Source organism: Acinetobacter wanghuae (assembly GCF_009557235.1).
Lineage (GTDB): Bacteria > Pseudomonadota > Gammaproteobacteria > Pseudomonadales > Moraxellaceae > Acinetobacter > Acinetobacter wanghuae.
The window spans coordinates 576,715-634,385 of record NZ_CP045650.1 but is presented as its reverse complement, the minus strand read 5'-3'; the positions used below and the strand labels follow the sequence as shown (position 1 = coordinate 634,385).

Genomic DNA, 57,671 nt, shown 5'->3' with positions numbered 1-57,671 from the left:
GCTTCAAGAAGCGCCATACGCACTTCACGTAACGTATCTTTAATATTGTCTTCGGTTAGCTGCCCTGAGCCAGTAACATTTCTTAAACTCTGCGTGAGTCGTTCTGTTAAGGTATCAAACATTGCAAAATCCGCTTAAAATAGCCATGAGCAAAAAATTGTTTCTTAAAATAGAAAATTTATGCATAGAATGCTATAGGATACTGTAGTTCGCATCGAATTTATATAAATGAATATTCATCATCCTGAAAAAGGTTTGACATGATTAGCCTGCCGTTGGTTTATACGATCTTAGCATTAATCGCTTATACCTCATCTTTTTGGTATTTGTTTATTCACTTAATGTCTAAACGCATCCCGAATCAATGGTTTGTCAGTCTTACCGCTGCATTGGGCTTGATTCTGCATGCTTTAGTTCTATCGGGCGATCTACTCACACCGCTTGGCATGAATTATGATGTTTTTGTGCTGCTCTCGTTTACCTCCGGTTTAATGCTTTTGCTTAGTGTTATTTATAGCACTTATCGACCGACGCTTGCCCTAAATTTACTGGGCATTCCTGTGGCTGCGACAGGTCTCATTTTAGGTTTTGCTTTTAGCCAACCGCCAAAATTTACCACACAAAACTCTTTGGGATTGGATATTCACATTATTTTGTCCCTCTCTGCCTATGCTGTACTTCTCATGGCGACTATTCAGGCTTTAATTCTTCGTTTTCAAGATCGTGAACTCAAGAATAAACAAAAACGTCGTGTTTGGGTCAGTTTATTACCATCTTATCAACATATGGAACGTTTGCTCTTTGATATGTTGATGACTGGCTTTGTACTGCTTACTGTTGCACTTGGTTTTGGTTTCTTTACTATTGATGATTTCTTTGCTCAACACTTAGCGCATAAAACCGCTTTCAGTATTATTTCTTGGCTCGTCTATGGTTCATTGTTGATTGGTCATTACCAATTTGGTTGGCGTGGACAAAAAGCAGTGCACTTTACCTTACTTGGATTTGGACTTTTAGCTTTGGGTTTTATTGGCTCAAAATTTGTACTTGAAATGATTTTAAATAAGTAAGTGAAAGTTACAATAATTTGAGAAATGATGTTTTTCAGTCTATTTTTATCTTAAATTTAATATCGAAATTGCCCTTATAATAGATCTCTTTCATAAATCAAAAAACGATCTATCTTTTGCTGATTATCTGTACCGAAGAATTTTAAATATTCATGCATAATCTGCGGATGAAATACATCGATTTGAAGAAGCTTTCTGAAACACAGTTTAAGCGATATACAGGCATCAGTTTTTCAACCTTTGATTTAATGGTTGAACAACTGAAAATACATGTCCCGACTAAAGGTAGACCACCTAAGTTAAGTGTAGAAGATCAGGTTTTACTCTGTCTGAGCTATTGGCGTGAATACCGAACTTTATTCCATGTCGCAACAAGTTATGGCGTGTCAGAGCCTACTGCTTCAAGAATCGTCCGCCATGTAGAGGATTGCCTAATCAAATCCAATCTGTTTAATTTACCGAAGAATTTGCCTGAAGGCGAAGGTATTGACTGGAATGTGGTGATCGTAGATGCCACAGAAATTCCAATACAAAGACCTAAAAAAACAGAAGAAAAGCTATAGTGGCAAGAAGAAGGCACATACTTTTAAAGTTCAAGCCATTATCCATTATAGAACTCGGCAAGTTCTGAGTTTATGCACGAGTCGTGGTGCTGTACATGATTTCGAGCTATTCAAACGTAATTTAAATCAGGTTCCTAAAGGGTCTTTTATCCTTGCAGATAAAGGCTATCAAGGGATTTACGCAGTGTATCCAAATAGCTTATTGCCTCTTAAAGCAAAGAAGCGCTGCAAATTACATCCCGAACTAAAAGTCTACAATCAAGAAATCAATAAAAGAAGAATCGGGATTGAGCATGTATTTGGCAGTTTGAAAACCTTCAAAATCCTTACCGAGCGATATCGCAACCGCGGCAAAAGATTAGGCTTAAGATTCAATTTAATTGCTGGAGTCTACAACATGGAGCTGAGTAAAAAATGACTTATGAAAGAACTCTAATATTAATAAATCTATCAGCATAATAAATAAAAAAATCACCCATTTATTCAGTTAATAAACAATATTATAAATTATATAAACATAGAGCATAAAATAATATTCAAGCTCTAGTAACGCTTTGTACACACCTTTACTAAATAAAATTACACAACAATTAGGCTTGATAACAAATAATCCTTTTATCTCCAAAAGATCACACTTCATCACATTTTGATTGAGAATCTTAGCGTTAATACCTAATTTATAGTGATAACTTCAATTACATAACACTTTTTTGATTATACCTATACGAAATAACTGAATTTAAGAATAATGGCAATGTGAGGTACTTATGAATACATATAAAGGTTTCACACTGATTGAACTCATGATCGCAGTGGTGATCATTGCCATACTTGCAGCAATCGCATTGCCGAGTTATCAAAACTATGTCACTCGGGCGAAGATTAAAGAAGCTCAATCAAATCTAGTTGCATTATCACTTGCTGCAGAAAATATATACCAAAGAACACTCAGTTATCCCTCTACACCTACAACGACCACATTTGAAACAAAAACGCAATTTAAATCATGGAATCCTAGCTCAAATGATTTTAAGTATACCTATGCAACTGATACTACTGGTTATGTGCTAAGTGCTGAAGGTGAAACAGAAACTAAATTTGTAGGTTGCACTTTGACACTCAAATCAGATGGATCAAAAGCAGCGTCATCATGTAGTCACGGCTCAGGATGGATTTAACATGATAAAAAAAAGACAGCACATAATGCCACAGAAAGGACTTACGTTAATTGAACTAATGATTACAATTAGCTTAATAACAATTGTACTATTTATGGGTAGCTCTCTGACAAGTGCTTGGATTGATCAAAGTCAGGTCAATAATGCGACCTCAAGTATTCAAAATGCAATTTCGCAAGCAAAAGCTATTGCTCTTAGGAATAAGAATAATACCACATTGAATGAAACAGCAGCCTCTGTATGTCTTTATCCATGGCAAACCTCCCCTCCACCTAGTTCACCCAATCCACCTGCCCCTAAAAAAGTAATTAAAGTTATTTACGGTTCATGCCCCATAAGTGAGCCGAGTGAGGCTATTTACAGCGTAATTCTTCCAGATATTAATGTTATACAAGGGGCAACTTACCTTAATTGTTTGGATTTTAACTATATTGGTGTACTTACGCCTAGTTCTACCTGTTCAGCAACAGCTAATCCAACATTGACTATAGGAAAGAATAATGAAACAGCCACTATCGTTATTCGCTAAGCAACGTGGGGTTACCCTCGTGGAATCATTAATCTCTTTGCTACTATTTTCTATTATTGTTTTGGGTAGTGGTGCTGCGATTAAGAGTATGATCACTACGCAAAAAGATATGAATATTGGGTTTATTATAGTCAATGAAATGCAAAATAGGCTCCAAGCTGCACAGACTCAAACAAGCGTTGCTAATCTTTGCAGCCGTATTTCTACAGCAACTAAATCCATTGGTAACACCACTTACTACTTTAAATGCTTTACTCAAAGAATGAGTACAGATTGGACAGTAGAAATGCCTATTTTAGTTGCAAGCCAAAAAGCTGATGTTCTAGATAGCTGTATCACCAATGGTCCCGATCCATCATGTTATGTCGTAGGGAGATAAACATGAAAAACAATGGATTTACTATGTTAGAAGTTCTCGTTGGGTTAGTCATTGCTATGCTCTGCATGATCATGATGCTCATGACTTTTAAGCAGATTTCCAAAATCAGCTTAGAGTCATCTTTAGATGCAGACTATGACACACAAGTTCAATTAGGCATGCTTGTTTTACAAAAAATTATCCAAAATGCAGGTTATGGTTCAGGCAATGTAGGAGACATTGCAGTAGACAATAACACTTTATATTTACGCTTTACTCCCGACCTAGCAGAACCTACCACCCTAAAATGCCAAGCATTGACCTATCAAAATGATGTCTCAAAGAAGGAATACAAACTTTTTCTACTTGAAAACACCAATTGTGGCACAGATACTGTACTTAAGGATCTTCCATGGACAAATAGCAGCACCAACAAAAGTCCATTAATTACTATTAAAAATCAAGAAATCACAGAGGGTACAGCACCGATCTTTACTTTCAGTTTACAAAGTTTAGTAAGTCCACAAAAGTGCACGCCTTACGCTATTAGTGAACACAATCCTTCAGGGAGCAAAACTGTCACGATTACTGCACAGGGACAACATATTAACTCCAAGCAAATTCAGTCTTCAATTTGCTTAAACAATATTTAATGTCGATTAACCTGAATGTGAGGATGAGCAATGCAAACATTTAAAAAACAAAACGGCATGGCAACAATTCTTTTAGTATTGCTCATAGGAATCACAGTCATGTTAATTACGGCTTCGGTTGCACGAGCACTGATGACTAAAAAAGAAGCGGCAACCGCTGCACATGCACAAACCAATGCACAAATTTTGGGTTGGGCGGGTGTCAGTGCATTTAGGGAATATCTCACAAAAAAGGGATCCGAAAACTTTAAAAATATTCAACAATTAAGTGGTCAAAATATTACTTTAAAATATTCAGACAACCATAAAGTAAATGCAACTGTCACTAAAATCATTGGTTGCCATACTGCAGGGGGCACATGTACCGTTATAGCAGATATTGCAGCAAATAATAGTAGCGCTCAAGCAGCCACCACAATCACTGTTACATATGACATCACTATTGTAAATGGTAGTGTTAATGTCGTGGACCAAGCCATCCAAGCAAGCTTAGGTGGTAATGTTCATTTTAGTGGTAACACAATAAAAACAGAGCTACCTAATTCAAAAGTAACTATTAATGTAGATGGTAATGTAGCAATATTAGCAGATTTTAAACTGGAAAATATCAGTGAACTAACTATCAATTCCAAAGGTAATATAGATATAAATTGTATTGCTTCCGAATGTGAAAAATTTCGTAATGTTCATTTGAATGCCAAAGGTTCGGTTACTATTCATGAGGGCATAATTACTAAACCTGCTCAATTTGGTAATATTAGCGCTGAAGGAGATGTAACACTTCAAACCCATGTCCATGCACAAAATGTAAAAACTTTAGGAAAAGTTTATATTGCGACTAGCTCTTCAGCACAAAATATTGATGCTGTAGGTCAAGTAAAATTATACCAAAGTCAAACTTCTGCAAATATTAATTCGAATAATGATGTTATTTTAATCCTAAGCTCTTCGGCAAATAATATTAATGCGCGTAATGTTCAAATAGGCACAGAATTAGGAGGAGGAAATACTGTTAAAGGCAATATTATTGCTCGAGGGTGGGTAGAAGTCGGTAATTCGTTATTACTTGATGGTAATAATACGGTTCAAGGAAATATTTACGCTTCAAATTATGTAAAAGTTGGACGTGGAATACAGTTGAGAAGCAAGGTTTTAGGTAGTATTCAGTCTAACCAATATATACATTTAGATAATGCCGAAGCTACAAGTGAATCTAGCCAGTACTTAAGTGCAGGTACGTATATTCGTTTATATAATGCTGAAGTTAAAGGCTCAGTATATACAAAGAATGGAAAAATTGATGCAGATTTAAGCAGTGATGTGCGTCAAAGTGCGTACATTAATGGAAATATTGAGATAAGCATAACTTCAAAAATTCATGGAAATGCTATATATAGCGGTAGCATAAACAATATAACAAGAATTGGTGGTAATCGATCTAAAAAAACTACAGCTGAGATACTTACATACATGAAAGATCATTATGTAATTAATATGGAACCACCAGTTAATTCAATAAGTATCTACAATTCAATTAATGACCTAATGAACTTTGGAATGCTCATAGACGTCAAACAATATAAGCTTGATGCAAATTATATATTTCAAAGAAGCATCGGCGGATTTACCCGAGTATATTTAAACCATTTAAAAAATAAAGTAACAGGCGATATTTACATATATGGGAAAAATGCAACTACAGGTGCTTACGAACAACAAGTCATTAAAAATGGTTCTTTCTCACCTATTCAAGAGAACAATGGCAATCCTTTCTATCTAGCAGATTATGGGATAGATAGAGTTAAACCTTGGTGGGAGATTATTACACTGAATAGAAGTGGAGCAATATGTGCACAAGTCAATGGAAAAAAATGTAGTAGTAAAATAGTTGGCTATTTACCTCGTTTGGATATTACTAGATCTAGTGAGGGTTTTACTGAAGACTATCATTACGATGGCAGCTACTACAACTTAAGATCATCCAGTGGTATATCTTCACTAGATAATGCGGCTTTTGCTCCTGGAATTTTGTATTTCGATGGACCAGTGACCATTGCTGGAGCTCTTGCAGGTGGCAACTCAAAATCAACTTACACAAATACCATCTTGGCTGAGGGTCGTATCTCTGCTTCAGCAACATCACCAAGAATCTACTCACCATATAACATATTACGGGAAAAAAATGATGCAGCAATCATCTGTAACAGAGCTTTAAAAACAGCAGATGGATCACAAGATTTCTCAAGTCTATTGCCAAATACTAACCCTGAAACTATTTCAAATGTATATTTAATTCCAACAAATCTATGTAAAAATGAATCAGAATTTTCTTACTCTATGGATCGCGATCCTTCCACGGGTAAAATTCTAGATGTGAATATTGATGACAATAACAATATATCCAGATTAGTACCTAAACTAGATTTAGGCTACGTAGCATTGATGTCCAATGATTATATTGATATCGGTACTTGTACCTTAATCTATGGCGATACCCTTGCACGTAATAAAATGAAATCACATAGTATCGATGCAGGATGTATTACCAAAGGTGGTTTAGTGGGCAATATGAGTAGTCAGGGATACGATAAAGAAACTAATACTTTTGGTACTGGTTTTGTTTATACAATTCCTAAAGAAAATCATACTGGGATTAAGACAGAAACAGTTACTTCTACCGACACTGGTATAAAAGTCGAATCAACTACTTCTGGGTGGGCACGGTATAAATAACATCATCAAATATACAAGATTGAAATAGCGTATCTGAGGATGCGCTATTTTTATTAGAGATCATTCATCATGTCATAAATTACCATCGTTTCTGACTCTTGGAATTTTCAATCTCAAATCAATTTTCACCCTTGCCTAGACATTCCGTGCAAAAAATCGTATAACCCTGTTTTTCTCTTTACAGGTCTGACCCTTTGAAACTTGTTCTTGCACCGATGGAAGGCTTAACCGATCCCATTATGCGTGATGTACTTACGTCTGTTGGAAGCTTTGACTGGTGTGTGACTGAGTTTATCCGTGTCACCGATTCAATTCTGCCCGATCATGTCTATCATAGTTATTGTCCTGAACTGTTAAACGATGGAAAAACAGCATCGGGTACGCCTGTGCATGTACAGTTTTTAGGCAATAATCCTGACATAATGGCCGCCAATGCGGTAAAAGTAGCTGAAATGGGTGCACCTGCAATTGATATGAATTTTGGTTGTCCTGCCAAAACTGTCAATCGACATCGCGGTGGTTCGGTTTTATTAGATGAACCTGAAGTGGTTTACCAGTTAATTAAAGCCGTGCGTGATGCCGTTCCAAGTCATATTCCTGTCTCGGCAAAAATGCGTCTAGGCTATATGGATCGCAATTTCATGATGGAAAATGCGCATGCGATTCAAGGTGCAGGTGCTGCATGGGTCACCGTACATGCACGCACGAAGGCGGACGGTTATACTCCCCCTGCTTTTTGGGATCAATTGGCACCTATTCGTGAAGCTTTAAACATTAATGTGATTGCGAATGGTGAAATTTGGAACAATACTGATGCAAAGCAATGTCAGCTTGAATCAGGTTGTGAAGACCTTATGATTGGTCGTGGCGCTGTGACCACACCGGACATTACTCAATGCATTCGCCAAAATAGTGATGATGCATTACTGGGTTGGAATGATCTATTAGCATTACAAATTCGCTTCTTAAATGGTGCGTATAAAAAAGAAATGAATATGGTGGGACGTTATAAACAATGGCTTGGCATGATGTCTAAGCACTATCCTGAAGCCAAAGCTTTATGGGACATTGTAAAGCGCATCAAACCGCTTGATGAAATTGTCGATCATTTAAAGTTTTCAAAAATTTAATACGATGAGCCTTTGCATTAAGCAAGGGCTTTTTTATGGCTGCTTGCGCTGTCTTAAATTTTTTACGTGCTCTCGATTGGTTTTCCAAGATTTTTCTAATGATGCAATTTCTAATCGTTGATGAATCATCATAAGTTGATCTGGCGAAATAACTTCAGATTGGAATGTTTTTATATATTCAATCCAATCTCGGTCTAAAAAAACACCCTTAGGTAACTTGGACTTAAACTCAGCACTTCCCACAAAAACAACAATACTGATAAACACATTAGGTGGAACTAAATCTGCGAATAAAGATTCCAAAGTTTTAATATGCTTATAATTTTGATGAATTGGGTTCTGAAATTTATGCTTCTGCCGATAGATCGTTTGCGTCCACTGCTTTTGCCTTTCACTGCCAAAGATCCAACCTTTATAATTTTTAGTTTCGATCACAAACAAGCCATAAGGGCTCATCACAATATGATCGATTTGTGTCGTACCACCTTAGTTATCTGGCAAGGTCACATCATTTACAAGCACATAAGGTTCAACTAAATATTTTTTAAAATCATCCCGAATATACTTTTCTCCCAATTTACCTTTAATCATCGGTAGAAAAATACGGAAAAGTATTCCCACTAGACCTGCACCTAACACCCAATAAGTTAGGAAACTAAACATTGCTGAAAATGGATTATCCATAAAATATTTCTTCTACTTTTAAATTTTATTTGTCTTTTCAAGATTCAATAGTATTTCTTTATTCGCTAAACCGCCGGCAAAGCCCACTAACTTACCATCAGCACCAATCACACGATGACAAGGTGCAATAATCGAAATTGGATTACGTCCAATAGCACTACCTACAGCACGTACAGCTTTTAGATTTCCAATGGCTAAAGCAATTTCTTTATAAGTGCGTGTTTCGCCATATGGAATATTAAGTAAAGCTCGCCAAACCTGCTGCTGAAAATCTGTACCATTCAATTTCAAAGGTAGATCAAAGCGTTGTCTGTAACCTTGGAAATATTCACTAAGCTGCTTTTGGGTTTCAATCAAAATAATATTGTTCTGATTTTCAACCAAGTGATGCAAGCGAACGCGATTGGCTTTTTCGCACTCCCAAAGCACAGCAACCAATGCTTGTTCATCAGCAACTAACTGCAATCTGCCCACGGGCGAATGCATATAAAGATAATTTAACGTCATGAGCATGAAAATCTGTGATACAGGCGATTGATCTTAGCGCAAATATCACAGATTCCGTGATTCGTTTTACGTTGAAGATAATTTCATCAACACTAAACCCGATATGATCAAAACAGCAGCCAACATACGCATCGCGGTTGCAGGTTCACCTAATACCATAATGCCGACTAAAAATGATCCCACTGCCCCAATACCTGTCCAAATGGTATATGCCGTCCCTAAGGGCAAAGTACGCATGGCATAAGCCAATAAGCCGAAACTCAGGATCATAAAAACAATGGTAATAATACTAGGCGTTAATTTGGAAAAACCTTCGGACATTTTCATTGAATATGCCCAAATAATTTCAAATAATCCTGCCAGTATGAGGGTAATCCAGGCCATCACGCCTTACTCCTTTTCAAGAATCAGGTCGTCCTGAATATTACACTTGTCAGATTCACATGAATAACAACAAGGGAGGTCGTTCCTCCTATTATTCCAAGTATTTTATAAAATCGTGGTTACAAATTGAAGATCAATTACAAAATTGCCTCAATTTTTGAAGGACTCGTGCGACATCATTTAATAGCGTGAATGGCAGAGCTTGGATCCACATTAGGTAAATTTCACTTGATTTATCTATTTAATTGACTACTTATCAAGCTAATTGGTGTGGATAACAACACAGCACTGAGCAAGTTATACACATTAATCAAATGATTAAATCTGTATTTATCCCTTAATTTAAAGTCGATTTATTTTTAGTAATGCTCAATTAATGAGTAGCAATAACCTCACATAACGAATATAAAATAAACAGATATTTTCAGTACTTAGAATGTATAAAAAGAACTCATTTGAGTTCTTTTTATACATATAACGTCTAATATTTAAACGTAATGACTGCAAGCGTCTAGATTTTAATCAAGATATCCATATGGTTATCAACATAGATATCTACATAGTTATCCATAAACTTATCCACAAAAGCAATCAGCTTAAATTTAAAAACGATTACAGCTGAATTTGACCCACTTTTGATAATTCTAAACGCATTTCATCAATCACTGTTTTGTAATCAGGTTTACCAAAAATTGCTGAACCAGATACAAACATATCCGCACCCGCTTCAGCAATTTCACGAATATTTGCAGGACCAACGCCGCCATCCACTTCTAAGCGAATATCACGACCTGATGCATCAATGATTTTGCGTGCTTCACGTAACTTCTCTAAGGTCATTGGAATAAATTTCTGACCACCAAAGCCTGGGTTCACGCTCATTAAGAGTACTTGATCGACTTTATCAAGTACATAATCAAGGTAATGTAATGGTGTTGCAGGGTTAAATACCAAACCTGCTTTCGCACCACCTGCTTTAATCAATTGCAATGAACGATCAATATGATCTGACGCTTCAGGGTGGAACGTAATAATATCTGCACCTGCTTCAAGGAAATCGCCAATCATACGATCCACAGGTTTGACCATCAAATGCACATCAATCGGTGCTTGGATACCGTATTTTTTTAAGGCTTTACATACGCCCGCACCAAAAGTCAGGTTCGGTACATAATGGTTATCCATCACGTCGAAATGCACGACATCTGCGCCTGCTTCCAACACTTTTTCAACGTCTTCACCAAGACGTGCAAAGTCGGCAGATAAAATTGAAGGTGCGATTAAAAATGGCTTAGACATGGGACAACCTGAAGTATATGGAGATCAATGTCCCATTATAGCAAATAGTCATGAATCCTGTCGGATTGAGCAAATGCATCTATATACTGCGCTCAAGACCTTACAATATTTTAAATAAAAGCTGTTTGTGTTGACTAAAACACACTTTATGATAGATCGATCAAGACATAGGCGACCTTATGAAAAGCTCAGCTCACATTGCAACACTACAAGCCGCACGTATTGCAAAACGCTTATCTAAACATTGGGAACATAAGTTCCCTGTGAACACTGCGACAAATACAATTGAAATTGAGATGCCAAAAGCACAACTACGCCTATCACCGACATTGAGTGATCTATATGTGGAGATCAAAGCGCATGACGAAAGTGTTGATCTCGTTCATTTACAACAAGTCGTAATTAATCATTTAGAACGTATGGGAAATGAACGCTTAACAACCGAATGGCATTAAAGCATGCATCAAGGATTAATGTCCTTGATGCTGCATTTCAAAATCTTTCACCGCTTGAATACGATCCTTGGTTGCAGGATGGCTACTTAAAAATTCTAGAATTGATTTTTCGTTCTCGTCTTGTTCGCCATTATGCTTTGCCAAACGCTCTAAGAACTGCGCAAAATATTGAGTCGAAATCTGATGCTGATACATGGTTTTTAAAGCGTACTGATCTGCTTCAGCTTCAAAATCACGCGAATAACTCGAACCGATCATAGCAACAGGAACTGTCGTAATTAAGTCCGATGCGTCACCCGTAATCAAAATTACAATCGCACTAAAACCTAAACTGCTGATGGCTTGTTGCAAACTATGTCGCTCTGCTAAATGCCCCTGCTCATGAGCAAGAACACCAATGATTTCGCGATCATCTGCTGCTAGCTTCACCAGTTCATCAGTCAGCACAATCGTATTATTGGGAATTGCGAGCGCATTCGCACCAATACTATCCCCCTGTCTAAATAAAATTTTCGCAGGTTTTTGCTGACCAAACAACTTTTGATAATCCGCGGTAATTTTATCCTGACGCGCTTGAGGTAATTGACTTGGCGCAGTGGCGTTTATTAAATATTCTTCAGCTTGGTCACCGATACTTTTTAACGTGTCGGCAGGTAAATATTTTGCCACTTGATAGGCCGCTGTTGGAATTCCCCATTTAACAGTCGCAAAAGCAAAAGCTGCCACGAAAATCACACTAAATAAAATAAGTGAAGGTGAACGCTCTAATTTCCAAATCGAATTGTTTTTATTTTTATGATCCAAATCAAACCAAGCAGGTAATGGTTCTGAAAACTCAATGCGTGCATCATCTTTGAGTTCAATCACTGGATGAATTTGACCTAGGGCACCAATCAAAGTCATGTCTTTGTAGGTATAGATCTTTTCGACCGTACCATGGTCTTGATATTCGATTTGCACAGAATGCTTATTCCACGCATAGAGTTTTGCTTGGCGTGGTTGTGACACAATCCCATCATAGAAAATCACATGAATTGGCTGCAAAGACATGACTGGGCTTCCTATTAAAGTGAAATATCAAGATCAAAAATATCGCTAATTTCTTCAGCAATCGCACTATGATCTTTTTGCAATTGATTCATCATCGTGTTCGGATCATTATTTAAATATAAACTGAGTGATTCAACCTTGTAACGATAAATACGAATTGCAGCCCATGGTGTAAGCAAGCCTAAACTGATGATTCTTAAAACCCAATTACTGATTACAATCCAAACAAAAGTCACTTGACTACAATCGGTTTGAAACTTACTACGACTTAAAACCACGTTATTCCATGTCGCCATAAAAATACGCGCTTGAATCCATGGCCAAAATACAAATAACAACACGACATAAGCCAACGCGATCAAGCCAACTAAGCCGCTTAAGGCAACAGGGTCATACATCACATTGCCCAATTTTGGCATGCCAACGCTCATCAATAACATCACTGAAAATGCCATCAATGCCAACACAGGAACATAGACGGCTTTCATGAAATCGAGCCATGTTGCGGTAAAGCGAAATTTAAGCTGACCTGCATACAAATGATCAAAACAATAGCGCTTATAAAATAACAGTAACACGGGAAAAATAAGACCCGCTGTCAACAGAAACAACACCATGGATTTAAAAAAGATCCAATAGGCTTGTTTATTGCTACCCGAAAAATAAAATCGTGCATTACTAAATTTACTATTGCGTGCATTAAAGCGGATGGTGGCACGTAACAACCAAGGCACGGCAAGATAAACCACGAGTAATCCAATCAACATCCATTTGACAGACAAGTTTGAAATGACTGAAATGGCAAAATAAATAGCGAGTGCAATCAAACGCCCTTTTAAAATTTTGCTCGGTATACCGGTAAAGTCAAAACGCCGTTGTATAAGTTCAGTATTACCGTAAAAATAGCGCAGACGACGCACTTTTGCCCACGGCGAATATAGCCCTAAGGTCACAATCATCAATACAATATTAACGATCCAAATACCAAAATATTCTAGTCCTGTGCCATGAAAGCCAAAGCGTTGGATTTTATTCAGTCTAACCGCATAGCGGTCATCTGTAGGAATCTCGGGTGGAAAAGGTGAATCAAATGACGAGGGTCGTACTGGATTAAACTCTTCGTTATTTTGCATAGATGACCTAATTTTTATTATTTAATGTATTTTACAGTAAGGATTGAGTGCGATGATGTTTATTCACACTCAGCCCTTCACACATAAAATTTAAAATGAATGCAATAGCGTTTTAAGCTTGTAATTGAACCGCATGGAATTGCAAATGATCATCAATAAAGCTTTGAATGAAATAATAACCATGATCATAGCCTTGATGTTCACGTAAACTCAGCTTTTGTCCGACTGCATCGCAGGCTTGTTGCAATAAAGCAGGATTCAGTTGACTATAAAATTGATCTGAAAAACCTTGATCAATCAAAATATCACTAAAGAGCGCACCTTTGGCTTGGATCAATGCAGTCGCATCATGTTGCAGCCATTCTTCACGATCATCGCCCAAATAATTTGAAAAAGCTTTTTCACCCCAAGGGCATTGGCTCGGTGCACAAATGGGTGCAAAGGCTGAGACAGATTTGAATTTTTCTGGATATTTAAAGGCTAAGGTTAATGCCCCATGTCCACCCATTGAATGCCCAAAAATACCAATACTGTCTTGTTGAATGTCGAATTCTTGATTCACTAATTGATAAAGCTCATCCACTATAAAGCTTTCCATTTGGAAATGCTCAGCCCATGGCGCTTGTGTGGCATTGATATAAAAACCTGCTCCCTGACCAATATCCCAATGGTCACCTTCTGCCACACCCTCGCCACGCGGTGAAGTATCTGGCGTAATCAAAATGAGACCCAACTGCGCAGCCAAACGTTGTGCATGCGCTTTAATGGCAAAGGTTTCTTCATTACAGGTTAAGCCCGCCAAATAAAATAAGGCAGGACAGCTTTGTCCTTGTAAGGCTTGAGATGGTAAATAAATCCCAAACTTCGTGCTATTTTTTAGGACGTGCGATTCAAAGGCATAAATACGCTGCTCGCCATCAAAGCTTTTGTTGTTCTGTAATAATTCCACGTGCATTCCCCTCTTTGCCTACAGGCATTGATCATGACATTTTAAGGTGTTTTTAATGCGGTGGTCGCAGGTGGAAATAAGCGCTGCTCTAATTGTGGCAGCATCAATTCCATATTTTTACCAATCGACCACTGTGGCTCAGAAGGTTCAAAACCTTGAGCCGCTTCCCATTTCGCAACGGTTGTACGCGCTTGCTCAAATGCGCCCTTAAATGAACTTTGCTCACGCATCGCTTCATCAAAGAAAGCCCGCCCAAAGTAAGTATAGTCTGCTTCGTTCGAACAACCAAAAGACTGACGATCTGCTGCAGATGCAGTAATAATCAAAGTATTGTCATCTTGTAATGCGGGTACAAAACTTCCCGAATAACATGAACCCACCACAATCACACGCCAACGAATACCTGAAGCATCTAAAGTTTGCTTTAACCATTTTGGATCGACTTGCGCCAAATCTAAGGGCGCATTTTCCATTTCAAAGGTATTCGGCAAACCATGTGAGGTCATATATAAAAATAACACATCGCCTTCACGGTTCATTTGCTGCCCAATACGGCGCAGTGCCAATTCCATACTGGTTTTGGTAGCAATGGGAACTTCTGTCCGCGTAGCAGGATGATTAATCAGTGAAATTGAACGACCAAAAGTTCCAAAGCGAGTATCAAACTGTTCACGTATCCGTGAAATTTCAAATTGGAAAACATCTTGATAACTCGCACCCGCAACGCCCATAAAGTACCAATGCGACTGGGCAAACTCACCAAACTGAATATTATCTAGTGCTTTATTGAGTAAGGTCGGCTGAGCATAAAAGGCATCTTCAGCAAAACTCGGCGATTGTTGCTCAACCTTCCAAATCGGTTGATCTTTGACGGAAATTTGCCAGACAACTAAGGTTGCCAAGGTTGCCAGCATAATTAAGGCACGTTCCCACCATGGCCACTTTAATTCACGTGAGAACACCCAAACCACAGCCAAACTTTGCCAAACAAACAGTCCGACAAAAAGCGTAGGAACATAGTCATATAAAAAATAAGGCAGATAATCAATGTCACCCAAGAACTGAATAAGACATTGAAACAGCATGATATGCGTGTCGAGTACCAACCACAGTAAGGCAGGCACCAACATCAAACGTGGGTTGTTAATGCGTTGGGATAAGAAAATCCCCACAATAAGCGCAATAAACGGCCAAAGTGCGTAACTAATCAGACCTTGAGAGTTAAAATCTCCCATACGACCTGAACTGAGCCAGCTAAATAAACTATTGGCACAGCCACCTAAGATTCCCCAGAACACCAATTGCATGATGGATGGTCGAACCAGTTGTAAAGAACGCCTTGAACCGAGAAATAACCATATTCCGGCAGTTTGGTTGCTCTTAAAATCATGCCAAAAATTAATGGAAGGTTTAAAATCGATCATAGGATGTCGTGGAGATAAAGTGGCTCGCTGATTCGCTCAATAAGTTTATGCCTGATAAAGTATTAATCAATGCTATTTTTCAACTATATAGCAAATCCTTGGTTAATTTAGAAGCAAATATCCCGCTAAGATACAAGATCATGCTGAAAATACGCATCAAAACGACACGCATCCCCTTGCCATTGATGATTTGTTTCTTTTCCTGCCAAAAATACGGCTAATCGAGGACGTTTGACCACCACACGTTTGGCAATTTTTTGTGCCAATTCGAGTAAATTATCGCCCAAATCCATCTCACCATGTTCAGGCAATAACATATGCAAGAGCTGCATTTGTTTTTTCACCTGTGCTTGTTTTTTGACGGCTTGTTGGTTTTGGTCGCGCTGTGGGAACATCGGATCTAAATACACTACATCAAAGACTGCTTTTTGTTGTGCTTGCGCTGTTAAATAGTCTGCTGAATCTGAAAAAACCAAATGAATCCGCGACACGACATTTGCCAAAAAGGCATCTTGTTGTGCACGCGTATGACTGTCTTCAAGCAAAGTAAACAAAATAGGATGACGTTCAACCAAAGTAACATTTGCACCCAAATGCGCCATCAACAAACTGTCATGTCCTAATCCTGCCGTAGCATCCACTAAGTTTGGTTTTTCCCCAAGATTACAAGCGCGTGCAATCATTTCAGACTTCAAGGAAGCACGTTTCAAGCGTCCAACTTCCGCATGCCAATCAGGTTGCATTTTCATGCCATTGGCACACAACCATAAGCCCGCAGCATCGACACAAAGCGCCAAATCAGGATGCAAACGTAAAAAGCGTGCATTCAATTTGTCGATCTGCTGTAGCTCGACGTCTACCCCACGAGCAAAAAGCACAGCCTTAAATTGCTGTGCTTGTTCGAGATCGTCAGATTCAGTATATAAGCGAATCACGCCTACCATAAATTCCAACCTGTATATGCAAATAAGAGGATCAAGATACCCGACACAATGCGATACCATGCAAAGACCATGAAATCACGCTTTGCCACGTAAGCAACTAAGGCACGAATGAGGATTAACGCCGAAACAAAAGAGACCAATGTTCCAACACCCAGCACCCACCAGTCTTGAGTCGCATCAAATACATCATAGCTTTGATACAAATCGAGCAGCCCTGCACCAATAATCACAGGAATACCCAAGAAGAAAGAAAACTCAGTCGCAGCCTTACGTGAAACGCCTAAGAACATTGCACCAATAATGGTTGCCCCTGAACGTGATGTCCCCGGAATTAAAGACAAGACTTGAATCAAACCAATCCAAATAGCATCTTTAATACTTAAATCTTCTACTTCTTGCGCACGGACTTTAGGTGGATGTTTCTCAATCCAAATAATAATTAAACCACCAACGATCAACCCAATCGCAATGGCAATATTATTAAACAAGAGCTCTTTTACTGTTTGCCCTAAGGTGAGTCCAACCAAAATAATAGGAATCGATGCCAGAATTAAACCAATGCCCAATCGGCGACCTTGCGGCTCACCACTCACAATCCCTGTTGCAGCACCCCAAAGACGTGCCCAATATTCATAAATGACCGCAGCAATCGCACCCATTTGAATCGCAATCACAAAAACATCACTTTTTTCTTTTGTCCAGAAATTCATGAGTTCTGAGGCAAGAATCAAATGCCCTGTACTGGAAATGGGTAAAAATTCAGTAATCCCTTCCACAATACCCATAATGGCTGCTTTAAGGAGCAGTAAAAGATCCATGCTTTATCCTAATTAATTATGCTTTACCTTGTTCTGGAATTTTTTTCCACGCGTTGTCCCGTAAATATACAGGCAATGCCAATTCAGCGCTGACCCAATTTTGCGAATTGGCTGCAATACGTGCAATTTTTGCAATGTCTTGTGCATTCGCAGTGACATTTTTATATAAAGATGCGTCAGCTTGAACTAAATCGGCACCCGAACCAATCGGTGTATACACAACCGCTTCAGCGCCTAAGTTGTAATTTAACAACTGTTCTTCATTGACGGCTTGCATAATGCCATTGGCATCTAGCTGATAACTTGCGATATAGACTTCACTCATACGCGCATCGAGCACCGCAGTCACTTCAGTCAAACCATGTAAGCGATGGGCTGCTTGAGCTAAAGCTTGTAATGTCGATACCGGAATAACAGATAAATCATTCGCCCATGCCAAAGCCTGCGTCACTGCCGCATTAATACGCACCCCACTAAATGAACCGGGTCCACGGCTAAAGGCAATCGCGCTTAATTCTGAAACGTCGATATTCAGGCTGTTTAGCCCTTGCTCGATCATAGGGAGAATCGTTTGTGTTTGTGCCTTCGCGCGCGTATCGAGTTGGAAGAACAATTCTTGAGTGTCATCAATAACAGAGACGGAACACTGCTCATTGGCAGTTTCCAATGCCAGCACTTTCATGCACAACCTTAATTCGGAGAGTAAAAAACGTGAATTATAATACTCCACTCCCTGCAACTACGCGACATTTTCCATCGTGCGCTACAATTTCATTCAAATCGGGGCAACGACATCGACTATTCAAGTACGAAAAACGATTTAAAGTTGGATTTCGACCAGTTCTTTAAAATTTTGGAAATGATTGGCATAGTGCATTGCACTCATTTTCAACTTTTCAATGGTCGCCTCATCAACCGTTTTGACAATTTTACCTGGTGAACCCATCACGACAGAATTGTCAGGAATAATCTTGCCTTCTGGAATTAACGCATTCGCGCCAATAATACAGTTTTTACCAATCACAGCATGATTCAAAATCACAGCTTGTATGCCAATCAAGGTGTTATCGCCAATGGTGCAGCCGTGTAGCATCGCTTGATGACCGATCGTGACATAGTCACCAATATTCATTTCAATCCCTACATCGGTATGTAGCACTGCATTTTCTTGCACATTACTAAAATGCCCGATCCGAATTTTACTGTTATCGCCACGCACGACAGCGCCAAACCAAATACTGACTTGTTTACCCATCTCAACTTGACCGAGTACGGTTGCATTAGGTGCAATCCAACCATCCCATGGCTGATGTAATGCTGTGGGACTGTATCCTTGATAGCGATAAATCATCGAATACTTCCTATTGATCTTTAAAGAGTTTTATCGGGCGGAATGCAGGCGAATTAAGCAAGAATGGCCATTCTTTTTTATAATCTAAACCATATTTAAAGAGTGCGATGAGCATCCGTGCGGTCAAACCCCAAACCACTTCATTTTCAACCCGTATACTCGGAAAATACACCGATTGCTGCGCAAAGCGTACTTCATACGGAGTTGGTTTAGTTTCAATGATTTGGCGCAATGAGGCAAAAAAGATGCGATCAATTTCAGAAGGCTGAGGTGTGAGTTGTACCTGTGGCGGAATCAGCCCCACAATCGGCTTTACTAACATGCCATTTTTGGCTTTTTGCATCGGCAAATCACCAATCAAATTGACATCAAATGGATTAAGTGCCGTTTCTTCAAAGGCTTCTCGCAATGCCACGACAATATTACTGGTGTCTTCAGGATCGCGCTTTCCTCCAGGAAAAGACACTTCACCCGGATGATTATTTAAATAAGCAGAACGGCGAGTCAGCAATACTTTCGGATCGGCTTCATCTGTAATCGCAATTAACACCGCGGCATGCGCAGGCTGAATACGTTTCGAAAACCGTAAACGCTGTTGCAACTTTAATGTTAATTCACGCTCATTCATATACACCGCATTCCATTATTGTTTGATTTTTATCATAGCTGATTTTTGAATCATGCGGATAGAAATGATGCCAAAATTTGATTTTTCAGTTATCCTGATTCTACTTTTTATCCTTGATGATGAATATGAACTTTTGTGTAGCATGCGGGCATAAAACAACAGAAAAGATCCCTTTAGGCGATCAGAAAATACGGCGTGTATGCGAAAGCTGTGGTTATATTCATTATGTCAATCCGAAAGTCATCTGCGGTGCATTGGTACTCTTTGAAGATAAAGTCCTGTTGTGCAGACGTGCCATAGAACCTCGTTATGGCTTATGGACCCTCCCTGCAGGTTACATGGAAATGCTAGAGACTATGGAACAAGGTGCAGCCCGTGAAACGCGCGAAGAAGCCGAAGCGGAAGTAGAGATTGAACAACTTTACTGTATGTACAATATTCCACGTATTGGACAAATTTATGTCCTATTTAAAGCCAACCTAGTCGATGGAAAATTTGGCGCAGGTGAAGAAACCATTGAAAGTCGACTCTTTGATGAAGCTGATATTCCTTGGGGTGAATTGGCTTTTCCAAGTGTAGAACGCACGTTGAGACATTATTTTGAAGATCGTAAAAATGCAGTTTATCCGATGCATTTAGAAACCTTAGGTTCACGTTTAGACCAAACTGGTTAACTCATCATTTCAATGAAGCTATAAAAAAGCCCATCAATTGATGGGCTTTTTTGATTGGTTTTATTTTTTCTTCACGCGATAGCACGATGCCAATTGTAAATCGAGTTCACCACCCGAGAGTTTCGCCAATTCTTTAGACTGCGTATCATCTGGATTCTGCCCGCTAAAAACTTTATTGAAGCTCGCGAAGCTATTTGCCCATTTGACAGTCGCACCCGAGGAATCAGTAATTGGCGTACTTGTACTGCTTAATGCCGTATTTTCATCAGCTTTGAGTAAGTTTTGAAGTTTAACTAGCGCACCACCGATCACAATCGCATCTGTATTCGCTGTTGATGTTTTGATGGTTGAGTTCATGCCAACTAATGCACCATTCAAATTCCCAAATTTTTGATTGCCCAAAATTAAACGAATTGAAATGGTATTATCCGTCGGCTGAGAGGTCGCATTTGCTACAAATGCACGCGACACTGTACCAATTGGGTACTGCTGCTCCACAGTACCGCCATAGTTACTTTGCATCGTTGCGGTATCGTAAGTTGCAGAACATTCATCAACTGATGCTGAAGATGGTTTGAAATTGGTACGAATATCACCATTTTCATCAATCACGACAGGTACCGTTTGTGATGCAATACTCGTATCCGTGAATTTAAAGTTTAAATTGGCATATAGCGGAAAAATATAAGTATTTCCAGACTGCACATTATCTTTGGTTTTAAAGACACGATTGTCTAAATAGCTGATTGGATAAATTTTATAAAGATCCATCGTTCCGGCATAGTCTTTTGAACCGCCCGATTGCTTCCATAAGCCAAGCTCATTTTTCTGCGCAGGTGTCAGTACATCCTCAGTTTTCTTGCCCGTCAAAAGTTTATAAAAACGTTCTGTACCCGCAATCATGTAATCGTTATATAGACGCCCTTGATAAATGGTCATTGTCTCAGCAGTCGAATCATGCGTTTTAAAGACAAACCCTGGATTTGCAGGAATTGCTTTATCTTCTTTACCAATCCAAGACTTTTGTGGAGCTGCGGTCATTTGAACAGGTGCTACTTGACGAATCAACTGTGCATTTAATCCACCGAGTGTTTCAAAACCAGTGGTACTACCTGCTGCACTTTGTGGAATACCACGCCATTGTAAACCACTACCAAAAGTACGCCCCTGACGGTCTGTCATGAGCATAAAGTGACCGAATAGATGTGAAACAGTGGTATTGCTTGCTTTACATTCTTTGCCTGCCTCGCAACCCACCAATCCCTCGGAACCACTCAGATAACTATTGATCAAATCTGAAGTTGAGAACAGTGAGAATTCAGGTTGATAGACGGCGGCATTTGAAATAATCAGGAGTTTATCAAGGACGATTGCAGCGTCTGCATTGGAGACTTTGGAAATATCTAACCACTTAGACAATAGACTTTCAAACTCTCTATCTGTGGTGTTTTTAAATTGATCGACTGTGATATTACTCAGCATCAGATCAAGTTTAGTTCTTACCGAATCATTAATTAAAATCGGTTGTATATCTGTATTTGAATTTAATGCTGCACTCGATTGTGGCGGGTTTACATTTAAACCAATACTTTGAATGATACGGATTAAGCGAATGGCAATTTCACGTGATGTTTTTAGGTTTGCATTGCCACCGGTGGTGCGAATGCCTTCTGCGATATCTAAAATACTCAAACGTGGCATCTGTGAAACAGACATGTTACCGATTTTATCGAGTGAGAATTTACCCAATTCTACTTTATGCTTGTCTGATCCTTGTAAGAAGAACGTGATTTGATCACCGGCTTTACACGCACCACTTGAAGTTCCATCATTCAAGTCATACAAAGTGACGTATGAATTTTCGGTATCACTACCGCAGTAGAAATTTAAACCATCGATAGGATAATCAAGTGCAAACTCAAAGCAGCCATTGCTACCACTCAGACATGATCCATTAAGAGAGGTCGTTTCATTTTTCTCAGGAATGACATTTGCACTTTCACCACCACATCCTGTGAGTGCCGAAGCTAAAACAGTCAGTGTAAAAGCTAAAATTTTTTTATTACGTTTCATCTTTATTCTCTTTTTCATTATCCCTAACGGATGACGCTCAGTTTGAGTTGACCTTGATTACTCAGTCCATGTTGGTCAACATCAATGGCCGATGCTAATGGCGTCATTAATATGTAATGGCTGTTTTTGGGTACTTGCACAATGCCTTCGATATGCATGTGCTGAATGGCATTTGATTCTAATTCTTGGTTTTTGTAGCCGCCTGCACCTTCTAGAACACAAGCTTGATCATCTAAAAACACCACGAAAGGCCAATAGAACGTTGGATTGTTTTCACGTGCTGCATAAGAATGAATTTTGACATTTTGAACAGGTGCTTCTAGTTTGACCACTTCATAATCAAAATCATTGGCTAAAGGTGCACGTGGCCACAAATTGACATCTTTATCTTTCACCAAGACTTTAGATTTTTTGATTTTTTTGTCCGAGAAACATGCTTTACCCAAGCCTTCAATACTGTCATTTTGAGATACACGATAATAAGTCGATGCTAAAACAATCGGACCAGTGTCCGCTACACGATTGTTCCTAAACAGTGCTTGTATCACTGATTTTCCAACGCCTTTTTCACGTTCAATGGTTTGTAAACGAATACTTCCACCTTTACTGTCCATCACTCCTTCAGGCATGGTGTAAAAACGTTTTTTGCCTTCAAGATTAAATTCTTTATCTTCTAAATATTCATTACTGACATATTGTTCACCATCTAAATCATTAAAACCTGATGGGGTTGTTAACTTTTGAACCGGTTTTGATACAGGCTCAGCGACCTCTGCTTCAACCGATTTCTGTGTTACGACGACCTCAGTTTTAGGTGGAATCTCAGGCGTTTTATCAACCTGAATAAGTTTTACAACGACTTCTTGTTGAGACTGTGGGAATACAGCAACAGAAGGCACGATTGGTTTGTCTTCAAGTGGTTTCGGTTGCTGTCGTGCAGGCTGCTGTGTAGGTGATGTTGAAACGCCAGGCGGTTGGGTCATTGGTTGATTTGATGAAGGTGTGACCACTGTTGGCGTGGTCACTTGAGGCGTCACATTTTTTACTCTTTCATGTTTTGGCTTGGGTGATTCATTCCGTTGAACCACCAGTGGTCGACCATCTGGGCCAATAATGGTATGAAATGTACCCGCGTATACAACCGTGCCTTGTAAGACAGCAAGCGATAATATTGATTTCATCCCTAAATTTATCATCGTTTTTTAATCTACCATCGAGTTCTATAATTCAGACCTAGAATGGTCACTTTCGTATCGGTTTTTACATTTAAACCCGCGTAAGGGTTAAGCAGTAAATTGTTGACGCCGGTTTGGTTTGCCAAACTACTCGTGTTAGCTGGAATATTATCTTTACTGCGCAAATGCCCAATGGATAAATCTAGTTCCGTATCTGCATCAAATTGATAACCAACACCTAGACCAAACAGTTGAGCGTTGTTAATCGGCACCATAGTATTTCGTTTGTTATCTGGGATCGCACTACCACGTGGTTCATAGCCTGCGCGTAGTTTTAAACGATCCGTCACAGAGTATTCCATACCGATACCAAAGTTCCATGCAGATTGGAAACCTAAAGGTAAAGCGAGTGAGGAATCTGTGACATCAGCTGAAAGTAATTTTGCAATTTTAAGTGCCGAAATTTGACGATCAAACTCAAATTTAAATTTATCCCATGCTTTAAAATCAGACCAACCGACATCAAAGTTAATCTGTAAATCTGGCATGATTTTATATTTAATACCGGCTTGAATATGGGCTGGATATTCAAAATCCATGGATACCAAACCAGATTCACTCGAAGGAATATAATTAGGAAAACCTAAGATGGCTGCCAAGATTTGACCTGTCGGTGATGACATCAAACCATTAATCAGTTCTTGTGGTGCACGCGCGTTATCAATGTGATATTTGCCTTTTAAGCGCATTTTTGCTGCACTTTGATAGACCAAACCAAAACCAAAATCTTCAGTCGGCTCCCACAAAATACCTAAGTTGAAACTTGGACTTAAGGATTGTTCCAAAGCCAATTGCATTTGACCAAACTTGCCAAATGGGTTCATCCCCTCTTGGGCATTACACATCCCCAAGAGCAAAATGTCAGTAATAATATCGGAGTTGTCTTTAAAGGGTGTACACACCACTTCATCAATCATCCGCAACATACCAATCAATTCATTGGGAAAACGTAAATCTGTTTTCATGGCAACGGCTTGATAGGACATGCCGATCCCACCACCAATGGAGAGTTGATCATTCACTTGATAACCCACACTTGGTGATAAATAGGTAATCCGTTCTAGCGCAACTTGCTGTCCCATAAAGTTACCCGGATTACCATCTTCAGCACCGAAACCTGCCATCAATGGTGCATATACGGCTGTCGCATAGGTTGCTTTAGAGCCTGGCGGATTGTAGGCAATACCCATCGTCGGTGCGACCATCGGTACACCTTTACCTAAATCCACCATTTTTTTCAAAATTGGAACATATAGACTGACATATTCTACATCGCCAGATACGGGTCCTTTAAAATCTGTACATAAGTCAGAATTGACTTCTGGGCCATCATTACAGACCAAAGGGTCATCTGAATAACCAAAAACGTTATATCCAGCAGGCACAGTAAATTCGCGCTGAATATCAAAATCCGCGACAATAATTTGCTGTTCAGTCTGCAAGCCTTGAATTTTAGTCAAGCCAGCCGGGTTAAAATGTACCGCATTAACACCGGGTGGATCTGCGGTTACCGCATTACCCAGAGCCAATGATCTTAAATCAACTGATAAATTTGTCCCCAATTGCGCAAATGCAGCACTGGAAAAGCCCGTTAATAAAATCGCAGAGACTAAGGGGCGAAGTCGACTTCTTTTCATACGACTGCCCTCTTAACGGATTTTCTTACCGAAGCCTAAAATATCCAATGGGAATGACAGACCTAATGACACATCTGGTGCATCTTCAGTTAAGCCAATTCCCAGTGTGCCATTGACAATGGTCTCTGGTGACACACGTACGCCAAGTGCAATTGCAAAAGTAGCACTGGTTTGATCTGCCGGTGAATAGCTTTCACCTGTGTTATATCTAAACTCTGAACCCGTATTGAAACTCTGTTGATATGACATCGTCATCGAGACATCATAGTTAAACGAGTAAGCAAAACCGAAGGCAAAACCACCACTAATTCCTGGTTCAAATTCTTCAATGATGCGAGGACCGCGTATTTGATTTAAACCCGATTCTTTAAAGCCATAGTTGGCTGAAACAGAGGCGAATAAAACCACAGGGTCGATATATTTACGTGTACTTGCGCCTGCTCCGACTGAGTAATAGCCCTTACCTGTTGATAAATCCCGATTAGGATTGATTTCATAAGGACTATCGCCTGTTTTGGTCGAGACATTACCAAACAGAATTAATGGTAGACGTCCAGCCTTCAGTGGGAATGGCTCCCAACGTGCACCTAGGCTAATATCTCCTAAGCCTGCCGCTGTGGCATCTTTGAGAAGATCCGATTTCGCAACCAATGGCACAGATGCTGTCAGGGTTAAGTTGTCTCTTAGCCCATATTGAGCCGTAAATGTATTGGTTAGGGTATGCGTAGCATTTTCTTGGACACGTAATTGATAAAGCTGACCTTGCGCCATTTCCATATCAAGTTGTGTGTCACGATAGTAGGTATAATCTAAGTCATAATAAGATGAAATATCACCTTTTTTAATCAACGAGTATTGACGCTCACTTGAGGTAAACACTTCCTGTAAGTTAGCTTCTTGGGTGGTATCGCCTTCTTGTTGTTGTAATGCAGTTGATGCCTGAGAAGTCGTATCAGCAGCCGTAGAAGCTTGGGTTTCTGCAACAGTTTCAGCTTCTTGTACTGTTTCGTACTCGCCTAAACTTGTATCACTTGTAGGTTCGGTTGATGATACAACGGTCTGTTCTTCCATTGCCTCATATTCACCTAAACTCGGTTCATTCGCAGCATATGCCGCGCCCATGACCAGCTGAATACTCATCGCAAGTAGTGTTTTGTTCATCCATTTACTCTTCATGTTTCATCCCACCAAATTTTTATTTTTCTTTCTTTAAACCCAATAAAACTTACTTATTCTTATAATAAAGACGTAAGAAGTTATAATTTGATTGCCCATAAGACTCTGAATCTTTATTGGTATTTTTATCTAAACGAATGGTCGATGCTTTATCTGCAATTTTTTCAACATAGAACTGCGGATATTGCATATCAACAAAGGCATAACGGTTTACGGTTGCATCATCAACATGACGCATATCACGTTCGTTTAATGCCAATAAATTCTTACGCTTCTCTGGCGCAACATTAATTAAGAAGAGGGTGTTGTTTTCCCAAATTTCTTGAAAGCGAATTTCATCAAAACTGATATTGCCTAGAGCCGGATCTGCCACGTACACACGTCCATCTTTATAGCCTTTATAGACCACAAAATGTTTGAAGCCTGCATATGAGATCGGCACGATTGCGGGTTGACCTTGCGAAACCAAGTCACTAAATTCGCCTTTATAGCCACCACTTTCTAAGCCAATGGCAGTCACAAAGCGTTTCATGTCAAGTAATGAAAAGCTACGGCGTTCAATAATTTTTTCAGTTTCACCGAATTTGAGCAAACCATTCATCACGTTTTCTTCGGTGAGTTTAACGTCTAAATTGGTATAGCCATTCAGTAAAGTGGTGAGTGCAGCAGAACCGCAACTGTAGTCATAGGCTTGACGGACAATGCCACGAAATTGATCTGCAAGTGCAGGTTGAATCAGCACAGGCTCGCGATGCATACGCACAAAAGAGTCCTGACGGGAATCTAGAGTTTCCGTATAGCGAACCGCCTCTGCAGGTTGTTCTTTTATATCGAAGGCTTCTTTGGCAGCGTAATAGATCAATGCCGAGCCGAGTGCAATCTCTAACATAATTTTTACTTTTCAAGTCTGACGCTGTGCGTCTTTTCGTTATTATTCTAGAGTGAAAACTCTACATCCTTGTCACATGAAGATACTTCTTTTTATACAAAAAAAATAGTGTTTTTTACAATATAAGATGAATAGAAATTTTGACATAAAAAAAGCGCGTCGAAACGCGCTTTTTTTAGATGAGATTAGTGACCAGAAATAGTAATAACCGCGCCTTTAGTGTAAACGCTAGCGGATGGAGAGTAGTAAGTTTGTAGACCTTGAATTTCTACATCACCAATTGAAGCAGCTGTACGGCTTCCTAAACGAATACCTTTAATATATTGGTCAGTTGCACCTGTATCATTACTTACGATACGGATATGTGCTTCTTTTTCTTTTCCAACGGTAGTATCAGTGTTAAATACAGAAATATTAGAACTAATAGTTAGATCTTTCTTGCCTTCATCTGCAATTTTAATACTTTCAATAAAGATTTCACCTGCTGTACGTTTACCAGTAGCAACCCCAGCGTCATCACGAGCAATTGTTGAACTATCAAGAATACCTAAATTTTTGATTTCTAGACCACCAAGCATTTTAGTATCAAGCTTGATCATAGCACCCTGTGGCGCAGCACCTAATTGAATATTTGCTTCAATCTGACCTGTTAAAATACTTAAACCACTTAAGATTGCATTATAGTTACCAGTCGTTTCCCCTTTACCAGCAACTTGTGTAAACGTAGCACCACGGCGAATAGAGTCAGCAGCTTGAGTTGCAGATGCTGCAACACCAATCTCACCAATATGAATTTCAAGACCTGATACTTGAGCCGCAACATTAATGAATGCTCCGCCGTTCTCTTTAGTACCAGCATCGCTATCAATCTGTAAATCTGCCAAATTTCTAGAAGCGAGTAAATATGCACCACCATCAGAATAGTTAGCACCAATATACAAACCATGATCCGCAGTATTGAATGTCTGATCTGGAAGTGAAGAACTTGCTTTCGTTAATGTATGGGTTACGGCACGGCTAGCATCTGTAACACCTTGAATAACAATTGCACCAGCTACACCTGTACCCTTTAAACTACCTGTTATTGCAGGATTTCCTACATTAGCGGTTCCGTCAGCATTTTCATCAACAAGGTTACCGCCCTTTAGTGTTGGATTTAAACCATCATTGTCGTGTATAAATAACTTATCAATCGTGATCTTAGATATACCAATACCAATATTGATACCGTCTTGACCAGTCGTCGCACTTAGCGTTGAATCGTCCATTGCTTGCATTGCCATTGCGTTTGCGCTAAGTGCAACTGAAGCAGCCAAAGCTAATTTAGTGAATTTTTTCATGTGTACTCTCCCAAGAGTATTATTTTTTTGGTTGTGAATCACTCTATGCCTGTGATGTTTTTTTTGTTTTTGAACGTCACAAACAACCAATCCTTGAGTGATTTGCTCGCCCATTTAAATTATATGGAACTCAAAAATTGATCAACAGTTGTTGGTCGTAAATTGCAGTTACCCGACAAACGGTATTTGATTATTTTTATCTTTTTTTCATTAGGCTTGGGCTAGAATAGCGCATGATGCTTCACGATTTTAGCCAACATGACTTCTCCTATTTTTCGCCAATCTTTACAAAGCACTGCCGCACCTGCCGTAGTTTTAGCTGCATTACAATCATTGCATCATGTGATTTATTTAAATAACAATGGGCAGCCGTTTATCGCCTTGAATGCCACGCGATTTCAAATCATTCAAAACAATACCACGCAAGTTTTTGCTGCCCGTGCTTGGAATGAATATGTCGCATCGACACAACCCTTTGATGTCGCACTTAACCCATATCAGCAGAACGAACAGACACAACACAATGCTTATGTCGGCTTTGTAGGCTATGACCATGCCGCAGCGCAAGAAGTGAATGCATCACAGCGCGCGCAACCTGCATTTTTTATGGGCTATTTCCAAAGCTTTTTACGCTTATGTGATGAAACTTGGATCTTTGAAAGTTCTGATCCAAATGCAGTGAACATCTTCCAACATATACACCGTTTAATTACAGAAAGCGCTGCTCAACGTCCTTTTAAACTCACTGAGCAATGCAAAGCACGCTGGAACAAACAGCAATATGTAGAAGCGTTTCGAAAGGTTCAGGACTATATTGTCGCAGGCGATTGTTACCAAATTAATCTGACTCAAGAATTTAAAGCAAAAGCACAAGGTCCATTACTCACAAGCGCAAATGCTTTTTGGCAACTGACCGATGCACCCTATGCTGGCTATTTACGTATTGACGATTTTGAGCTTTTAAGCTGCTCGCCTGAGCTGTTTATCGACTTTGCACCCCATCGGAAAATGATCACTAAACCGATTAAAGGCACGATGCCACGCTATGCAGATCCACAACAAGATGAAGCATCCAAACAAACGTTAATCAACTCCGAAAAAGATATGGCTGAAAATGTCATGATTGTCGATTTACTGCGTAATGATTTAAGCGTATATGCCGAAACAGGCTCGGTGAAAACGCCAAAGCTCTTCAATATTGAAAGTTTTAATCAAGTGCATCACATGGTCAGTGAAGTAGAAGCGACTTTAAAAGCTGACATTCATCCATTTGATGTGCTGATGGCTGCCCTGCCCGGTGGATCGATTACAGGCGCACCAAAAATCCGCGCCATGCAAATTATTGAAGAACTTGAAGGTGCACCACGCGGTGCATATTGCGGGTCAATGGGCTATTTTAATGAAGATGGGACGGGTTCTTGGAATATCCTGATTCGGTCTATTCAAAAGTACCAAGAAGAGGTTTCACTCTGGGCAGGTGGCGGCATTACCATTGCGTCCGAGTGTGATGCCGAATATCAAGAATGCTTTGATAAAGTCGAAGCGATGTTAGATTTGTTAAATACTTATTATAAAACTCAATAAAAAAGCGACTCAATTGAGTCGCTTTTTTATGAATCCCTCCTAACCTCCCTTTTCAAAGGGAGGAGAAAGCCCCTCTTTCATAAAGAGGGGTTTGGGGAGATTATGCTAAAATCTCATTTTTCAACGTATCCACTAAACGCTGATTTTGCTCATCTGTACCAATCGTGATGCGCAAGAATTGATTGATACGTGGCTTGTTAAAGTAACGCACAATAATGCCACGTTCACGAAGTTCCGCAGCTAATTCGCCCGCATCTTTATGAGGCAAGCTCGCAAAGATAAAGTTCGCTTTCGATGGTAAAACGTTAAAACCAATCTCAGTCAGTTGAGCGACAAGCTTTTCACGGCTCGCAATCACTTTAGCATTTTGCGCTTCAAAGTAGGCTTGATCTTCAAATGAAGCCACAGCTGCGGCAATCGCAAAACGATCCATCGGATATGAGTTAAAGCTATTTTTGACTGCTTCAAGTGCCGCAATTAAGTGTGGCTGTGCAATGGCGAAACCAACACGTAAACCCGCAAGTGAACGTGATTTAGAAGTCGTTTGACATACCACCAAGTTTTCGTATTTTTCAACAAGGCTCACCGCAGATTCCGCACCAAAATCCACATACGCTTCATCAATCACCACGACTGAATTTGGATTGGCTTGTAGCACTTCCTCAATCGCAGACAATCCTAATGCAATACTGGTTGGCGCATTTGGATTGGTAATAATGATCCCGCCATTGGGTTGCTTATAATCATCAACTACAATTTCAAAATCATCATTGAGTGGCAAAATTTTGGTATTTGCCGCAATCCCGAAGAATTGGCTATAAACAGGATAAAAACTATAGGTAATATCCGGATAAAGCACAGGCAATTCTTGCACAAAGAATGCTTTAAAGATGTGTGCAAGCACTTCATCTGAACCATTACCCACAAAAACATGTTCAACAGGTACATGTTGCTGTTTTGCAATGGCTTGTTTGAGTTCAGATGCATCTGGGTCTGGATATAAGCGCAAAACATCTGCTGAGTTTGCTAATACCTTTTGTACCGCTTCCGCCACTTTCGGTGACGGTGGATACGGGTTCTCGTTGGTATTTAATTTTAAAATATTTTGGATTTTCGGTTGTTCACCCGGTGTGTACGGTTCTAATTCACGTACATCGGGACTCCAAAAGCGCATTTTTTCATTTGTAATAGACATTTTTTATCTCAATATTCCCTCTCTTTTTAGGAGAGGGTTAGGGTGAGGTCAAAATCCCTCTCCTAACCTCTCCCACAGGGAGAGGAACACTTCATTTCTAAATTGAATTCATCTAGCTTTAGATTTTGCTCTACTCAAACATTTATCTAAAAGATGAACTAAATAAATGAATCTTGATAACGATAACGTGCAGAACGCGCATGCGCATCAAGATTTTCTTCTTGAGCCAATACATCTGCTGTTTTCGCCAAAGATTTCACACCTTGTTCAGAGCACATAATCAAGCTTGAACGCTTTTGGAAATCATACACGCCAAGCGGTGAAGAAAAACGTGCTGTACCCGAGGTTGGCAGTACGTGATTAGGACCTGCACAGTAATCACCAATTGCTTCTGGGGTATAACGCCCCATGAAGATCGCACCGGCATGACGAATATCTTCTGCCATTTGTTTGGCTTCATCTAAACACAGCATTAAATGCTCAGGTGCAACTTGGTTAATCAGTTCAGCACCTTCAGCACGGTCTTTGACTAAGACCAATGCGCCGCGGTTTTCAATTGAAGTACGTGCAATCTCGGCTTTTGGCAAAGCTTCTAAGTGTTTTTCAATCCATTCACCCACTGCATTTAACAAGTCTTCATCAGGCGTAATAAATACTGCTTGTGCAACGGTGTCGTGTTCAGCTTGTGACAATAAATCCATTGCCAACCATTCAGCATTATTTTGACCTTCGGCATAAACTAAAATTTCTGAAGGTCCAGCAATCATATCAATGCCGACTTGACCGAATACTGCACGTTTCGCCGCAGCAACAAAGCGGTTGCCCGGACCAGTAATTTTATCCACACGAGGAATGGTTTCTGTACCGTAAGCGAGTGCGGCAACCGCTTGTGCGCCACCAATGGTGAATACGCGATGCACGCCTGCCAAATACGCAGCCGCCAAGACCAATGGATTTAAATCACCATTCGGTGCAGGAACAACCATAATAATTTCAGAAACACCTGCCACATGCGCAGGAACAGCATTCATTAAAACGGATGATGGATAAGACGCTAAACCACCCGGCACATAAATACCAACACGATCGAGCGGTGTGACTTTTTGACCTAAGGTATTGCCCAAAGCATCCACATAAGTCCAACCATCTTGCTTTTGCGCTTGATGGAACTCACGCACACGGTTTGCTGCAAGCTCTAACGCTTCACGCACTTCGGGCGTTAAACCTTCAAATGCTATTTTTAATTGTTCTTGAGTCAGTTCTAGCTCAGAAAATTGATGCGCTGGATGTCGATCGAACTGTTGTGTGAGTTTAAGAACATGAGCATCACCATGCTGACGAACATCAGCAATGATTTGATCTACGGTTTTTAAAAGTTCTGGGTCACTCACAGTTTCAAAAGCCAACAAATCGGCAAAGACTTGTTTAAAATTTTGATCTTGAGTCGATAAACGTCGCATCAATTTATCCACAATGGAAATAAAGGGAAGCTTTAGTTTACCTGTTTTATCGACATTTGTCGGCAGCTTGATGCGACTATCCGTATGAGTTTTATTGGAAATGACATTCGCTAAAATTGATTGAACCGCTATTCATGGAATTTTAGGCTGACATAAAAAACCGCCCTTATGGACGGTCTTTTTAAAATCGCAAAAATTTAAGCTTTTTTCGCTTGTTCACGCGCTTCCACTGCTTTTTCAAGCTGCGCAAGAATCGGATTCAACAAGGTTTGCTTACGCTTGAAGCTGGCTTTATTCACGATTAAACGTGAAGACACTTGGCAAATTTCTTCCAATGGCTCAAGACCGTTGGCACGAAGTGTATTACCTGTATCGACCACATCCACGATGTAATGACCTAGACCTACAAGCGGTGCTAACTCCATTGAACCATAGAGTTTGATCACATCCACTTGCTCACCAAGGCTTGCATAATATTGACGAGTTAAATTGACGTATTTAGTGGCAATTTTTAAACGACCTTTAGGACGTTCCATGCCGACTTTACCTGCTGTCATTAATTTACATACAGCAATTTTCAAGTCCAATGGTTCATACACGTTTTGCGCGCCATGTTCCATCAAAACGTCTTTACCCGCAACACCAATGTCTGCTGCACCATTTTCAACATAAGTCGGTACATCAGATGCACGTAAAATCAGGATACGTACCTGTTTATGCGTGGTTGGAAAAATCAATTTACGTGATTTATCCGGATCTTCTAGCAAATTAATGCCTGCAGTCTCAAGCAAAGGCAATGTTTCTTTTAAGATACGACCTTTGCTTAGTGCTAACGTTAAACCATGATCAAAATTGCCCATTACGTCAAAGTTTGGATCATCGTTTCTCATATCGCTCATTAACTTACTCGCTTAATTTTGGCACCTAAACCTTGTAACTTTGCTTCAATATCTTCATAACCGCGGTCAATATGATAAATACGGTCAATCACGGTTTCCCCTTCAGCGGCAAGTGCTGCCAAGACCAAAGAGAATGAAGCACGTAAATCTGTTGCCATAACCGGTGCAGCTGAAAGCTTTTCAACACCTGTTACAACAGCATCATTACCTTCAACCTGAATATTCGCACCCATACGCGCAAGCTCTGGCACATGCATAAAACGATTTTCAAAGATCGTTTCAGAAATGGTCGAAAAACCACGAGCAATGGCATTGACCGCCATCAGCTGTGCTTGCATATCGGTTGGGAATTCTGGATGTGGCAGTGTACGGAAGCTGACTGCTTTCGGACGTTTACCCATCATATCCAGTTCAATCCAATCATCACCACGGGTCACTTCTGCACCCATTTCCTCGAACTTTTCGAGTACAGATTCCATCAATGCTGGATCTGTATGTGTGGTTTTGATTTTACCGCCAGTGATTGCCGCAGCTGCCAAATACGAACCCGTTTCAATACGGTCTGCAACAACAGCATATTCACAGCCATGTAAGCTTTCAACACCGGTCACGACCAATGTATCGGTATCTAAACCTTCGATTTTCGCACCCATTGCGATCAGCATTAATGCAAGATCGGTAATTTCGGGTTCACGTGCTGCATTGCGAATTGTGGTTACACCATCCGCCAATACTGCTGCCATCAAAATATTTTCAGTACCGCCTACAGTCACCATATCAAAGATAACTTCGCCACCTTTTAAGCGACCGTCAACTTTGGCATGTACATAGCCTGCTTCAACTTCAATTTCCGCACCCAAAGCCTCTAATGCTTTTAAGTGTTGATCGACTGGACGTGAACCAATCGCACAACCACCCGGCAAAGACACTTGTGCACTACCGTAACGTGCCAATAATGGACCGAGTACTAAAATAGAGGCACGCATGGTTTTAACCAATTCATAAGGTGCGAATTGATTATCCAAGGTTGAAGTATCAGCAACAACGGTATCCCCTTCATAAGACATGGTAATACCAAGACCAGCGATCAGCTTGACCAAAGTATTCACATCTTTCAAATTCGGTACATTTGTCAGTGTGGTGGGAGTCTCTGCAAGAATCATTGCAGCGAGTAGTGGCAGTGCAGCATTTTTCGCACCTGAAATGCGTACTTCACCTTCGAGCTTGTTGCCGCCCTGAATTAAAAATTTATCCATTAAACTATTAAGCTCCGAATAAGCTTGCTTTGCGCCATTCTTCTTTGGTCATTGCTCGAATTGTAACTGCGTGGACTTCACCGCTGGCGATCAAGGCATTGAGAGGAGCATAAACAGCTTGTTGACGTGCAACTGGGCGTTTACCTTCAAATTCATCATCAACAATACGCAAATCGAATTTTCCGCCCTGACCACTCACAGCAACATCAGCCACTGGGAAAGCAGCTTTTAAAATTTCAGCGAGCTGTTCATTATTCATCACAAGACCTCTTATAGGACTAAGGGTGTAAAACAAAGCATTTTACTATAAATGAAAAAAATAAATCATTAATCGCATACATTATATATGTAAAAAAAGAGGCTTTTAAAAACCTCTTTTTTTCAGCGTGGCGTTAAATGGCCAATTCTTGATGGTTTAATTGCATTTTTCGATACCGATCAAGTTGCTTGCGTAATTTTTCCGTCAATAATTTAATTGAAGTATACATGTCATCTGCTGTTGCATGTGCAAAAAACTCGATACCGGGCAAACGAATAATCGCTTCAGCAATATGATTGCTACTTCCCGGTCTAGAGCGCTTGTCAATCTGATGATCTTTTGAAAGCTTAACCTGCATACTGTTCACCTGATCAAGGTGTTTGGTAATGTGCTTAAATTTTTCTTTAATATTGGTTTCTATAGCAGGCGTAATCGATAAATGATGTCCACGAATTGTTAGTTGCATAGTACGATCCCTCACCTTCGTTAGGATTGGAGGAGCCATAGTCGATGAAATTTAATGAAAATCACCAATGCAATTGCAATTTTTAGCGATTAAATTAAATCATTAGACTATTTCTCAAAACAAAAAAGGATTCATCATGATGTCATAATGAACCCTTAGAATAATCAGATTTCAAAATCTAGATCAAGACTTTTCGCTCTGAAGATGAAGCAATATGTAACGATTCTCGATATTTCGCCACAGTGCGTCTTGCGACATCAATGCCATCCGCTTTCAGTAGAACTGCAATCGCATTATCGGACAATGGTTTACGTGTATTTTCTTCAGCAATTAACTTTTTAATTTTGGCACGAATGGCAGTCGAAGATGCTTCTCCACCAGACGTTGTCCCCACATGACTCGAAAAGAAATATTTCAATTCAAATAATCCACGTGGTGTGAGCATATATTTATTGGTGGTCACGCGCGAAACAGTCGATTCATGCAATTCCACTTCTTCTGCAATATCACGCAACACCAAAGGCTTCATACCTTCTGCACCAATTTCTAAAAACATACGTTGATGTTCGACGATACAGGTTGCCACCTTCAGTAAGGTTTTATGCCGCTCATCAATACTTTTAATAAAGTTTTTAGCTTCCAACATATTATTTCTAAGATACTGATTATCTTCACTTTGATCAGCACGTTTAATCATATTGGCATAGAAAGAATTAATACGAAGTTTCGGCATAACATCAGGGTTTAACATGACTTGCCAACAGTCATTTTTCTTCATCACGACAACATCAGGAATTTGATAATTCGATTCTTTATCTTCAAAATCAAGTCCCGGATGCGGTTTCAATGTCTTCAACAAATCAACAGCTTTACGTAGTTGATCTTGATTTAGGCCTGTTTGCTTAATGAGTTTTGGAAGTTCATTACTAATCAGTAATTCATAATGCTGCATGAGTTTAATTGCATCATTTCGGCAAGGCACATCTTCAGATAAAATTTCTAATTGGACCAACAAACATTCAGCTAAATTACGTGAACCAACACCAATTGGATCGAGGCGTTGAATATGCTTTAAGACCACTAAAACTTCATCATGTTCGACTTCATCTTCATACGAAATAGATTGTAAAAGATGCTGCACTGATGCAGTAATTTCAGTCAAATCAACTTCTAAAAAGCCTTTGTCATCAATAGAATCAATAATACAGTGTGCAATCAATTGATCAATCTTAGAAAAATTCAATAGATTGACTTGTTCTAACAAATGGGCTTGTAAACTTTGATGCCCTTGGCGATTATCTTCACGCTCTTCAAATTCAGCTGAGCCTAAACTGGTCGGTTGATGGGTATAGACATCATCCCAATCCGTATCAACGGGTAAATCATCCGGCAAATGATCGGCATTTAATTCAGTGGTCAAATCTTTATCTGGAGATTCAATCTCTAAAATGGACAATTCTTCAGAAGTATCTTGATCTTCAATTTTCTCAAGTAAAGGGTTGCTATCAAGTTGGACTTGAATTTCTTGCTCAAGCTCCAAACTCGAAAGTTGTAACAAGCGAATCGCCTGCTGTAACTGAGGAGTTAAGGACAGCGAGTTTGCAATTTTTAAGCCCACTGATAACTTCATTTTCACCCCTATAGATTTAAAAGTTTGCTTTATAAGCAATTATTGTGCCGTTTTAATTTTTATAGCATACATTTGTCAAAAAACATACATATTCATGCTGAGTTTTTTAGACGCAACCGACCAATTTTATGTGATAAGTTTATATTTTTAATCAATAAATATAAAAACTTTCTTCCGGGCATAGAAAAACCCCCTCAATCATTTGATTGAGGGGGTTTTTGAATTAATGAGCTGGCGATGACTTACTCTCACATGGGTAATCCCACACTACCATCAGCGCTAAGAGGTTTCACTTCTGAGTTCGGGAAGGGATCAGGTGGTTCACTCTTGCTATTGTCGCCAGCACAACTGTTTATGATTACTCGCTATGGTCTTAGTTGCTTTCGCATGCCTAGCTTTGGTCAAAAGAGTTATTAACAGAGATATTTGAGTATCGATGTGTTGCTTAATTTTACTTAGCTTTCAAACTAAATCAAGTTGTTTTGTAGTGATTTCGACTACAACACCAACTGTTTGGGTGTTGTATAGTCAAGCCTCACGAGCAATTAGTATTGGTCAGCTTCATACATCACTGCACTTCCACCCAACCTATCAACGTCGTAGTCTTCAACGGCTCTTTAGAGGACATAAAGTCCTTGGGAAATCTTATCTTGAGGTAGGCTTCCCGCTTAGATGCTTTCAGCGGTTATCCCTTCCGAACATAGCTACCCGGCGATGCGACTGGCGTCACAACCGGTACACCAGAGGTTCGTCCACTCTGGTCCTCTCGTACTAGGAGCAGATCCTCTCAAATTTCCAACGCCCACGGTAGATAGGGACCGAACTGTCTCACGACGTTCTAAACCCAGCTCGCGTACCTCTTTAAATGGCGAACAGCCATACCCTTGAGACCTGCTTCAGCCCCAGGATGAGATGAGCCGACATCGAGGTGCCAAACACCGCCGTCGATATGAACTCTTGGGCGGTATCAGCCTGTTATCCCCAGAGTACCTTTTATCCGTTGAGCGATGGCCCTTCCATACAGAACCACCGGATCACTAAGACCTACTTTCGTACCTGCTCGACTTGTGGGTCTCGCAGTTAAGCGCGCTTTTGCCTTTATACTCTACGCGTGATTTCCGACCACGCTGAGCGCACCTTCGTACTCCTCCGTTACTCTTTAGGAGGAGACCGCCCCAGTCAAACTACCCACCAGACATGGTCCTCGCTCCAGATTATGGAGCAGAGTTAGAACCTCAATATTACCAGGGTGGTATTTCAAGATTGGCTCCATCGCAACTAGCGTCACGACTTCAAAGCCTCCCACCTATCCTACACAAGTAAGATCAAAGTTCAATGTCAAGCTGCAGTAAAGGTTCACGGGGTCTTTCCGTCTAGCCGCGGGTACACCGCATCTTCACGGCGAATTCGATTTCACTGAGTCTCTGCTGGAGACAGCGCCCCCATCATTATGCCATTCGTGCAGGTCGGAACTTACCCGACAAGGAATTTCGCTACCTTAGGACCGTTATAGTTACGGCCGCCGTTTACTGGGGCTTCGATCAATAGCTTCGCTTGCGCTAACCACATCAATTAACCTTCCAGCACCGGGCAGGCATCACACCCTATACGTCCACTTTCGTGTTTGCAGAGTGCTATGTTTTTAATAAACAGTTGCAGGGGCCTGGTTTCTGTGGCTGTCAACCGCTCAGGAAGTAAATTCCGTCACCGTCGACAGCGTACCTTCTCCCGAAGTTACGGTACCATTTTGCCTAGTTCCTTCAGCAGAGTTCTCTCAAGCGCTTTGGTCTACTCGACCTGACCACCTGTGTCGGTTTCGGGTACGATTCCTGTGTAACTGAAGCTTAGAGACTTTTCCTGGAAGTATGGTATCAGCCACTTCGCTGTACAAGTACAGCTTGCTATCAACTCTCAGCATAGAGCACCCCGGATTTGCCTAAGATGCATGCCTACTGTCTTTCACCTGGACAACCAACGCCAGGCTGACTTAACCTTCTCCGTCCTCTCATCGCATTACACAGAAGTATTGGAATATTAACCAATTTCCCATCGACTACGCCTCTCGGCCTCGCCTTAGGGGTCGACTCACCCAGCCCCGATTAACGTTGGACTGGAACCCTTGGTCTTTCAGCGAACGAGTTTTTCACTCGTTTTGTCGTTACTCACGTCAGCATTCGCACTTCTGATACCTCCAGCAGACTTCTCAATCCACCTTCATCGGCTTACAGAACGCTCCCCTACCACTTGCAATAAATTGCAAATCCGCAGCTTCGGCATATAGTTTTAGCCCCGTTACATCTTCCGCGCAGGCCGACTCGACTAGTGAGCTATTACGCTTTCTTTAAAGGGTGGCTGCTTCTAAGCCAACCTCCTAGCTGTCTATGCCTTCCCACATCGTTTCCCACTTAACTATAATTTTGGGGCCTTAGCTGGCGGTCTGGATTGTTTTCCTCTTGACTACGGACGTTAGCACCCGCAGTCTGTCTCCCGGATAGTACTCATTGGTATTCGGAGTTTGCATCGGTTTGGTAAGTCGGGATGACCCCCTAGCCGAAACAGTGCTCTACCCCCAATGGTATTCGTCCGAGGCGCTACCTAAATAGCTTTCGGGGAGAACCAGCTATCACCGAGTTTGATTAGCCTTTCACCCCTATCCACAAGTCATCCCCTGGCTTTTCAACGACAGTGGGTTCGGTCCTCCAGTTAGTGTTACCCAACCTTCAACCTGCTCATGGATAGATCACCCGGTTTCGGGTCTACACCCAGCAACTAAACGCCCTATTAAGACTCGATTTCTCTACGGCTCCCCTATTCGGTTAACCTTGCTACTGAATGTAAGTCGCTGACCCATTATACAAAAGGTACGCAGTCACCGGACACAATGCCGGCTCCCACTGCTTGTATGCATGCGGTTTCAGGATCTATTTCACTCCCCTCACAGGGGTTCTTTTCGCCTTTCCCTCACGGTACTGGTTCACTATCGGTCAGTCAGGAGTATTTAGCCTTGGAGGATGGTCCCCCCATATTCAGACAAGGTTTCACGTGCCTCGCCCTACTCGTCATCATTACATAAGCCCTTTCGTGTACGGGAATATCACCCTCTACGTTCGCACTTCCCAGAGCGTTCCACTAAAGCTTATGTAACTTAATGGGCTGATCCCCGTTCGCTCGCCGCTACTAAGGGAATCTCAATTGATTTCTTTTCCTAAGGGTACTGAGATGTTTCACTTCCCCTCGTTCGCCTTGCATGACTATGTATTCATCATGCAATACCTACCTTATGGTAAGTGGGTTTCCCCATTCAGACATCTCCGGATCACAGGATATTTGCCGCCTCCCCGGAGCTTTTCGCAGGCTATTACGTCTTTCATCGCCTCTGACTGCCAAGGCATCCACCACATGCACTTAATTACTTGACTATACAACCCCAAACAGTCGACGGTACCTACAAGGAGCACCTTCAACATACAGTTCGAAGTACTGTGAATTTAATCACTGTACAGCTTCAATCAAAATCATATACCAAAACGCTTGATTCAGTTAATCGCTAGTTTCTCATTCCTCGTAATTGCTTACTTGAAATGAGCCTTAAACAATTTATTTCAACTCAAATATATTCTGTTAATGATTGTCTACGTCCTCATCGGATCGTAGCAACTGTGATAAATCACAGAGATTACCAAGTGCGCGTATCATAACGCTTATACTTGTTAATCTCTAGGATCTAAACACTTGATAGCTTAAGGACTAAACACTTATTTAACCAAGTGGTTATTCTTAACTCATTCACTTCGTTAGAAGTGATGGTGGAGACTAACGGAGTCGAACCGTTGACCTCCTGCGTGCAAAGCAGGCGCTCTACCAACTAAGCTAAGTCCCCAGCTTATCATTTAGATCAATGTATTCTGATTCTCTGTCTTACTCTGCAATTGCTTGCTTCGTCAGTAGTGGTGGGTCTGACAAGACTTGAACTTGTGACCCCACGCTTATCAAGCGTGTGCTCTAACCAACTGAGCTACAGACCCTCAGGTACATCGTATGAAGAACAACTTGTTGTGGATTCTTACCAATCGTCAATCTTTCGTTAAGGAGGTGATCCAGCCGCAGGTTCCCCTACGGCTACCTTGTTACGACTTCACCCCAGTCGTCGGCCACACCGTGGTAACCGCCCTCAATTAAGTTAGGCTAGCTACTTCTGGTGCAACAAACTCCCATGGTGTGACGGGCGGTGTGTACAAGGCCCGGGAACGTATTCACCGCGGCATTCTGATCCGCGATTACTAGCGATTCCGACTTCATGGAGTCGAGTTGCAGACTCCAATCCGGACTACGATCGGCTTTTTGAGATTAGCATCCTATCGCTAGGTAGCAACCCTTTGTACCGACCATTGTAGCACGTGTGTAGCCCTGGTCGTAAGGGCCATGATGACTTGACGTCGTCCCCGCCTTCCTCCAGTTTGTCACTGGCAGTATCCTTAAAGTTCCCGGCTTAACCCGCTGGCAAATAAGGAAAAGGGTTGCGCTCGTTGCGGGACTTAACCCAACATCTCACGACACGAGCTGACGACAGCCATGCAGCACCTGTATGTAAGCTCCCGAAGGCACCAATCCATCTCTGGAAAGTTCTTACTATGTCAAGACCAGGTAAGGTTCTTCGCGTTGCATCGAATTAAACCACATGCTCCACCGCTTGTGCGGGCCCCCGTCAATTCATTTGAGTTTTAGTCTTGCGACCGTACTCCCCAGGCGGTCTACTTATCGCGTTAGCTGCGCCACTAAAGTCTCAAAGACCCCAACGGCTAGTAGACATCGTTTACGGCATGGACTACCAGGGTATCTAATCCTGTTTGCTCCCCATGCTTTCGTGCCTCAGTGTCAGTATTAGGCCAGATGGCTGCCTTCGCCATCGGTATTCCTCCAGATCTCTACGCATTTCACCGCTACACCTGGAATTCTACCATCCTCTCCCATACTCTAGCCAACCAGTATCGAATGCAATTCCTAAGTTAAGCTCAGGGATTTCACATTTGACTTAATTGGCCACCTACGCACGCTTTACGCCCAGTAAATCCGATTAACGCTCGCACCCTCTGTATTACCGCGGCTGCTGGCACAGAGTTAGCCGGTGCTTATTCTGCGAGTAACGTCCACGCACCTAGAGTATTAGTCTAGGGCGCCTCCTCCTCGCTTAAAGTGCTTTACAACCAAAAGGCCTTCTTCACACACGCGGCATGGCTGGATCAGGGTTCCCCCCATTGTCCAATATTCCCCACTGCTGCCTCCCGTAGGAGTCTGGGCCGTGTCTCAGTCCCAGTGTGGCGGATCATCCTCTCAGACCCGCTACAGATCGTCGCCTTGGTAGGCCTTTACCCCACCAACTAGCTAATCTGACTTAGGCTCATCCATTAACGCAAGGTCCGAAGATCCCCTGCTTTCCCCCGTAGGGCGTATGCGGTATTAGCAGTCGTTTCCAACTGTTGTCCCCCATTAATGGGCAGATTCCTAAGTATTACTCACCCGTCCGCCGCTGAATCCAGTAGCAAGCTACTTTCATCCGCTCGACTTGCATGTGTTAAGCCTGCCGCCAGCGTTCAATCTGAGCCATGATCAAACTCTTCAGTTTAAAATCAGTAGTAGCTTAAAGGCTACCAATCTTGGCTCATCAATTTTCTGACAAATATTTCTCAAATAAACTTCGAGTAATTTCTACCATCAATCAATGAAAATAATTTCGATCAATCAATCAGTAAAAATCCACACAAGTTGTTCTTCATAATCTCTTAATGATCTTCTTGTTGGTTCGTCACCAGCAAGCTAGGTCGGCTATATTACACTAGATTTATCTAGTGTCAATCAGTAATTCAAATTATTTTTAAACTTTCTTTCTAAAATCAATTCTTAACATCTTGTACTAAGTCATTGTTTTATCAGAAGTTTTAATCTTCATCACTGCCGATGGATGTGCATTCTACAGGATTTCAGATCCCTTGCAATACCTTTTTAAAGTAAATCGTTTTGCATGCTCTTTTTTTGTACATTTTGCGTGTATTTACTTAAAAAACACACAATTTTTACTTTAAACCGTTAATTTAATCGGATTATGTTTATAATTTTTATACAATGCATCGCTATCTTGTCTCATAACAGGCATCAGGGTTTATTATGCGTCCTACGTCATACCTATATATAAGTTTATTTTCGATTCTGTCTGCATCTACCACATTTGCCAATGACAACGTCGATCGTGATGTCCATTCATCTACAAAAATAAAGCAAAAAATTTCTGAAAACTACCAACACTTGAAAACTCAAATCAATGTGGATGCAAATGCGGCTCAGGAAGAGGAAGTCAAAGATCCGTTTCAACCTTTGAATCGTCAGGTTTATGCCTTTAATGATGTCCTTGACCGAAATATTGCTCGACCTTTAGCAGTGCAATACACCAAAAAGATTCCATCCGATGTTCGTGCCTCCACCCGTTTGTTCCGTAAAAACTTAGGTGAACCTTGGAATGCAGTCAATCAGTTAGCGCAAGGTCGCTTTTCACGTGCTGCACAAACCTTTGGACGCTTTACGATTAATACCGTGACTAGCTTGGGCTTTGCAGATCCAGCAACTCGACTTGGATTAAGCACTGAAGATGAGGATTTTGGTACGACCCTCGGTTATTACGGTATTCCATCGGGTCCGTATGTCATGCTACCGATTTTAGGACCAAGTACGTTTCGTGACAGCATAGGACGTATTGCCGATAGTCAAGCACGTCCTCAAAAGTACCTATTAGATGGTGATGATCGTCTTTATTATAGTGAGCAACTTTTACGAGGTGTTGATGCCCGTTCACAAGTACTTGATGTCGAGCAAGTCTTACAAGGCGATAAATATGCGCAACTACGTGATTTCTACTTACAACGTAAAAGCTATTCAATTGCTGAAAAGAAAGGTCTCGAACAAGAAAACTTATTTATGGACGATGACTTCGATTCTGAAGACCTGACCGAACAAGAATCTAACCCATCTGAGTGAATGCTATAATTGAACACATCATTGCTAGTGAAATATCTTCGCTAGCAATGATTTGCTTGATATAGTACATCTTATAAACAACTCTAGGATCGAATCATTCCTGTATGTATTTTATTCGCCCAACTCGTGATATTCCTTGTTTAGAGCAAGTCATTGATGCCCTACCCCAAGTGCAAATGATTTATCTTGATGATCGTGAGTTGTATGATCCAACGATTATCGCCATCGCAGATGTCCAAGATTTTCTAAAATACCAGTGGAATTTACCCACGATTGTTCTTGCATTAAAAAATGAAGGCACAGAATTGGCACGAGCTTGGGAGCAAGGGGCGCTTGCGGGTTGGATTTGGAATGATTTACCTGCTGAACCACTAAAAGCATTAAAAAGAATTGATGCACAATATAAACGCAATCAAGACAGTCGCGATTTACCTTCCGCTGCCGAATTACAACAACGTCTACTTCCTAATCCAATTGATCTGATTAACTATAAAGTTGAGACTTTTTTCCAACCCTCTGCTTATTTATCAGGTGATTGGTACGATTATTGGAAAATCAGCGATAAAGAAATCATGTTCTATTTGGCTGATGTCTCAGGACACGGGGTTACCAGTTCATTATTGACCTCATGGATGGCAGCATTCCATGGTCGCTCCAAGACACCTCGCGAACTGATTAAAAAGCTCAACGGCATGTTGATGCAGGAAAATATTGAAAAGCACATCACCATGATTGCTGGGGTATTAAATCTGGATTCGCATATTTTAAAATGGTCAAGCGCAGGTCATTACCCGCCTCCGATCATCTTTGAACCCAATCAAGCACCTAAAATTTTGTCGACTAGCAGCTTCCCTTTAGGTCTTACCGAGGAACTCGAAGTGGAAGAACACGAGTGTGTTTTGACCAAACAAGCCAGATTCATTGTTTGTTCCGATGGTGCGCTCGAACCTTATGAAGGTGGCTTAAGTGAACAATTTGCACAATTGGTAAATCACTTACAAAATCAATCATTTGAAGCACCAGAACACGTCGCAGATGATATTGCAATTCTCAGTCTAAGAAGAATGAATTGATAGTATAATCATAAGCTTAATAACAACTTAAATTGACTTAAGTGGACAGCCACTTGAGTATACATCTGCCCTATGGGATAATTTAATATCCTTCTTTGCAAATGGCATTTATATGTCAACAGGTCATGTTGAATATGCAAGCTTGAATGGAACGCATATTTTTAAGCTTATTGGCGAAGTGCGAGCCCAATCTTGTATTAGTCTAGACAAACTTTTGAACAAAATTGAACACCAAGATGGCGTTGTCGGCGCAATTGTTGATTTAACTCAAACCAGTTTTATTGACAGTACGGTTCTCGGTATTCTTGCAAAGTTAGGGCTAAAGCTCAAACAAGCACACCAAATTCAAGCCGTGATGCTCTCTACAAATTCTGATATCACCACACTTGCAAACAGCATGGGTTTAGGACAAGTATTTGTTATTTTAGATTATTGCGGTGATCCAAATGTATGTACTCGTGCATTGGTAGACGAACACATTACCCATCGTAATATGTTACACACTGTGCTTGATGCACATAAAACTTTGATGAAATTAAATCAAAGCAATCAAAACATGTTTGAACCTTTGGTCAAACAGTTGCAAAAAGAGAAAGAAAATTTAGATAGTCTGTCTCAGCAAAACGTATAACCCTCTTTTCTCGTCCGAGAACATTATGACTTTACTTTCTGTTGCACAAATGAACTCACAAAATAAAATTGAAACCAATTTTATTGTGGTCGAATCGCTTATTCAGCAAAGTAAAGCCAATGGGGCAGAACTCATCGTTTTACCTGAAAATTTCATTTGTTTTGCTGCAGGTAAGCAACGTGAGACGGCAGCTCGTTTTGAAGACGTCCAACATCGTCTTGAAAGTTTAGCGCACAAATACCAAATCTGGATTGTTGCGGGCACTCTCCCATGCCCATTTCGTCCAGATGGTTCAATCATTCAGGATGGACGTGTGCGTACCGTTAGTTTATGTATTAGCCCTGAAAGAACCGAAGCACGTTATGACAAAATCCACTTGTTCGATGTGCAAGTCGGTGATGCTGTTGGGGGTTATCAAGAATCCAAGTTCTTTGAACCAGGTACTGATTTGGTTGTTGCAAAGACACCTTTTGGTCAGATCGGCTTGATGGTCTGTTATGACCTACGCTTTCCCGAACTTGCACTTAAGCTACGCGCTCAAGGTGCGAACATCCTCACCGCACCCGCTGCCTTCACCTATACCACAGGTCAAATGCATTGGCAGTTATTGTTACAAGCACGAGCTATGGACAGCCAGTGTCAGGTTTTAGGTGCAGCACAGCAAGGTTGGCATGGTGAAAAACGCCAAACTTGGGGGCATGCAGCCGCGACGAATAGCCGAGGTCAAGTTCTAGATATAGTTCAAGATGAGGGTGCGCAACTGATTACGGTTCCCTTTGACTTAGAGGAACAGCAGCACTTACGCGACTCAATGCCACTCATTCAACATCGCAAACTCATTCAACTCTGATATTAATTCCAGCTCACCACCTTCGTCATTCCACAGTTTTATCCTATAAAATTACAAAAATACTGCTTCATCTATGCGCAAAATCCCACAGGATAAAGCTCTAACATAAATGAAGGATCTTAAAATGAGTTTGGAAAAAACAGTCTATACCGCGCATGCAAAAGCCACCGGTGGTCGTGATGGTCGAGCGACATCTTCTGATGGCAGTCTTGACGTGCAACTTGCTGTGCCGAAAGAAATGGGCGGATCAGGCAATGGTGCCAATCCAGAACAGTTGTTTGCAGCAGGTTATTCTGCCTGTTTTTTAGGGGCAATGAAGTTTGTCGCAGGGCGAGATAAATTAAACCTACCTAAAGATGCTTATATTGAAGGTGAAGTTGGCATTGGTCCAATTCCAACGGGCTTTGGAATTGAAGCAACGTTGAATATTCATCTAGAAGGGATGGATGCAACTGAAGCGCAGAAGCTTGTAGATGCAGCACACATTGTTTGCCCTTATTCAAATGCAACACGTGGCAACATTGATGTAACGCTGAATGTTCTCACTTAAGAGTGATGTGCCCTGAAGTCATCCTTGAGGGCATTTTTTCAGTGATACATGTATTTTTAGCGAAATCAAATTATTAAAAAACCGCATTCATGCGGTTTTTTTCTAACTACTCAGCAGCTTCATTGGTCACGCGTAGCACTTCTTCAACTGTGGTTTTTCCTGCAAGGACTTTACGTAAACCATCATCACGAATTGAACCTGATAGCTGACGTGCATAACGTTCAATGTCATATTCAGCCGCATTGCCATGAATAAGACGGCGCATATGATCATCGACAGGGACAATCTCATAAATGGCAGTTCGTCCCATAAAGCCAGTATTAGAACAATGTTCACAACCATTTGGCTTAGGCAATTCTAAGGCTGTTCCTTCATGCACATGAGCAAATAAGCCTTGTTCAAACTCATCGGCTTGGTGCCAAGTCGTACAATGTGAACATAAAGTGCGTACCAACCGCTGTGCAATCACCCCAATTAACGAACTCGATAGCAAAAATGGCTCAATCCCCATGTCTTTTAAACGCGTGACTGCACCAATCGCAGTATTGGTATGTAAGGTTGAAAGAACCAAATGACCTGTGAGTGAGGCTTGAACGGCAATTTCTGCTGTTTCCAAATCACGAATCTCACCGACCATCACCACATCAGGGTCTTGACGTAGCATGGCTTTTAAAGCGCGCGCAAACGTCATATCCACTTTGGTATTGACCTGTGTTTGTCCAATACCTTCTAATTGATATTCGATCGGATCTTCAGCAGTTAAAATATTTTTTGAGCCGTCATTTAAATCGGACAATGCCGCATAAAGCGTCGTGGTTTTACCCGAACCTGTTGGACCCGTGACCAAAATAATGCCATGCGGACGATGAACCAAGGTCTTTAGTCGATCATAATCGGGCGTTTTTAACCCCAGATGGGTCATGTTTAAACGACCCGCTTGTTTATCCAGTAGACGCATCACCACACGTTCACCATAAGACGATGGCAACGTTGATACACGGACATCCACTTCACGACCGGCTAAGCGCAATGAAATACGTCCATCCTGAGGAATGCGTTTTTCTGCAATATCGAGTTTTGCCATGACTTTAATACGTGACACCAAAAGCGGTGCAAGTTCACGACGCGGTTGCACAATTTCGCGTAGTTGACCATCGACACGTAAACGCACAGATAATTTTTTTTCAAAAGATTCGATGTGAATATCCGAAGCACCAACACGAATGGCCTCTGATAACAATGCATTAATCAGCCGTACAATCGGAGCATCATCTTCCTGATCCATCAAATCTTCAGCTTCAGGGACAGAGTCGGCAAGACTGAGTAAATCGGGATGATCTTCTAAACCTGCGGCAACTTGTTGTGATTCACCACTATCGCCTGCAAAACTACTACTTAAAAGCTGATTAAATTGTTGTTCAGTACACAGTTGATACTGTGCAGGATGTCCTAAAACGCGACGTGCTTCTTGCAATGCCAGCATCGATGTATTTTCACGACGCACAATGAACGCTTGATCACCTTCGTAACGCAACAACACCCCATGGCGCTTGGCAAAGGTATAAGGAATTTGTAATTGTTTAAGTACGTGCATCGCAGTCTTATAATAATGATGAAAAAATTTAAATTGAGTGTACTCTAAGCATATGACAGCGTGAAGTATGTTTGCAAAGAATTCATCAGAAAAGGACTCAGCATTGCCGTTCGATCACACCGAATCACCCATAGAAACTGCACCCATTCAGCCTTGGTGGGGCGAGTATGCATTTGAAATTAATCAATCTAAAGCATGGCAATTCGGATCTTTATTGTTTCGGATCACGCGTGGCTTACAAGAGTGGCGTTTAGAATATTATCGCCCGGTTGTGCAGTACGATTACGAACAAAAATGGCATACGATAGAAGATGCAAATTTCGGCTTCCCGCAACCAGTAAAAATTGAACGCTATATGTTCAAATCGACGCAAGACAAGATTCAACTGATGCCGCGTCTTGCCGATCGCTCTGTTGTGATTAAACCCGTAGATCCGATTTATATTCCTGCGGGTCAGCGTGGCACGCTCTATATCAGTACACCGTTATGGATTGCAGGTTTTATTGAGGGGCAAAAAGAGCCAATCTTTGATATTCCAGTGATTTTACCCAAAGACACTTGGTTTGGACCGAACCATCGTACTGGTGAAGTTTGCTATGCGACAGCAGTTGATGGGCGGACTGAATTGCAACTGCTCCGCCCACGTGCCTTTCGTGCCGTAACGCCGATTGAATTTCATAATACCAGTCATCAGCAATTACGCTTTGATCGGATGAATGTGCCTGTACCTGCATTACCGTTATTTTTCAGTGAAAGTACCCAACGCTTATGGACCTCACAAATTAAAGTTATGCATGAAAGTTCGGAACGCCCTCCTCGCATTCGCGTTGAAAATAGAACACCGCCCAATGCAGGTGAAGTTGCCTATTTACATCCACCGCGTGACCCCGCGGGCACACTTTTCAACATGTTTGACTCATTTTTCTAAGGGTGGATGATGGCTAATTCTACAATTTCAGGCGAAGTCACCAATAGTATTAAAGGGATTTTTACCAATATTAATACCGATCGTTTAACCGAAATCTTGGTGGCGATTGTGCTATGTTTCATTGGTTTTTTGATCGCACGTTTTGTCTCTAATGCGTTTATTCGCACCATTGGTACACGTTTTAATGCCCATCAACAATTGGTATGGCGACGCGGGATTTTCTATTTCATCTTCTTAATTTTTGTGATGGCAAGTCTCAAAGAAGCTGGATTTAAACTGAGTGTCTTCTTAGGTGCGGCCGGCATACTTTCGGTGGCGATCGGTTTTGCTTCGCAAACGTCTGCCTCGAATTTAATTAGCGGTATGTTCTTGATTGGCGAAGGATCATTTGAAGTGGGTGATACCATTCAATTGACGTTGCTTCGCGGTCATACGGTTGAAGGTGAAGTCATTTCGATTGACTTATTGTCAGTTAAATTATTAACGGTTGATAATGTCTATGTCCGTGTCCCGAATGAGCAGTTAATTCGCGCGCCTGTACATAATTTATCTAAATTCCCAATACGGCGTATTCCGATCACACTCGCGATTAATTTCCATGAAGATATTATTAAAGTGCGTGAGGTGTTGTTAGACGTTGCGAGCAAATATCCATTGGTTCTTTCCGATCCAAAACCTGCGGTTACCGTCACTGCCTTTCGTGAATCATCGATTGAATTGTTATTCGCTATCTGGTGTCAACAAAATAACTTTTTAAAAGTGAAAGATGAAATGCATGAACGGATTCGTAATGGCTTTGTCGAGAATCAGATTGAAATTCCAGTGCCGAAAATGGGCTTTGTCGGTCAACCACCTGCGCAACCTTTAGACAATGAAGAAATTGATCAATATTCCAATGCAGAAGCAATCAAACGCGAGCCTGATCTAAAATAATTTAAATTCTATTCCTCATACCCCTCTCCCCACGGAGGGGGCGTACTAGTGACATTATTTTTATATTTCTCGTAACTGACAGTGGTTTAGAAGGCAGGTCAGGAACCGCTCACTACTCCTTCTCTAAACTCTCTGGCATCGGTGCGATATACGCAATGATGAGCATTACACCGCCTGCCATTAAGAATGAAAGTACGCGCGTTAATGTGCCCGTATGTGATAAATCTAATAATACAAGTTTCAGTGTCACTACCACCAAAATGCTTCCACCCAAGATCCAAAGTGGTTTCAGTTTTTTGAATGTAGCTATCCACATGGTCATAAATGCCAACAATACCCACAGGATGGTCAGACTCAATTGCACTGTGGCATTGCTCCAAACATCAAGGCTATTTAATGGGGTTTGAACATAAATATGTAATGCGCGAAGTACAATATAGCTTGAGAGCCACAGTAAACTAAGTACCATCATCACAGCGATTAAGCCTTTATCTTGCTCTTGTTTCATGTGTTGCAACAATACCCACATAAATGCGGTCAACATAGCAAGACTCACCAAATCGAATGGATTCAAAATAGGCAAAAGATAAGCGCTAAAGGCGTGTTGACTAAAGAGCTGAGAACAGATCATCCACGTGAGCATCAGTGCAACACTACTCTTAGTTTGCCAAATCAAATGCCAAAGCGATTGCGCTTTCTGCTGATAACTCCAACCACAAAACAGCAGCAGTAAAATGACCATACTGATATAAGGCAAGGTCGGAATAAAACTTAAGCTACATAAGGCTAAGCTGAGGAGTACCCCAAAACTTACGACTTCTTTCGATAGATGTAACGCTGAAATTGGATGCACCCATAATCGGCTGAGCAACAATGCCGCTAGCGCAAAGGTCCAACGTTCTTGATGGCTATCCCATATGATCATGGCATTTTGGCTCTGATCAAATATGAGAATAATGGCGATTAGCATTAAAGGTGCAATCCCACTCCATTTTGGAAGTGACCATGTCCAAGTTTTATTTTGTCGCGAAATCAGCTCATTCATTAAGCTAAAGATGATCACCACAATCAGTAGACTCAATACATCATTGTCTTGAAATGGCAATTGGTCTTGAATGAGTATCAGCAACATTAAACTGCCCGAAAAACTGAGCAGGCTGAGGAAACTGACTGCTAAAGTATCGAGTTGTTGCTCATACTTGGCTTTAAGCTGACTGATGAGCACCACCATCAAATACACACTGCTTAATAGCCAGAAAATATGATTGGGGCTTGGATTCATTTCAACTAAATAATACAAACTTGACGCGCCTGCCATGAGTAAAAAACCCATACTCAGATAACGCGCTACATTTACATTCCGTTCTAAAGCCCATACATAAATCACTGCGCCCTCCAGTGCCCATCCGATGACGCTCCACTCTCCTTTCAACAAAATCGGTGGAATCAAGGCCAAGAAAATCAGCATTAAACTCAAATAACTCTGTGCGACAAAGGCAATCGTTTGACTACGCCGCGTCCACATCCAACAACATGCAAAGACAACAGCAAAAATTAAGCTCAGACCTGCCTGCCAGATAATGTCGTTAAAATGAATGAGATATAAAAATGCATAAGCAGTAATGGGTGCTGCAAAAATAAGGGCAATGTCAAGAATAGGTTTGAGTTTAAATTGATGTAAATCGGATTGAGCGAGTAATTGACTGAAACGTAGTCCGAGCCAAATAAAGACCGCACTATGCGCCAAAATCAAAGCGGTCAGCATAAACCGATCTGACTGCTGGATATGCAGCAAACCATAGATTCCACCGACAATGGCAGTGATCAAAAATGCAATTTGATTCAGCATTTTCCAAGGTCTTAAACTGCTCAAGACCGCAACAGCAAGATTAATCACCAAGTAATAACTGATAAATTCAACAGAAGTTGCTTCACGGATGGGCAAGGTAAAGGGCGCGATATAAGCAATCAACATCGCCATTAATGCCAATTCAACACTTTCTTGTTTTAAGCTTAAAAAAAGCGTGACGAGCATAATGCCCAAGAATAATACTGCTGCGACAATAAGCACTGGAATGACTAAGTTGTAATAGGCGAAAAACAGCGTCAGGAATAATACCCCGAGCCCTAAGCCTTCTAAAGCTAAGGCAAAACTTCGGTTTTTGCGCTGTAGCATATACCCCATAAAGGTCACTGCTGCACTGACTAAAGCAACGATGCCAAGTTTAGTTGCTAAACTGATCTGCCAATTTTCAGTGGCAAAACGCAATAATAAAATCACCCCAACCATTAAAATCACAATGGCAGCTTTTAAAACCGGATTTCCCTGAAAAATCCAAGCTTGGATTTGTTCTACAAAATTACTGTCTCTATTCTCTGACGTAGCTGTGACTTGTTGCGTGTCTATATGTTCAGTTAGCGCTGGCAAAACCACAGATTGATTTACAGTATGTTGATGTTGCAGCCGCGTTTGAATGCTCAGCATCGAAATTTCTAACCGTTGCAACCAGCGTAATAGAAAATAAATCCATGCTGTGATACCAATTCCCATGAGCCAATTTAAGCCGCTCACAGCACCAATTACTGCCACAATAGAAGCAATATACAGAGGAACTTTGGAATTACGCCGAATAGGAACGTTAAGCGCTTGCGCCATCGACTCCGTTGGGACTTGAACAGCCGTCACGTATTGCATCACGCTGACCAAAAAACCCAAACCACAAAATAAACTTAATACGCGTTGATCTAAATACCATGTACTTGCCGCTAAAATCAGTAAACTGACCAGCCAAATCATGCGCAATTCATTTCGTCCTGTTGTCATTCTTGTCATTCCACATCCTTAGCGTTCCATGATATATCAGCTTTCGTTGCTTATTTCATCTTCGCACAATATTCGATAAGCTGTGTATCGTGTTGTCTCTGCGTACACCCTAAAAATCACGTACAATAACAAGGTTATTTGGATAAGGAATCTTTCAATGCCACCATTTGTTTTGGTCGATGGCTCATACTTTTTATTTCGTGCCTACCACGCACTGCCACCATTAACCACTTCAACCGGTTTGCACACCAACGCAATCCGTGGTGCGATTTCTGCCATCCAAAAATTGATGCGCCGTATTGGACCAACGCATATGGCGGTCATTTTTGATACGCCTGAACCGACATTTCGTCACGTGTTGTCACCGATATATAAAGGTGATCGCCCTAGCATGCCGGATGATTTGTCCGAACAAATTCCTTATTTGCATGCACTGATTCGTGCGCTTGGTATTCCATTGCACACCTTACCCGGTGCAGAAGCCGATGACGTCATTGGCACACTTGCAAAACGTGCTGAAGCTGCAGGTCATCAAGTCCTAATTTCGACTGGCGACAAAGACATGGCGCAGTTGGTCACGGAAAAAGTGACCTTAGAAGACAGCTTTAAAGATAAACCGATGGACGTGCAAGGCGTCTTTGATAAATTTGGCGTATGGCCACATCAAATTATTGATTATCTAACGCTGATGGGTGATGCCTCTGATGGCATTATGGGCGTTCCTGGTGTTGGGGCAAAAACTGCAGCCAAATTATTGACGGAATATGGCTCGATTGGCGGTATTTTAGAAAACGTCGATAAAATTAAAGGGAAAGTTGGTCAAAATATTAAAGATAGCGTTGAAGGCATTACCCTTGACCATCAATTGGCGAGCATTGTTATTGATCTCGACCTCAATCTGACTTATGACGATTTACGCATTACTGAACCAAATGTCGAAGCACTACGTGCCTTATATACTGAACTCGAATTCCGTAATCAGTTACAGTCTTTAGATCATCCCAATAATCCAAACAATGCCAATTATAAACAGGCAGCGAAATCGATCAGTGCCAAAACCCCTGAGTCTGTTGCAGCCATTGAAGATCAAGCAAGCCAAACTAGCGGTGATGATCAACTCGGACAAGCGACCTATCATACGGTGTTAATGCAAGCCGATTGGGATGCCCTCTTTCAACGTTTAAGCACTGAAAAACGTTTTGCCTTTGATACTGAAACGACGAGTTTGGATTATCGTATTGCAGAAATTGTCGGTTTCTCAGTGGCATTTGATGGCAAAGACGCCTATTACGTGCCACTTGCACATGATTATGAAGGCGCGCCTGCGCAGCTTGACCGCGACACCGTTTTAAACCAAATTAAACCAATTTTAGAAGATGAAAGTATTGATAAAATTGGGCACCATCTGAAATATGATGCGCATGTGTTAGAAAATCATGGCATTCATTTAAAAGGTTGGTATTTCGATACCATGTTGGCATCGTATGTGCTGAACTCTGTAGCAACACGTCATGGTATGGATGATGTTGCACGCTTGTACTTAAGTCATTTCACCACGACTTTTGAGCAAGTCGCAGGTAAAGGCGCAAAACAAAAAACCTTTAATCAAATTGAGATTGAAACAGCTGCACATTATGCCGCTGAAGATGCGCATGTTACTTATCGTTTGTATGAAGTATTGGATGAAAAACTGAAAGCTCATCCTGAACTGAGCGAAATTTTGCATCGTATTGAAATGCCTGTGGCACGTGTCTTAACGCAAATGGAAGAAAATGGCATTCAATTGAATGTGAATTTCTTAGATCAACTCAGTGAAGAATTTGCACAAACCATTCAAAATTTAGAAAATCAAATTGTTGAATTGGCAGGTGAAAGCTTTAATGTCAGCTCACCGAAGCAAGTCGGTGAAGTCTTGTTTGAAAAATTAGGCTTAAAAGGCGGCAAGAAAACCTCGACGGGTCAATACAGCACCAGTGAAAGCATTTTAGAAAAACTCGACCATCCGATTGCAGCGCTGATTTTGGAATATCGGGGCTTATCTAAACTGAAAAGCACCTATACCGATGGCTTATCAAAACAAGCCAACAACGATAGCGGACGTGTACATACCAGTTATCATCAAGCACTCACTGCAACCGGTCGTTTATCGTCTACTGATCCAAACTTGCAAAATATTCCAGTGCGTGAAGAAATTGGGCGCCAAATTCGTAAAGCCTTTGTTGCCCCTGAAGGTCGCGTGTTACTTGCAGCCGATTATTCGCAAATTGAATTGCGTTTAATGGCGCATTTCTCACAAGATGAAGCTTTGGTACATGCCTTCAATCACGGTCAGGACGTACATCGTCGTACTGCGGCTGAAGTCTTGGGAATTGCGTTTGACGATGTCACTAACGATCAACGTCGCCAAGCTAAAGCGGTCAACTTCGGTCTACTTTACGGTATGTCTGAGTTTGGTTTAACCCGCCAATTGGGCTTTACCCGTCAAGAATCGCAGGACTACATCAAGCAATATTTCCATCGTTATCCGGGTATTTACGAATACATGCAGCGCACGCGCCAAGTCGCACTAGATCAAGGTTTTGTCGAAACTATTTCAGGTCGCCGCTTGTATACACCAGACATTGATGCACGCAATATGATGGTGCGTAAAGGCGCGGAACGTGCAGCAATTAATGCACCATTACAAGGTTCTGCGGCAGATATTATTAAAATGGCGATGATTGAAGTCGAAAAAATGCTCCCGAAAGATCAAGCCAAAATGCTACTACAAGTGCACGATGAATTGGTGTTTGAAGTGGATGCCGATATCGCTGATGAGTTAGCACCAAAACTGGCTGAAGTGATGCAATCTGTCGTGACGCTCTCTGTGCCACTGATTGTGGAAGTGGGTAAAGGCATGAATTGGGATGAGGCACATTAATACGCCTTTAAGCCCCTCTTTGCTAAAGAGGGGTTTGGGGAGATTCCAACTTTAGCTCCTCTTTACCTTGCACTTCGTTAAAAGCAATACTTTTAACTTGTTCAGGGTTAGGAAGATTTTAAAATCCCTTCTAACCTCCCTTTAAAAAGAGAGGTGTTAAAGAAATAAAAAAGGACGCCGGGGCGTCCTTTTTTTATGATCTTTTAAATTACAGACCCGTAAGCAATACAAACGCCACTTTACTCATAATCATTTCAATGAGGAGCAAGGTTAAAATCGCTAAAATTGGAGATAAATCAATCATGCCCATGTTCGGCATAATTTTACGAAACGGTGCAAGTAAAGGCTCAGCCAATTCTTGAATCACTTCAATATAAGGTGAACGCGATTGAGTAAACATCACCACCCAACTTAAAATAATCGTGGCAAAGATCAAGTAACGGCAGAAGCGAATTAAGTCCTGAATCATCGTCACAAAGGTCAGAATTACAAGATGAACAGGCCCACTTAAAGACGTACCTGATAGATGATTCTCACCGAATATTTTCAGTAGATACAGCACGACCAATAAGACCAGTGCCGCAGTATTCACACGCCCCTTGCCTAAAGTCGGAATAATACTGCCAAAAATATCCACGATCTTGGTTGCTTTCACAGTGGAAAGAACAACAGGATTGTATGGACTTACGGCAGCCAACTGCATTAAAAAACGGAAAAATACGAGCAAAA

Annotated in this window: 49 protein-coding genes, 2 tRNA genes, 3 rRNA genes and 1 pseudogene (2 of these 55 only partly in view); 20 read left to right on the top strand and 35 right to left on the bottom strand. The window is 41.0% G+C overall.

Going from position 1 to position 57,671, the window contains the following annotated elements; all coding sequences use genetic code 11:
• A protein-coding gene (ffh, locus tag GFH30_RS02905; protein ID WP_153370816.1) for a signal recognition particle protein crosses the window boundary here: on the bottom strand, nt 1-122 show its 5' portion. Its footprint begins 1,285 nt before the window's first position; only the first 122 of its 1,407 coding nucleotides appear in the window; it begins with the start codon at nt 120-122; its stop codon lies off the left edge, out of view.
• Between the two features lie 138 nt (nt 123-260).
• On the opposite strand from ffh, the gene GFH30_RS02900 reads away from it, so the two are divergent.
• From GFH30_RS02900 to GFH30_RS02865, 9 genes are all read left to right on the top strand, one after another.
• Nucleotides 261-1,070, top strand: coding sequence for a cytochrome C assembly family protein (locus tag GFH30_RS02900; protein ID WP_153370815.1), 810 nt, complete (start codon nt 261-263; stop codon nt 1,068-1,070).
• A 167-nt stretch (nt 1,071-1,237) separates the two neighbouring features.
• Entirely contained in the window at nt 1,238-1,633 is a 396-nt protein-coding gene (locus GFH30_RS13340; RefSeq protein WP_171501020.1) for a transposase family protein, read from the top strand.
• Nucleotides 1,581-2,051 (top strand): transposase family protein, encoded by a 471-nt coding sequence (locus GFH30_RS13335; RefSeq protein WP_196779987.1) that lies wholly within the window; start codon nt 1,581-1,583, stop codon nt 2,049-2,051. The genes GFH30_RS13340 and GFH30_RS13335 overlap by 53 nt, the downstream gene beginning before the upstream one ends.
• A 349-nt stretch (nt 2,052-2,400) precedes the next feature.
• Complete coding sequence (locus GFH30_RS13480) at nt 2,401-2,811, top strand: type IV pilin protein (RefSeq protein WP_153370814.1); 411 nt, start codon at nt 2,401-2,403, stop codon at nt 2,809-2,811.
• Between the two features lies 1 nt (nt 2,812).
• Nucleotides 2,813-3,340 (top strand): pilus assembly FimT family protein, encoded by a 528-nt coding sequence (locus GFH30_RS02885; protein WP_171501070.1) that lies wholly within the window; start codon nt 2,813-2,815, stop codon nt 3,338-3,340.
• Nucleotides 3,312-3,719 carry a type IV pilus modification PilV family protein gene (locus GFH30_RS02880; RefSeq protein ID WP_153370812.1) on the top strand — a complete coding sequence of 136 codons (408 nt, stop codon included), beginning with the start codon at nt 3,312-3,314 and terminating at the stop codon, nt 3,717-3,719. Before GFH30_RS02885 ends, GFH30_RS02880 begins: the two co-directional genes overlap by 29 nt.
• Before the next feature lie 2 nt (nt 3,720-3,721).
• On the top strand, nt 3,722-4,351 hold the full coding sequence (locus GFH30_RS02875; protein WP_171501071.1) for a PulJ/GspJ family protein: 630 nt from the start codon (nt 3,722-3,724) through the stop codon (nt 4,349-4,351).
• A 30-nt stretch (nt 4,352-4,381) separates the two neighbouring features.
• Nucleotides 4,382-7,084 (top strand): hypothetical protein, encoded by a 2,703-nt coding sequence (locus GFH30_RS02870; RefSeq protein WP_153370810.1) that lies wholly within the window; start codon nt 4,382-4,384, stop codon nt 7,082-7,084.
• Nucleotides 7,085-7,278: 194 nt separating this feature from the next.
• The gene (locus GFH30_RS02865) at nt 7,279-8,214 is read left to right on the top strand and encodes a tRNA dihydrouridine synthase (RefSeq protein ID WP_153370809.1); all 936 of its coding nucleotides are present in this window, start codon (nt 7,279-7,281) and stop codon (nt 8,212-8,214) included.
• Between the two features lie 33 nt (nt 8,215-8,247).
• Here GFH30_RS02865 and GFH30_RS02860 read toward each other — a convergent pair.
• From GFH30_RS02860 to rpe, 4 genes and pseudogenes are all read right to left on the bottom strand, one after another.
• A pseudogene (locus GFH30_RS02860) lies at nt 8,248-8,898 on the bottom strand (nuclease-related domain-containing protein).
• An 18-nt stretch (nt 8,899-8,916) separates the two neighbouring features.
• The gene (locus GFH30_RS02855; protein WP_153370808.1) at nt 8,917-9,405 is read right to left on the bottom strand and encodes a methylated-DNA--[protein]-cysteine S-methyltransferase; all 489 of its coding nucleotides are present in this window, start codon (nt 9,403-9,405) and stop codon (nt 8,917-8,919) included.
• Nucleotides 9,406-9,471: 66 nt separating this feature from the next.
• On the bottom strand, nt 9,472-9,789 hold the full coding sequence (gene sugE / locus GFH30_RS02850; protein ID WP_153370807.1) for a quaternary ammonium compound efflux SMR transporter SugE: 318 nt from the start codon (nt 9,787-9,789) through the stop codon (nt 9,472-9,474).
• 612 nt (nt 9,790-10,401) lie between these two features.
• Nucleotides 10,402-11,088, bottom strand: a complete 687-nt coding sequence (rpe, locus tag GFH30_RS02845) for a ribulose-phosphate 3-epimerase (protein ID WP_153370806.1) — start codon at nt 11,086-11,088, stop codon at nt 10,402-10,404.
• Between the two features lie 179 nt (nt 11,089-11,267).
• Here rpe and GFH30_RS02840 point away from each other — a divergent pair, with 179 nt between their 5' ends.
• Nucleotides 11,268-11,543 carry a DUF2218 domain-containing protein gene (locus tag GFH30_RS02840; protein ID WP_153370805.1) on the top strand — a complete coding sequence of 92 codons (276 nt, stop codon included), beginning with the start codon at nt 11,268-11,270 and terminating at the stop codon, nt 11,541-11,543.
• Nucleotides 11,544-11,558: 15 nt separating this feature from the next.
• On the opposite strand, the gene GFH30_RS02835 is transcribed toward GFH30_RS02840, so the two are convergent.
• The 9 genes from GFH30_RS02835 to GFH30_RS02795 form a co-directional block, all read right to left on the bottom strand.
• A complete protein-coding gene (locus GFH30_RS02835) occupies nt 11,559-12,593 on the bottom strand; it encodes a M48 family metallopeptidase (protein ID WP_153370804.1) in 1,035 nt (344 codons plus the stop codon).
• A gap of 14 nt (nt 12,594-12,607) precedes the next feature.
• On the bottom strand, nt 12,608-13,726 hold the full coding sequence (locus GFH30_RS02830) for a YjgN family protein (protein ID WP_153370803.1): 1,119 nt from the start codon (nt 13,724-13,726) through the stop codon (nt 12,608-12,610).
• 112 nt (nt 13,727-13,838) lie between these two features.
• On the bottom strand, nt 13,839-14,675 hold the full coding sequence (fghA, locus tag GFH30_RS02825) for an S-formylglutathione hydrolase (protein WP_153370802.1): 837 nt from the start codon (nt 14,673-14,675) through the stop codon (nt 13,839-13,841).
• Nucleotides 14,676-14,716: 41 nt separating this feature from the next.
• A complete protein-coding gene (locus GFH30_RS02820) occupies nt 14,717-16,099 on the bottom strand; it encodes a C13 family peptidase (protein ID WP_153370801.1) in 1,383 nt (460 codons plus the stop codon).
• Between the two features lie 125 nt (nt 16,100-16,224).
• Nucleotides 16,225-17,043, bottom strand: a complete 819-nt coding sequence (locus tag GFH30_RS02815; protein ID WP_153370800.1) for a class I SAM-dependent methyltransferase — start codon at nt 17,041-17,043, stop codon at nt 16,225-16,227.
• Nucleotides 17,037-17,861, bottom strand: a complete 825-nt coding sequence (locus tag GFH30_RS02810) for an undecaprenyl-diphosphate phosphatase (RefSeq protein ID WP_153370799.1) — start codon at nt 17,859-17,861, stop codon at nt 17,037-17,039. Before GFH30_RS02810 ends, GFH30_RS02815 begins: the two co-directional genes overlap by 7 nt.
• 16 nt (nt 17,862-17,877) lie before the next feature.
• Nucleotides 17,878-18,543, bottom strand: coding sequence for a tRNA (adenosine(37)-N6)-threonylcarbamoyltransferase complex dimerization subunit type 1 TsaB (tsaB, locus tag GFH30_RS02805; protein ID WP_153370798.1), 666 nt, complete (start codon nt 18,541-18,543; stop codon nt 17,878-17,880).
• 138 nt (nt 18,544-18,681) lie between these two features.
• Entirely contained in the window at nt 18,682-19,212 is a 531-nt protein-coding gene (locus GFH30_RS02800) for a gamma carbonic anhydrase family protein (RefSeq protein ID WP_153370797.1), read from the bottom strand.
• Nucleotides 19,213-19,222: 10 nt separating this feature from the next.
• Entirely contained in the window at nt 19,223-19,840 is a 618-nt protein-coding gene (locus GFH30_RS02795; RefSeq protein WP_153370796.1) for an NUDIX hydrolase, read from the bottom strand.
• 125 nt (nt 19,841-19,965) lie between these two features.
• On the opposite strand from GFH30_RS02795, the gene GFH30_RS02790 reads away from it, so the two are divergent.
• Nucleotides 19,966-20,514, top strand: coding sequence for an NUDIX hydrolase (locus GFH30_RS02790; RefSeq protein WP_153370795.1), 549 nt, complete (start codon nt 19,966-19,968; stop codon nt 20,512-20,514).
• Nucleotides 20,515-20,574: 60 nt separating this feature from the next.
• On the opposite strand, the gene filF is transcribed toward GFH30_RS02790, so the two are convergent.
• The 6 genes from filF to filA form a co-directional block, all read right to left on the bottom strand.
• Entirely contained in the window at nt 20,575-22,587 is a 2,013-nt protein-coding gene (filF, locus tag GFH30_RS02785; RefSeq protein WP_227551551.1) for a putative pilus system protein FilF, read from the bottom strand.
• 23 nt (nt 22,588-22,610) lie between these two features.
• Nucleotides 22,611-23,768 carry a putative pilus assembly protein FilE gene (gene filE / locus GFH30_RS02780; RefSeq protein WP_227551548.1) on the bottom strand — a complete coding sequence of 386 codons (1,158 nt, stop codon included), beginning with the start codon at nt 23,766-23,768 and terminating at the stop codon, nt 22,611-22,613.
• A 26-nt stretch (nt 23,769-23,794) separates the two neighbouring features.
• A complete protein-coding gene (gene filD / locus GFH30_RS02775) occupies nt 23,795-25,459 on the bottom strand; it encodes a putative pilus system OmpP1/FadL family transporter FilD (RefSeq protein ID WP_153370793.1) in 1,665 nt (554 codons plus the stop codon).
• A 12-nt stretch (nt 25,460-25,471) separates the two neighbouring features.
• Nucleotides 25,472-26,635, bottom strand: a complete 1,164-nt coding sequence (gene filC / locus GFH30_RS02770) for a putative pilus system protein FilC (RefSeq protein WP_153370792.1) — start codon at nt 26,633-26,635, stop codon at nt 25,472-25,474.
• Between the two features lie 49 nt (nt 26,636-26,684).
• Nucleotides 26,685-27,524: a putative pilus system C39 family peptidase FilB gene (gene filB, locus GFH30_RS02765; RefSeq protein ID WP_153370791.1), complete on the bottom strand. Its 840-nt coding sequence runs from the start codon at nt 27,522-27,524 to the stop codon at nt 26,685-26,687.
• Nucleotides 27,525-27,709: 185 nt separating this feature from the next.
• Nucleotides 27,710-28,864 carry a putative pilus system protein FilA gene (gene filA / locus GFH30_RS02760; protein WP_153370790.1) on the bottom strand — a complete coding sequence of 385 codons (1,155 nt, stop codon included), beginning with the start codon at nt 28,862-28,864 and terminating at the stop codon, nt 27,710-27,712.
• 258 nt (nt 28,865-29,122) lie between these two features.
• Here filA and pabB point away from each other — a divergent pair, with 258 nt between their 5' ends.
• A complete protein-coding gene (gene pabB / locus GFH30_RS02755; RefSeq protein WP_153370789.1) occupies nt 29,123-30,448 on the top strand; it encodes an aminodeoxychorismate synthase component I in 1,326 nt (441 codons plus the stop codon).
• Nucleotides 30,449-30,548: 100 nt separating this feature from the next.
• Here the strand turns inward: pabB and hisC are convergent, their stop codons facing one another.
• From hisC to GFH30_RS02695, 12 genes are all read right to left on the bottom strand, one after another.
• A complete protein-coding gene (gene hisC / locus GFH30_RS02750; protein WP_153370788.1) occupies nt 30,549-31,643 on the bottom strand; it encodes a histidinol-phosphate transaminase in 1,095 nt (364 codons plus the stop codon).
• A gap of 158 nt (nt 31,644-31,801) precedes the next feature.
• Entirely contained in the window at nt 31,802-33,115 is a 1,314-nt protein-coding gene (hisD, locus tag GFH30_RS02745) for a histidinol dehydrogenase (protein ID WP_153370787.1), read from the bottom strand.
• A 185-nt stretch (nt 33,116-33,300) separates the two neighbouring features.
• Nucleotides 33,301-34,002, bottom strand: coding sequence for an ATP phosphoribosyltransferase (gene hisG / locus GFH30_RS02740; RefSeq protein WP_153370786.1), 702 nt, complete (start codon nt 34,000-34,002; stop codon nt 33,301-33,303).
• Nucleotides 34,002-35,258, bottom strand: coding sequence for a UDP-N-acetylglucosamine 1-carboxyvinyltransferase (murA, locus tag GFH30_RS02735; RefSeq protein WP_153370785.1), 1,257 nt, complete (start codon nt 35,256-35,258; stop codon nt 34,002-34,004). The genes hisG and murA overlap by 1 nt, the downstream gene beginning before the upstream one ends.
• A 7-nt stretch (nt 35,259-35,265) precedes the next feature.
• Nucleotides 35,266-35,517 carry a BolA family iron metabolism protein IbaG gene (gene ibaG / locus GFH30_RS02730; RefSeq protein ID WP_153370784.1) on the bottom strand — a complete coding sequence of 84 codons (252 nt, stop codon included), beginning with the start codon at nt 35,515-35,517 and terminating at the stop codon, nt 35,266-35,268.
• A gap of 133 nt (nt 35,518-35,650) precedes the next feature.
• Nucleotides 35,651-35,983 carry a ribosome hibernation-promoting factor, HPF/YfiA family gene (gene hpf / locus GFH30_RS02725; RefSeq protein ID WP_153370783.1) on the bottom strand — a complete coding sequence of 111 codons (333 nt, stop codon included), beginning with the start codon at nt 35,981-35,983 and terminating at the stop codon, nt 35,651-35,653.
• Between the two features lie 178 nt (nt 35,984-36,161).
• Complete coding sequence (locus GFH30_RS02720; protein ID WP_153370782.1) at nt 36,162-37,613, bottom strand: RNA polymerase factor sigma-54; 1,452 nt, start codon at nt 37,611-37,613, stop codon at nt 36,162-36,164.
• Between the two features lie 229 nt (nt 37,614-37,842).
• Nucleotides 37,843-37,957 (bottom strand): 5S ribosomal RNA (rrf, locus tag GFH30_RS02715).
• A 180-nt stretch (nt 37,958-38,137) separates the two neighbouring features.
• Nucleotides 38,138-41,032: ribosomal RNA gene (locus GFH30_RS02710) — 23S ribosomal RNA — on the bottom strand.
• Nucleotides 41,033-41,417: 385 nt separating this feature from the next.
• Nucleotides 41,418-41,493, bottom strand: a tRNA-Ala gene (locus GFH30_RS02705).
• A gap of 68 nt (nt 41,494-41,561) precedes the next feature.
• Nucleotides 41,562-41,638, bottom strand: a tRNA-Ile gene (locus GFH30_RS02700).
• 60 nt (nt 41,639-41,698) lie between these two features.
• A 16S ribosomal RNA gene (locus GFH30_RS02695) occupies nt 41,699-43,236 on the bottom strand.
• The 16S, 23S and 5S rRNA genes sit together here with 2 tRNA genes alongside, the layout of an rRNA operon.
• Before the next feature lie 539 nt (nt 43,237-43,775).
• Here GFH30_RS02695 and GFH30_RS02690 point away from each other — a divergent pair.
• The 5 genes from GFH30_RS02690 (at nt 43,776) to GFH30_RS02670 (ending at nt 47,743) form a co-directional block, all read left to right on the top strand.
• Entirely contained in the window at nt 43,776-44,639 is an 864-nt protein-coding gene (locus GFH30_RS02690) for an MlaA family lipoprotein (protein WP_153370781.1), read from the top strand.
• A gap of 104 nt (nt 44,640-44,743) precedes the next feature.
• Nucleotides 44,744-45,712, top strand: coding sequence for an RsbU family protein phosphatase GigA (gene gigA / locus GFH30_RS02685; RefSeq protein WP_153370780.1), 969 nt, complete (start codon nt 44,744-44,746; stop codon nt 45,710-45,712).
• Between the two features lie 112 nt (nt 45,713-45,824).
• The gene (gene gigB, locus GFH30_RS02680; RefSeq protein WP_153370779.1) at nt 45,825-46,343 is read left to right on the top strand and encodes an anti-anti-sigma factor GigB; all 519 of its coding nucleotides are present in this window, start codon (nt 45,825-45,827) and stop codon (nt 46,341-46,343) included.
• Between the two features lie 25 nt (nt 46,344-46,368).
• On the top strand, nt 46,369-47,193 hold the full coding sequence (locus GFH30_RS02675) for a carbon-nitrogen hydrolase family protein (RefSeq protein ID WP_153370778.1): 825 nt from the start codon (nt 46,369-46,371) through the stop codon (nt 47,191-47,193).
• 124 nt (nt 47,194-47,317) lie between these two features.
• The gene (locus GFH30_RS02670; protein ID WP_153370777.1) at nt 47,318-47,743 is read left to right on the top strand and encodes an organic hydroperoxide resistance protein; all 426 of its coding nucleotides are present in this window, start codon (nt 47,318-47,320) and stop codon (nt 47,741-47,743) included.
• Between the two features lie 106 nt (nt 47,744-47,849).
• Here GFH30_RS02670 and gspE read toward each other — a convergent pair whose 3' ends face one another.
• The gene (gspE, locus tag GFH30_RS02665; protein WP_153370776.1) at nt 47,850-49,337 is read right to left on the bottom strand and encodes a type II secretion system ATPase GspE; all 1,488 of its coding nucleotides are present in this window, start codon (nt 49,335-49,337) and stop codon (nt 47,850-47,852) included.
• 130 nt (nt 49,338-49,467) lie between these two features.
• Between gspE and GFH30_RS02660 the strand changes: the two genes are divergently transcribed.
• Complete coding sequence (locus GFH30_RS02660; RefSeq protein ID WP_171500981.1) at nt 49,468-50,265, top strand: hypothetical protein; 798 nt, start codon at nt 49,468-49,470, stop codon at nt 50,263-50,265.
• Between the two features lie 9 nt (nt 50,266-50,274).
• On the top strand, nt 50,275-51,198 hold the full coding sequence (locus GFH30_RS02655; protein WP_153370775.1) for a mechanosensitive ion channel family protein: 924 nt from the start codon (nt 50,275-50,277) through the stop codon (nt 51,196-51,198).
• A 112-nt stretch (nt 51,199-51,310) separates the two neighbouring features.
• On the opposite strand, the gene GFH30_RS02650 is transcribed toward GFH30_RS02655, so the two are convergent.
• On the bottom strand, nt 51,311-54,022 hold the full coding sequence (locus tag GFH30_RS02650; RefSeq protein ID WP_153373338.1) for a DUF2339 domain-containing protein: 2,712 nt from the start codon (nt 54,020-54,022) through the stop codon (nt 51,311-51,313).
• 157 nt (nt 54,023-54,179) lie between these two features.
• On the opposite strand from GFH30_RS02650, the gene polA reads away from it, so the two are divergent.
• On the top strand, nt 54,180-56,942 hold the full coding sequence (gene polA, locus GFH30_RS02645) for a DNA polymerase I (RefSeq protein WP_153370774.1): 2,763 nt from the start codon (nt 54,180-54,182) through the stop codon (nt 56,940-56,942).
• A gap of 208 nt (nt 56,943-57,150) precedes the next feature.
• On the opposite strand, the gene GFH30_RS02640 is transcribed toward polA, so the two are convergent.
• A protein-coding gene (locus GFH30_RS02640) for a YggT family protein (protein WP_153370773.1) crosses the window boundary here: on the bottom strand, nt 57,151-57,671 show its 3' portion. 49 nt of this gene lie beyond the right edge of the window; the window shows 521 of its 570 coding nt (coding positions 50-570); its start codon lies off the right edge, out of view — the gene reads right to left on this strand; the stop codon is at nt 57,151-57,153.

Coding starts and splice junctions, on each gene's coding strand:
- gigB (WP_153370779.1), top strand. CDS start 45,825: ATGTCAACAGGTCATGTTGAATATGCAAGCTTGAATGGAACGCATATT.
- GFH30_RS02670 (WP_153370777.1), top strand. CDS start 47,318: ATGAGTTTGGAAAAAACAGTCTATACCGCGCATGCAAAAGCCACCGGT.
- hisG (WP_153370786.1), bottom strand. CDS start 34,002: ATGAGCGATATGAGAAACGATGATCCAAACTTTGACGTAATGGGCAAT.
- filF (WP_227551551.1), bottom strand. CDS start 22,587: ATGAAACGTAATAAAAAAATTTTAGCTTTTACACTGACTGTTTTAGCT.
- filA (WP_153370790.1), bottom strand. CDS start 28,864: ATGAAAAAATTCACTAAATTAGCTTTGGCTGCTTCAGTTGCACTTAGC.
- GFH30_RS02830 (WP_153370803.1), bottom strand. CDS start 13,726: ATGCAAAATAACGAAGAGTTTAATCCAGTACGACCCTCGTCATTTGAT.
- GFH30_RS02795 (WP_153370796.1), bottom strand. CDS start 19,840: ATGAATGAGCGTGAATTAACATTAAAGTTGCAACAGCGTTTACGGTTT.
- GFH30_RS02875 (WP_171501071.1), top strand. CDS start 3,722: ATGAAAAACAATGGATTTACTATGTTAGAAGTTCTCGTTGGGTTAGTC.
- gigA (WP_153370780.1), top strand. CDS start 44,744: ATGTATTTTATTCGCCCAACTCGTGATATTCCTTGTTTAGAGCAAGTC.
- GFH30_RS02810 (WP_153370799.1), bottom strand. CDS start 17,861: ATGGATCTTTTACTGCTCCTTAAAGCAGCCATTATGGGTATTGTGGAA.
- sugE (WP_153370807.1), bottom strand. CDS start 9,789: ATGGCCTGGATTACCCTCATACTGGCAGGATTATTTGAAATTATTTGG.
- GFH30_RS02870 (WP_153370810.1), top strand. CDS start 4,382: ATGCAAACATTTAAAAAACAAAACGGCATGGCAACAATTCTTTTAGTA.
- GFH30_RS02855 (WP_153370808.1), bottom strand. CDS start 9,405: ATGACGTTAAATTATCTTTATATGCATTCGCCCGTGGGCAGATTGCAG.
- gspE (WP_153370776.1), bottom strand. CDS start 49,337: ATGCACGTACTTAAACAATTACAAATTCCTTATACCTTTGCCAAGCGC.
- GFH30_RS02880 (WP_153370812.1), top strand. CDS start 3,312: ATGAAACAGCCACTATCGTTATTCGCTAAGCAACGTGGGGTTACCCTC.
- pabB (WP_153370789.1), top strand. CDS start 29,123: ATGACTTCTCCTATTTTTCGCCAATCTTTACAAAGCACTGCCGCACCT.
- GFH30_RS02840 (WP_153370805.1), top strand. CDS start 11,268: ATGAAAAGCTCAGCTCACATTGCAACACTACAAGCCGCACGTATTGCA.
- GFH30_RS02655 (WP_153370775.1), top strand. CDS start 50,275: ATGGCTAATTCTACAATTTCAGGCGAAGTCACCAATAGTATTAAAGGG.
- GFH30_RS02720 (WP_153370782.1), bottom strand. CDS start 37,613: ATGAAGTTATCAGTGGGCTTAAAAATTGCAAACTCGCTGTCCTTAACT.
- GFH30_RS02690 (WP_153370781.1), top strand. CDS start 43,776: ATGCGTCCTACGTCATACCTATATATAAGTTTATTTTCGATTCTGTCT.
- filC (WP_153370792.1), bottom strand. CDS start 26,635: ATGAAGAGTAAATGGATGAACAAAACACTACTTGCGATGAGTATTCAG.
- GFH30_RS02885 (WP_171501070.1), top strand. CDS start 2,813: ATGATAAAAAAAAGACAGCACATAATGCCACAGAAAGGACTTACGTTA.
- polA (WP_153370774.1), top strand. CDS start 54,180: ATGCCACCATTTGTTTTGGTCGATGGCTCATACTTTTTATTTCGTGCC.
- filE (WP_227551548.1), bottom strand. CDS start 23,768: ATGAAATCAATATTATCGCTTGCTGTCTTACAAGGCACGGTTGTATAC.
- GFH30_RS13480 (WP_153370814.1), top strand. CDS start 2,401: ATGAATACATATAAAGGTTTCACACTGATTGAACTCATGATCGCAGTG.
- ibaG (WP_153370784.1), bottom strand. CDS start 35,517: ATGAATAATGAACAGCTCGCTGAAATTTTAAAAGCTGCTTTCCCAGTG.
- hpf (WP_153370783.1), bottom strand. CDS start 35,983: ATGCAACTAACAATTCGTGGACATCATTTATCGATTACGCCTGCTATA.
- GFH30_RS02900 (WP_153370815.1), top strand. CDS start 261: ATGATTAGCCTGCCGTTGGTTTATACGATCTTAGCATTAATCGCTTAT.
- hisC (WP_153370788.1), bottom strand. CDS start 31,643: ATGTCTATTACAAATGAAAAAATGCGCTTTTGGAGTCCCGATGTACGT.
- GFH30_RS02835 (WP_153370804.1), bottom strand. CDS start 12,593: ATGTCTTTGCAGCCAATTCATGTGATTTTCTATGATGGGATTGTGTCA.
- GFH30_RS13335 (WP_196779987.1), top strand. CDS start 1,581: ATGCCACAGAAATTCCAATACAAAGACCTAAAAAAACAGAAGAAAAGC.
- tsaB (WP_153370798.1), bottom strand. CDS start 18,543: ATGAAAGTGCTGGCATTGGAAACTGCCAATGAGCAGTGTTCCGTCTCT.
- GFH30_RS02815 (WP_153370800.1), bottom strand. CDS start 17,043: ATGGTAGGCGTGATTCGCTTATATACTGAATCTGACGATCTCGAACAA.
- murA (WP_153370785.1), bottom strand. CDS start 35,258: ATGGATAAATTTTTAATTCAGGGCGGCAACAAGCTCGAAGGTGAAGTA.
- GFH30_RS02790 (WP_153370795.1), top strand. CDS start 19,966: ATGAACTTTTGTGTAGCATGCGGGCATAAAACAACAGAAAAGATCCCT.
- filB (WP_153370791.1), bottom strand. CDS start 27,524: ATGTTAGAGATTGCACTCGGCTCGGCATTGATCTATTACGCTGCCAAA.
- GFH30_RS02800 (WP_153370797.1), bottom strand. CDS start 19,212: ATGATTTATCGCTATCAAGGATACAGTCCCACAGCATTACATCAGCCA.
- GFH30_RS02675 (WP_153370778.1), top strand. CDS start 46,369: ATGACTTTACTTTCTGTTGCACAAATGAACTCACAAAATAAAATTGAA.
- filD (WP_153370793.1), bottom strand. CDS start 25,459: ATGAAAAGAAGTCGACTTCGCCCCTTAGTCTCTGCGATTTTATTAACG.
- rpe (WP_153370806.1), bottom strand. CDS start 11,088: ATGTCTAAGCCATTTTTAATCGCACCTTCAATTTTATCTGCCGACTTT.
- GFH30_RS02820 (WP_153370801.1), bottom strand. CDS start 16,099: ATGATCGATTTTAAACCTTCCATTAATTTTTGGCATGATTTTAAGAGC.
- GFH30_RS13340 (WP_171501020.1), top strand. CDS start 1,238: ATGAAATACATCGATTTGAAGAAGCTTTCTGAAACACAGTTTAAGCGA.
- GFH30_RS02650 (WP_153373338.1), bottom strand. CDS start 54,022: ATGACAACAGGACGAAATGAATTGCGCATGATTTGGCTGGTCAGTTTA.